Source organism: Dyadobacter endophyticus (genome assembly GCF_014641595.1).
GTDB lineage: Bacteria > Bacteroidota > Bacteroidia > Cytophagales > Spirosomataceae > Dyadobacter > Dyadobacter endophyticus.
The window spans coordinates 403700-461370 of the sequence record NZ_BMIA01000005.1 but is presented as its reverse complement, the minus strand read 5'-3'; the positions used below and the strand labels follow the sequence as shown (position 1 = coordinate 461370).

Annotated in this window: 47 protein-coding genes (2 of these 47 running past the window's edge); 30 read left to right on the top strand and 17 right to left on the bottom strand. The window is 49.8% G+C overall.

What is annotated here, in order from left to right:
* On the top strand, positions 1–108 hold the 3' end of the coding sequence (locus IEY24_RS28900) for a BamA/TamA family outer membrane protein (RefSeq protein WP_229223319.1). The gene continues 1140 nt to the left of window position 1, outside the view; 108 of the gene's 1248 nt are visible here — the last part of the coding sequence; the start codon falls outside the window, past its left edge; its stop codon occupies positions 106–108.
* Here IEY24_RS28900 and IEY24_RS33250 read toward each other — a convergent pair.
* Both IEY24_RS33250 and IEY24_RS28895 read right to left on the bottom strand, forming a co-directional pair.
* Entirely contained in the window at positions 105–479 is a 375-nt protein-coding gene (locus IEY24_RS33250; protein WP_438821080.1) for an RtcB family protein, read from the bottom strand. The two genes, IEY24_RS28900 and IEY24_RS33250, sit on opposite strands and share 4 nt — an antisense overlap.
* Positions 373–1245 carry an RtcB family protein gene (locus IEY24_RS28895; RefSeq protein ID WP_438821079.1) on the bottom strand — a complete coding sequence of 291 codons (873 nt, stop codon included), beginning with the start codon at positions 1243–1245 and terminating at the stop codon, positions 373–375. Before IEY24_RS28895 ends, IEY24_RS33250 begins: the two co-directional genes overlap by 107 nt.
* 182 nt (positions 1246–1427) lie before the next feature.
* Here IEY24_RS28895 and IEY24_RS28890 point away from each other — a divergent pair, with 182 nt between their 5' ends.
* Together IEY24_RS28890 and IEY24_RS28885 are read left to right on the top strand one after the other, a co-directional pair.
* Positions 1428–2645 carry a pyridoxal phosphate-dependent aminotransferase gene (locus tag IEY24_RS28890; RefSeq protein ID WP_188938753.1) on the top strand — a complete coding sequence of 406 codons (1218 nt, stop codon included), beginning with the start codon at positions 1428–1430 and terminating at the stop codon, positions 2643–2645.
* Between the two features lie 131 nt (positions 2646–2776).
* The gene (locus IEY24_RS28885) at positions 2777–3853 is read left to right on the top strand and encodes a ferredoxin--NADP reductase (protein WP_188938752.1); all 1077 of its coding nucleotides are present in this window, start codon (positions 2777–2779) and stop codon (positions 3851–3853) included.
* Between the two features lie 54 nt (positions 3854–3907).
* On the opposite strand, the gene IEY24_RS28880 is transcribed toward IEY24_RS28885, so the two are convergent.
* The 5 genes from IEY24_RS28880 to IEY24_RS28860 all read right to left on the bottom strand — a co-directional run bounded on the left by IEY24_RS28880 (position 3908) and on the right by IEY24_RS28860 (position 10278).
* Entirely contained in the window at positions 3908–5815 is a 1908-nt protein-coding gene (locus IEY24_RS28880) for a M56 family metallopeptidase (protein WP_188938751.1), read from the bottom strand.
* 2 nt (positions 5816–5817) lie between these two features.
* Complete coding sequence (locus IEY24_RS28875) at positions 5818–6192, bottom strand: BlaI/MecI/CopY family transcriptional regulator (RefSeq protein ID WP_188938750.1); 375 nt, start codon at positions 6190–6192, stop codon at positions 5818–5820.
* Between the two features lie 186 nt (positions 6193–6378).
* Positions 6379–7503, bottom strand: coding sequence for a DNA polymerase III subunit beta (dnaN, locus tag IEY24_RS28870; protein WP_188938749.1), 1125 nt, complete (start codon positions 7501–7503; stop codon positions 6379–6381).
* Positions 7504–7612: 109 nt separating this feature from the next.
* On the bottom strand, positions 7613–9265 hold the full coding sequence (gene gldG, locus IEY24_RS28865; RefSeq protein ID WP_188938748.1) for a gliding motility-associated ABC transporter substrate-binding protein GldG: 1653 nt from the start codon (positions 9263–9265) through the stop codon (positions 7613–7615).
* A 113-nt stretch (positions 9266–9378) separates the two neighbouring features.
* Positions 9379–10278, bottom strand: a complete 900-nt coding sequence (locus tag IEY24_RS28860) for a 3-keto-disaccharide hydrolase (RefSeq protein ID WP_229223318.1) — start codon at positions 10276–10278, stop codon at positions 9379–9381.
* A 265-nt stretch (positions 10279–10543) separates the two neighbouring features.
* Here IEY24_RS28860 and IEY24_RS28855 point away from each other — a divergent pair, with 265 nt between their 5' ends.
* Positions 10544–10792 (top strand): hypothetical protein, encoded by a 249-nt coding sequence (locus IEY24_RS28855; protein ID WP_188938746.1) that lies wholly within the window; start codon positions 10544–10546, stop codon positions 10790–10792.
* Here IEY24_RS28855 and rnr read toward each other — a convergent pair whose 3' ends face one another.
* The 4 genes from rnr to lipB all read right to left on the bottom strand — a co-directional run bounded on the left by rnr (position 10793) and on the right by lipB (position 15150).
* Positions 10793–13180 carry a ribonuclease R gene (rnr, locus tag IEY24_RS28850; RefSeq protein WP_188938745.1) on the bottom strand — a complete coding sequence of 796 codons (2388 nt, stop codon included), beginning with the start codon at positions 13178–13180 and terminating at the stop codon, positions 10793–10795.
* Positions 13181–13190: 10 nt separating this feature from the next.
* Entirely contained in the window at positions 13191–13925 is a 735-nt protein-coding gene (locus IEY24_RS28845) for a 3'-5' exonuclease (protein ID WP_188938744.1), read from the bottom strand.
* Between the two features lie 89 nt (positions 13926–14014).
* Positions 14015–14428 (bottom strand): hypothetical protein, encoded by a 414-nt coding sequence (locus IEY24_RS28840; protein WP_188938743.1) that lies wholly within the window; start codon positions 14426–14428, stop codon positions 14015–14017.
* Positions 14428–15150 (bottom strand): lipoyl(octanoyl) transferase LipB, encoded by a 723-nt coding sequence (gene lipB, locus IEY24_RS28835; RefSeq protein WP_188938742.1) that lies wholly within the window; start codon positions 15148–15150, stop codon positions 14428–14430. The genes IEY24_RS28840 and lipB overlap by 1 nt, the downstream gene beginning before the upstream one ends.
* A 178-nt stretch (positions 15151–15328) precedes the next feature.
* On the opposite strand from lipB, the gene IEY24_RS28830 reads away from it, so the two are divergent.
* The 15 genes from IEY24_RS28830 to IEY24_RS28760 all read left to right on the top strand — a co-directional run bounded on the left by IEY24_RS28830 (position 15329) and on the right by IEY24_RS28760 (position 35252).
* The gene (locus IEY24_RS28830; protein ID WP_188938741.1) at positions 15329–15559 is read left to right on the top strand and encodes a hypothetical protein; all 231 of its coding nucleotides are present in this window, start codon (positions 15329–15331) and stop codon (positions 15557–15559) included.
* Positions 15525–15857 carry a type II toxin-antitoxin system RelE/ParE family toxin gene (locus IEY24_RS28825; RefSeq protein WP_188938740.1) on the top strand — a complete coding sequence of 111 codons (333 nt, stop codon included), beginning with the start codon at positions 15525–15527 and terminating at the stop codon, positions 15855–15857. Before IEY24_RS28830 ends, IEY24_RS28825 begins: the two co-directional genes overlap by 35 nt.
* A gap of 21 nt (positions 15858–15878) precedes the next feature.
* Positions 15879–16238 carry a YraN family protein gene (locus IEY24_RS28820; RefSeq protein ID WP_188938739.1) on the top strand — a complete coding sequence of 120 codons (360 nt, stop codon included), beginning with the start codon at positions 15879–15881 and terminating at the stop codon, positions 16236–16238.
* 79 nt (positions 16239–16317) lie between these two features.
* Entirely contained in the window at positions 16318–17202 is an 885-nt protein-coding gene (locus tag IEY24_RS28815) for a sugar phosphate isomerase/epimerase family protein (protein ID WP_188938738.1), read from the top strand.
* Positions 17203–17316: 114 nt separating this feature from the next.
* Positions 17317–20226, top strand: a complete 2910-nt coding sequence (locus IEY24_RS28810) for a PVC-type heme-binding CxxCH protein (protein ID WP_188938737.1) — start codon at positions 17317–17319, stop codon at positions 20224–20226.
* A 109-nt stretch (positions 20227–20335) separates the two neighbouring features.
* Positions 20336–20911, top strand: coding sequence for an RNA polymerase sigma factor (locus IEY24_RS28805; protein ID WP_188938736.1), 576 nt, complete (start codon positions 20336–20338; stop codon positions 20909–20911).
* Between the two features lie 198 nt (positions 20912–21109).
* Positions 21110–22162, top strand: a complete 1053-nt coding sequence (locus IEY24_RS28800; RefSeq protein ID WP_188938735.1) for a FecR family protein — start codon at positions 21110–21112, stop codon at positions 22160–22162.
* A gap of 222 nt (positions 22163–22384) precedes the next feature.
* Positions 22385–25765: a SusC/RagA family TonB-linked outer membrane protein gene (locus tag IEY24_RS28795; RefSeq protein ID WP_229223317.1), complete on the top strand. Its 3381-nt coding sequence runs from the start codon at positions 22385–22387 to the stop codon at positions 25763–25765.
* Positions 25766–25791: 26 nt separating this feature from the next.
* A complete protein-coding gene (locus IEY24_RS28790; RefSeq protein WP_188938734.1) occupies positions 25792–27360 on the top strand; it encodes a RagB/SusD family nutrient uptake outer membrane protein in 1569 nt (522 codons plus the stop codon).
* A 276-nt stretch (positions 27361–27636) separates the two neighbouring features.
* On the top strand, positions 27637–30384 hold the full coding sequence (locus tag IEY24_RS28785; protein WP_188938733.1) for a DUF1553 domain-containing protein: 2748 nt from the start codon (positions 27637–27639) through the stop codon (positions 30382–30384).
* Positions 30385–30427: 43 nt separating this feature from the next.
* The gene (locus tag IEY24_RS28780; RefSeq protein ID WP_188938732.1) at positions 30428–31903 is read left to right on the top strand and encodes a DUF1501 domain-containing protein; all 1476 of its coding nucleotides are present in this window, start codon (positions 30428–30430) and stop codon (positions 31901–31903) included.
* Between the two features lie 22 nt (positions 31904–31925).
* Positions 31926–32246 (top strand): L-rhamnose mutarotase, encoded by a 321-nt coding sequence (rhaM, locus tag IEY24_RS28775; protein WP_188938731.1) that lies wholly within the window; start codon positions 31926–31928, stop codon positions 32244–32246.
* A gap of 48 nt (positions 32247–32294) precedes the next feature.
* Complete coding sequence (locus tag IEY24_RS28770; protein ID WP_188938730.1) at positions 32295–33803, top strand: c-type cytochrome domain-containing protein; 1509 nt, start codon at positions 32295–32297, stop codon at positions 33801–33803.
* Positions 33804–33811: 8 nt separating this feature from the next.
* Positions 33812–34735 carry a sugar phosphate isomerase/epimerase family protein gene (locus IEY24_RS28765; RefSeq protein ID WP_188938729.1) on the top strand — a complete coding sequence of 308 codons (924 nt, stop codon included), beginning with the start codon at positions 33812–33814 and terminating at the stop codon, positions 34733–34735.
* 70 nt (positions 34736–34805) lie between these two features.
* Positions 34806–35252: a barstar family protein gene (locus tag IEY24_RS28760; RefSeq protein ID WP_188938728.1), complete on the top strand. Its 447-nt coding sequence runs from the start codon at positions 34806–34808 to the stop codon at positions 35250–35252.
* Here the strand turns inward: IEY24_RS28760 and pnuC are convergent.
* Positions 35222–35851: a nicotinamide riboside transporter PnuC gene (gene pnuC / locus IEY24_RS28755; RefSeq protein ID WP_188938727.1), complete on the bottom strand. Its 630-nt coding sequence runs from the start codon at positions 35849–35851 to the stop codon at positions 35222–35224. The two genes, IEY24_RS28760 and pnuC, sit on opposite strands and share 31 nt — an antisense overlap.
* Before the next feature lie 207 nt (positions 35852–36058).
* On the opposite strand from pnuC, the gene mfd reads away from it, so the two are divergent.
* Together mfd and IEY24_RS28745 are read left to right on the top strand one after the other, a co-directional pair.
* A complete protein-coding gene (gene mfd, locus IEY24_RS28750) occupies positions 36059–39406 on the top strand; it encodes a transcription-repair coupling factor (protein WP_188938726.1) in 3348 nt (1115 codons plus the stop codon).
* A gap of 122 nt (positions 39407–39528) precedes the next feature.
* Positions 39529–40791: an SUMF1/EgtB/PvdO family nonheme iron enzyme gene (locus IEY24_RS28745; RefSeq protein ID WP_188938725.1), complete on the top strand. Its 1263-nt coding sequence runs from the start codon at positions 39529–39531 to the stop codon at positions 40789–40791.
* 57 nt (positions 40792–40848) lie between these two features.
* On the opposite strand, the gene IEY24_RS28740 is transcribed toward IEY24_RS28745, so the two are convergent.
* On the bottom strand, positions 40849–41541 hold the full coding sequence (locus tag IEY24_RS28740; protein ID WP_188938724.1) for a ComF family protein: 693 nt from the start codon (positions 41539–41541) through the stop codon (positions 40849–40851).
* Positions 41542–41615: 74 nt separating this feature from the next.
* Between IEY24_RS28740 and IEY24_RS28735 the strand changes: the two genes are divergently transcribed.
* Positions 41616–42977: a dihydroorotase gene (locus IEY24_RS28735; protein WP_188938723.1), complete on the top strand. Its 1362-nt coding sequence runs from the start codon at positions 41616–41618 to the stop codon at positions 42975–42977.
* Here IEY24_RS28735 and IEY24_RS28730 read toward each other — a convergent pair.
* The 3 genes from IEY24_RS28730 to IEY24_RS28720 all read right to left on the bottom strand — a co-directional run bounded on the left by IEY24_RS28730 (position 42960) and on the right by IEY24_RS28720 (position 47420).
* A complete protein-coding gene (locus tag IEY24_RS28730) occupies positions 42960–43385 on the bottom strand; it encodes a (deoxy)nucleoside triphosphate pyrophosphohydrolase (RefSeq protein ID WP_188938722.1) in 426 nt (141 codons plus the stop codon). The two genes, IEY24_RS28735 and IEY24_RS28730, sit on opposite strands and share 18 nt — an antisense overlap.
* 88 nt (positions 43386–43473) lie before the next feature.
* The gene (gene ruvB / locus IEY24_RS28725) at positions 43474–44499 is read right to left on the bottom strand and encodes a Holliday junction branch migration DNA helicase RuvB (RefSeq protein ID WP_188938721.1); all 1026 of its coding nucleotides are present in this window, start codon (positions 44497–44499) and stop codon (positions 43474–43476) included.
* Positions 44500–44600: 101 nt separating this feature from the next.
* On the bottom strand, positions 44601–47420 hold the full coding sequence (locus IEY24_RS28720; RefSeq protein ID WP_188938720.1) for a PKD domain-containing protein: 2820 nt from the start codon (positions 47418–47420) through the stop codon (positions 44601–44603).
* A 278-nt stretch (positions 47421–47698) separates the two neighbouring features.
* Here IEY24_RS28720 and IEY24_RS28715 point away from each other — a divergent pair, with 278 nt between their 5' ends.
* The 3 genes from IEY24_RS28715 (at position 47699) to IEY24_RS28705 (ending at position 50728) form a co-directional block, all read left to right on the top strand.
* Positions 47699–48730: a PorP/SprF family type IX secretion system membrane protein gene (locus tag IEY24_RS28715; protein ID WP_188938719.1), complete on the top strand. Its 1032-nt coding sequence runs from the start codon at positions 47699–47701 to the stop codon at positions 48728–48730.
* Between the two features lie 100 nt (positions 48731–48830).
* Positions 48831–49619 (top strand): NIPSNAP family protein, encoded by a 789-nt coding sequence (locus tag IEY24_RS28710; protein ID WP_188938718.1) that lies wholly within the window; start codon positions 48831–48833, stop codon positions 49617–49619.
* A gap of 98 nt (positions 49620–49717) precedes the next feature.
* Positions 49718–50728 carry a quinone oxidoreductase family protein gene (locus IEY24_RS28705; RefSeq protein ID WP_188938717.1) on the top strand — a complete coding sequence of 337 codons (1011 nt, stop codon included), beginning with the start codon at positions 49718–49720 and terminating at the stop codon, positions 50726–50728.
* 2 nt (positions 50729–50730) lie between these two features.
* Here IEY24_RS28705 and murQ read toward each other — a convergent pair whose 3' ends face one another.
* A complete protein-coding gene (gene murQ, locus IEY24_RS28700; protein WP_188938716.1) occupies positions 50731–51534 on the bottom strand; it encodes an N-acetylmuramic acid 6-phosphate etherase in 804 nt (267 codons plus the stop codon).
* Positions 51535–51858: 324 nt separating this feature from the next.
* Between murQ and ilvD the strand changes: the two genes are divergently transcribed.
* The 5 genes from ilvD to ilvA form a co-directional block, all read left to right on the top strand.
* Positions 51859–53544, top strand: coding sequence for a dihydroxy-acid dehydratase (ilvD, locus tag IEY24_RS28695; protein WP_188938715.1), 1686 nt, complete (start codon positions 51859–51861; stop codon positions 53542–53544).
* A 42-nt stretch (positions 53545–53586) separates the two neighbouring features.
* Positions 53587–55347, top strand: coding sequence for a biosynthetic-type acetolactate synthase large subunit (gene ilvB, locus IEY24_RS28690; RefSeq protein WP_188938714.1), 1761 nt, complete (start codon positions 53587–53589; stop codon positions 55345–55347).
* A 19-nt stretch (positions 55348–55366) separates the two neighbouring features.
* Entirely contained in the window at positions 55367–55900 is a 534-nt protein-coding gene (gene ilvN, locus IEY24_RS28685; protein WP_106595787.1) for an acetolactate synthase small subunit, read from the top strand.
* Between the two features lie 64 nt (positions 55901–55964).
* Positions 55965–57011: a ketol-acid reductoisomerase gene (gene ilvC, locus IEY24_RS28680; protein WP_188938713.1), complete on the top strand. Its 1047-nt coding sequence runs from the start codon at positions 55965–55967 to the stop codon at positions 57009–57011.
* Positions 57012–57104: 93 nt separating this feature from the next.
* Positions 57105–57671, top strand: the beginning of a protein-coding gene (gene ilvA / locus IEY24_RS28675) for a threonine ammonia-lyase IlvA (protein ID WP_188938712.1). 690 nt of this gene lie beyond the right edge of the window; 567 of the gene's 1257 nt are visible here — the first part of the coding sequence; its start codon is at positions 57105–57107; its stop codon lies beyond the right edge, outside the window.

Here is a 57671-nt window from a genome sequence, read left to right as displayed (position 1 = left end):
ATTCGCATTAAGGTGAATAAGACTTCCGGCGCCAATATTGCGATTGATTATGGGTTCGGACTAGATGGGTCGCGGGGGTTGTTTGTGAATTTGGGGGAGGTGTTTTAGTCTTCTCGCCCTTCCTTCCTATTAGCATCCGCCATTCTGACAATCTTCGGAGAAAATTTCGCCAGTACCGTCACAAGCTCGGACTGCGCCGCAATCACATCCTCGATATTCTTGTAAACCATCGGTGATTCGTCGAGGTCTCCGCCAATGAGTTGAATACCATTGTCTTGTAAAATCTTATTCATCTGGCTGCGCGTCGTGGTAGTGAACGCTTTTGTACGCGACATGACGCGGCCGGCGCCGTGGGAGGCCGAGCTCAGCGATTCAGGATTGGCTTTGCCTCGGATGACGTACCCCGGCTGGCTCATCGAGCCGGGGATAATGCCGAGTTCGTCGGAGCCGGCGGGGGTGGCGCCTTTGCGGTGGACGATTACCCGACGTGCCGAGCTGCCGGTATGCCTTGTCTTTCAACGAGCGGGTCACCTTGGTGGCTTCCCATTCGGGCTGGTCCATGACGCTTTCGTCGTATTTTCGCGCTGTTTCGCCGCCCATGCCGAATTTGGTATTTTCGGTCAGTATCTTTTTCAGGAAATGCGGCTCGCGTCTGAGGTAGTCGGTCGGAATGTCGAAGACCGACATGCACATGCGGCAGGCAATGTCGACGCCTACGGCGTAAGGGATCACCTTGTCGGGTTCGGTGGCGAGGACGCCGCCGATGGGTAATCCGTAACCCTGGTGCGCGTCTGGCATTAATGCGCCAGCGACTGAAATGGGTAAACTAACGGCAGTCTCCATTTGCGCCAATGCGCCTTCTTCAATATGCTCTTTCCCGAAAACTGCATAATCCAGCTTGTTTTCCCGAAGACTGAATGCAGCCCTGGCCTGTGCCGTTTTGTCTTCCGGCACGAGTACCGCTTCCTCGCTTTTCAATACTTCTTTCCCGGCTTCCGTCAGCGCAATTTCAGTACCGGCTTTTCGCAGATCATAGACCGTTTTGGCCAGGTTAGTGACCTTATTCTTCGAAAAAGCATACTTTTTAGGGTCGTTCAGCATTTTGACGAGCATCAGAAAAACCTTCTCTTTCGGATATTTCGCCCGCTCGTGCAGGCCGTTCACGACGCGCAGGAAGGCAGTATGCAGGTTGTCCGGCACATTGGCCAGCAAAATGATTTCTTCTATTGTAATGGGTGTGTCCATGAACAAATATCGTTGAATGTGCCGCTATCTCAAGCAGATCGGGTTTACCGCTTGCTCATTGGTATATCTCCATTAAATCTTTCTTGACATAATACAATACAACTTCTAAAAAAGCAGTACCTTTGCGGGCAATTTGTTGATACAGTTCGCAGTACCTTCTTTAACTTAATTAAAACGTTGCAATGTCCGCAGTAGCAGAGCAAACACGGTTGTTGGCCGACCGCATCAACGCCCTCGAAGAGTCTTCGACGCTGGCGATGACCAAAATGGCCCGTGAACTGGCCGCCCAAGGCCATAAAGTGATCAGTCTGAGCGTTGGTGAGCCAGACTTCAAGACGCCCGCACACATTTGCGAGGCCGCTAAAAAAGCCATCGACGATGGTTTTCACGGTTACTCACCCGTAGCAGGTTACCCTGATCTGCGAAAGGCCATTGCTGACAAGTTAAAGCGCGACAATAATATAGATTGGAAACCGGAAAATATCGTGGTTTCAACCGGTGCGAAACATTCACTGGCGAACGTGATTCAGGTTTTGGTGAACCCGGGTGATGAGGTGGTAATTTTTGCGCCTTATTGGGTGAGCTATTCCGAAATGGTGAAACTCGCGGAAGGCAAGTCGGTGATTGTCGACGGTGCTTTTGAGAACGATTTCAAAGTAACTGCCGCACAATTGGAGGCAGCCATCACGCCACGCACGAAAGTGGTGATGTACGCTTCGCCGAACAACCCGACAGGCGCTGTTTATTCAGAAAAAGAATTGAGAGAAATCGCAGCGGTGCTCGAAAAACACGAAGGTGTGTACGTGCTGGCCGACGAGATCTACGAATACATCAACTTTACCGAGGAAGGCCATTTCAGCATCGGTTCTATCCCTGCACTGAAAGACCGTGTGATCACTGTGAATGGTGTGGCGAAAGGCTATGCTATGACAGGCTGGCGGATCGGTTTCATCGCGGCGGCGAAATGGATCGCCGACGGTGTTGAAAAACTGCAAGGTCAGGTTACATCAGGGACCAACTCTATTGCACAGAAAGCGGCTACGGCTGCATTCAATGGCCCGAAAGAGCCTTCTATCGAAATGGCGAAGGCATACCACCGTCGCCGCGACTTGGTGGTAGGTTTGCTGAAAGACATTCCTGGCTTCAAGGTGAACGTACCGCAAGGAGCGTTCTACGCATTCCCGGATGTGAGCTATTATTTCGGAAAATCGGATGGCGAGACGCTCATCAAAGATTCGGATGATTTCGCGAACTGGATTTTGAACAAATCTTTTGTTTCGACCGTAGCTGGTTCAGGTTTTGGGGCTCCTAATTGCATCCGCATCTCGACAGCAGCTGCCGACGAGGCGCTGGAAGAAGCAGTAAAACGTATCAAGGACGCCGTAGCAACTTTGAAATAGTATTAAAATGAAATCTTAAAAGCCTCATGGGTGTTACCTATGAGGCTTTTGTGTTGTTTTATTTCGCATTAGCACACCTTTTTTTGAACAAATAAGCATAGAGCCCACGGCTTAAAGCTTACAGCCAAACAATGAGCAAATATTATTTTCTGAAAGTTAAAGAAGTAGAAAAGGAAACGGACGAAGCTGCTACCATTCATTTCTGGCATCCGATCAGCGAAGTTGTTCAATATCGCCCGGGTCAGTTCCTGACGTTGTTGCTGCCTTTTGAGGATAAAAAAATCAGAAGATCGTACTCTATGTCGAGTTCTCCCTATACGGACGTCTCGCTGGCGATTACGATCAAGCGGGTGCCTGGCGGTTATGCTTCGAACCTGCTGCTCGACACACTGAAGGAAGGCGATGTACTGGAAACATTGGAGCCAATGGGCCATTTCTTTCCTAAACAGGCGGACGATCAGACGCGACAGGTGGTATTTATCGGTGCCGGAAGTGGCATTACCCCACTGTTTTCTATCTTGAAGTCCGTTCTGATGGTGGAGCCGGAAAGCGAAGTTTTTCTGATCTACGGAAGCCGGAAGGAGGAGAGCATTATTTTCAAAGACAAAATCGTGGCTTTGGAGGCTAAATACGGCAAACGCTTGACAGTTGTGCACACATTAAGTCAGCCAAATGAAGGCTGGGAGGGCGAAACCGGGCGATTGAATAAGAGCCACGTGCTGAAAATCATTGAAAAACTCCCTACGCTGAATAAAAAAGAAGCGGAATACTTTCTGTGCGGGCCCGAGGATATGATGGAAGAAGCGCATCGTGCACTTTCGATACTCGCCGTGCCGGAGAACAAAATCCGGAAAGAGAGTTTTATCACAGCGACTTCTGCTAAACCAGGAGACGTAATAGTGGAACCTGAAGCGGAAGATGACGATTCGCCTAAAACGCGCGAAATCACATTGTTTTACGAGGGTACGGAATATAAGCTGCCCGTAAAACCACACGAAACGGTGCTCGAAGCAGCGCTGAATATGGATATCGATCTGCCGTATTCCTGCCAGGCCGGGATGTGTACCGCGTGTATGGGCCGGTGCACGTCCGGAAAAGTGCAAATGGACGAGGAGGATGCGCTTTCTGAGGCCGAGGTTAATGAAGGGTTTATCCTCACCTGCGTAACGCACCCGATGAGCGAGGATGTGGTGATTGAGGTGGAATAACGCTTTGAATAAATAGACAAAAAAGGGCAGCGGATGAATCGTTGCCCTTTTCATTTATTTATCCTTGGGGTCTTTCTTCGGTGGAAGTGGCGGCTTGGGCGCTGGTGCGGGTTTCGCAGGGAGCGCGGGAACCACTTTTGCTGGCGCGGCCACCGGGGCTGGTGGCGGGGGAGGAGGGGTTCCTGCGCGTCGCATGCGTCCCGATCGGGCTACTCGCACCGGACGCGGAGGCTCATCGATACTCCGCATTTTCCGATAGCTCAGCGTTTCTAATCCGATGTCCTTCCCGAGCTCGCTGATCTTGTAATTTATCTCCTCGATTTCCCGCTGTATTTTTCTCTCCGGTTCTTCGGCTTTCATTGCCTCTTTTGTCGTATTGGAAATCTGATTGTTGAGTTCAGAAATAACCTGCTCCTGGGCTTTGATCTGTTGTTCAAAATCGGCCAACTGCTTGTCCAGCTCTGTATCGCTGAGCTTGGATTCCTTGCCATCCTGGTTAAACAGGACAGACCTCTTTTCCATCAAATCGGATCTTAGTTCTTCTGCACGATGTTTTTTCCATTCAATTTTCTCGATTTCGCGTTCAAATCGTTCGGTTTCAAACCGGTATTTCTCGCGTTCTCGGTGCAATTCCTGCAATCGTATATGATATGGTTTTAATTCTTCATGCATCGCCCGGATTTTTTGGTTGATTTCCCACATCTTCCGATCCAGGGTATCATTGCTCGAATGTTCGAAATCCATTTCAGGCGCTTCCATATCGAGCTCTACATGGGCCATTTCAGCTTCGATATTTTCATGAATCTGCTCGTCAATAGCTATTTCGGCCATTTCCTCCATTTCATGTTCCTTGCGGGTTTCTATTTTCACCGGTTTCCGCTTTTTGATGGTCATGTGTTTGGCGGCTTTCTTTTCTTTGTCTTTTTCAACCTTTTGGGCAACGGCATAAGCGGAAATACCAATCACTAGGCCGATCGCGAAAATCATGGCGGGCAGGCTTGACAGTGTGCGGACAGGTTTAGGATTTAATCCCAAAACACGCTGCACACGGTGCATTAACAGCGGTTTTTTGGATGCGAAAGCCATTGCCAATCCGGGTGTAGCCTGCCATTCGGCTACTTTCACAAGCGCATGCGCCAGGGACATTTTATCGCCGCAAACGGCCAGTGCAATATCGTCGCAGCAATGCTCGCGTTCGGCCCGGACTTTTTCCGACAACCACCAGATGGCCGGATGGAAGAAAAAGATCACTTCCACGAACGATTGCAGCATATTGATCAGGTAGTCGTTCCTGCGAATGTGTGCCAGCTCATGCGCGAGAATAGCTTCGACCTGTGCAGTTGAAAATCCTGAAAGCAAGCCAATCGGGATCAATACGACCGGACTCAATGTGCCGATCACCATGGGTGTTAGTACTTTGGCCGTTTCACGGAACTCGACGGCCTTGGAAATATTCATTTTCGCAGTAATCACCCCGAATCTCGCCCGCCATTCTTTGTCCATCACGATTTTGGCATTAATGCGAAGCCTTTCCGTGAAAATCCAGCCCCCGGCGAAGCGAACGAGGAGAATGCCGGAGCCGATGAGCCAGCAGATAACGAGCTCGTGTAAATGCGCGGTAAGCCACATTTGTACTTTAAATGTAATGGGCAGGTCCCGCGAGACTTCCGCCCATGTGCGGGATGTGGACAATGCGGTATAGCGCGCCAAAGTCTTTACATCGGTAACCGCGCTGGTGGTTTTAGGATAATAGTAAATGAATGTTCCGACAGAGGCAATGACCTGTGTGAAAAGAAAGCCAACGCCTGTCAGGTAACGCGTGTTGGCTGATTTTTTTCTCAAATAATAGAATGCGGCAACAGCAATCAGCATCAGCAGCGTTCCCTGCCAGATGGAGTGGATGAGCGTCCAGCCAAATGCGGAAACGGCCGGATTAGGTAACAGATTTGAGAAGAATTCCATGGCTAATGATTGTTTTCCAGGTTATTTAATAACTCACGAATTTCATTCAGTTCTTCCTTGGAGGTGGTGTGATTCCCCAGTGCCTGCATCACCATCTGAGCCGCAGAGCCTTGAAAAAGGGTTTCAACCATTTTACCTACAAAATTTTGTTGCGTTTCTTCCTTGCCGAGAAGCGCTACGTAAATGTGCGATCGTCCTTGCTCGGTGCGGTATAGCAGCCCTTTGTCATGCATGATCTGCATGAGTTTCAAGGTGGTGGTGTAGCCAACGTCCTTGGTTTCGGAAAGGGCATCATGCACGGAACGGACGGTACTGGGACCTGCCTGCCAGAGGTAGTTCAGAATTTCCAGTTCAGAGTCGGTGGGCTTGATATACATGCTGTTATTTAATTACGATGATCTTCGTACCAAATGTCTACGAAAAAAATCGTACATGCAAGCGTTAACTACGATTTTTTTCGTAATTAACGCTTGTGGCTAGGTAACATATTGTATTTGAGTTGATTAAACACAAAAAAAAGTCCGGCGGGTAGCCGGACTTTGCAATATTGGTGTTACTATTTTCTAAACGTAAGTGTTAAGCATTACCGGCATTACCAGCATGAGGATGTCTTCGTTTTCTTCCTGATCCACCGGAATGATGAGTCCGGCGCGGTTGGGAGCGGAAAGCTCGAACGTGATGGTTTTGCTCGAAAGGTTACCGAGCACTTCAATCAGGAATTTTGCATTGAAACCGATCTCCATATCGTCGCCATTATATTCGCACATCAGGCGCTCGTTGGCTTCGTTCGAATAATCGAGGTCTTCCGCAGAGATTACCAAGTCATTCAGCGCCATTTTCATGCGTACCTGGTGGGTGGTCCGGTTGGAGTAGATTGAAATACGTCGCAGCGAGCTGAGGATCTCCAATCTGCTAATGGTAAGTGTATTCGGATTGTTGGTAGGAATTGCGTTTTCGTAATCCGGGAAACGCTCGTCGATCAGCCGGCAGATCATGCGAATGTTACCAAAGCTGAAAAACGCGTTCGAAGAAGTGAACTCCGCTTTTACCGGAACATCGTCAGACGGCAGACAGCTTTTCAGCAGGTTTAGTGCTTTCCGCTGGATGATCATCGACGTATCGACGTCCGATTTGATGTCGGTACGGCGGTAGCGCACGAGGCGATGACCGTCGGTAGCCACGAAAGTTGCGCTTTCGGCACCCATTTGAACGAAAACCCCCGTCATGGCCGGGCGAAGATCGTCGGTGCTCGTAGCGAACAGTGTATTGGCAATGGCCGATCCCAAGGCAGTGGAAGAGAAATCTACGGACTGGCCGCGGTTCACAACCGGAGTTTTTGGGAAATCGATCGGGTTTTCGCCCGATAGCTTGTAGCGACCATTATCGGAAATAATCTCGGTTCCAAATGTTTCACCATTCACCTGCAAGGTGATCGGTTGCTCGGGTAGGCCGCGGAGGGTGTCGAGCAGCAACTTTGCGGGAATGGCAATGGCGCCTTTTTCGGACGACTCTACTTCAATTTCCGTGATCATTACGGTTTGAAGGTCGGATGCCGTCACGGTCAGGGAATTTCCTTCGAGTGTAAGCAGGAAATTTTCAAGGATTGGCACAATTGGGTTCGTTGAAACGACACCGTTTATAGCGGATAGCTGTTTGAGCAGAACTGATGACGAAACGACAAACTTCATAATTCGTGACGTAAGTGTTTAGTTGATAGATTTATATGCGGAAGATTCCGGAAAAACTTTTTTGTAGGGAACAAAAGTATAAAAAATTACGAAAGTGCCAGCCGCGTTGTCACCCAAATTTTCGGATTCTAAGATAATATCTGATTGCCCCGAAAAGACCGATTAGTATCACAGGTAGCAATAAATTCAGCGCCTGCCAGAACTTCCTGTCCTCCTGTATCTGTATTTTGTCCAAAGCGCGGATTGCGATTTGTTTGCCGCGGGCATTGATCAAACCATTCGCGTCGGTCATGTAATCAAGTGCGTGAAGCACGAAATCCTTGTTGCCGAATGTCTGCTTGGTTACGCGGTCATAGCCGAGTGGCAACGGGGCATTCCTTTTATAGTCATAATCGTTGACAATCAGGTCGCCGTCTGAACAGATGATCACCTTCCCGGCACTACCGCTTGCTTTAAACTTTGCGGCTCGCGGATCACCGGACAGAATGCGGTTTTGAAAGAGCGAATTGAATGATCCTTCGAGCAATACGCCGGCTAGTTTGATGCCCGAGCGGTATTCCGATGGCTGCGGGTCCTTGCGAGCCTCGTTGTAGCCCACGAGCGCAGGCGCATTCACGAGCTGCGTGTAAGGCGAGGTCATCAGCAAAGGTGTTTTGGCAATGTCATTCGCGCCGCCGACAGTGTCGATCGAACTGAGAAATCTTGTGTATACGGCGTTCAGGTTGCGGGTAACAGTATGTTTTCCAAAATTATTCAACAGCGGAAAGAAGCGCCAGGGCATTGGGCGGATCTCAGGGTTATCGCCCACATTACCCACATTCAGCAGGATTTGCGCACAGTTCAGGTCTTTGACAAGATTGGTATTCAATCTGACTCCCCATTTAAAAAACAGATCGCCGAGGTTCAAATCCAAGGGCTGGGCATAATTGCCGTCGAGGCTCACACTGTCCACGCGCGCGCCGTCCACGAAAAACAATGCCTTACCACCTCCAACCACATATTGGTCCAGCTTGTATTTTTCGTCGTCCGAGAAAGCGCTATCGGGTTTCATAATGATCAATGCATCGAGGCCTTCGTAGGATTCCGGATTGTTCATGTCCAGAAATACATCGTAGCTCTGCTGGATTGTAGCAATAATATCGCTCAAACGGGCTGGGGAAATTTTCGTGTGGCTCACCACAAACCCAACTTTCTTGCGTTGCGGATTCGCCAGCACGCGTATCGCGGATGCCAATTCAAACTCGACGCCTTCATAGGACTGGTTCAATTGTTCCTCCGGCGTGCTTGCTTTATTCCCTTTTAATAATTGAACCGGCACGGAAAGCGTATCTGCCTGCACGATCACACCCGGGAAAATGATTTTCTCCGTCCGTTTACCGTCCTCGTTCGCGAACACATTGGTAGGGTTCAAGCCACGGTCGATCAGGTTCATGTATTGTTTCTGGCGTTGCTCTTCGCTGGTGGCGTTAGTGGGGTCGGAATAATTGACGATCAAATGGCCGTTGGCGTACGTTTTAAACTCCTCCAAGGTCTCCCGCGTGGCGCTTTCTAGTCGTTCGAAGCCCGCGGGAAAGTCGCCATTAAGATACACATTCACGATTACATCCTTTTCCAGGCTTCCCAAAAGCTGCTTGGTAGCGTCGGAAATGCTGTACCGCTTATCCTCGGTAAGGTCCCACCTGAAAAAAAACGACGACGCCAGCCAGTTGATCCCGGCCAGGACAACCACAAGCAGTACAAACCGGGTAAGAATTTTTTTCATTAGCACAAAGGCTGATTTCTAAACAAAAATGGACGATTCAGACGAACCGTCCATTCCTGCAAAAATATAAAAAACCGAAAATCAATCGGGTTTTATTGCCCGCACGATCCAGGTTATTTCTTTTTATAGGTACAAGTCGAATTCTCGGCCGCGACGTAATACGATTTATAATTCGTCGCCTTAGGGTCCATACAGCCTTTAAGATTGAGTAATTCGATATTACGGAAATCGATCGGATGACTTTCCGCCTGCAATGCAATGTAGCCGCTGCCCAGCTTGGTATTATCTTTTTTGATCCATTCGGCCTCGTTGCCAACTTTTCCATCCTTAAAAGTATGGTTTTTGCCGACATAACCCCCTCCGATACGCGGATTGGTGTAAACGAGCACCGTATCGCCTCCTATCAAGTGGTAAACGATCGAATCGCCGAGTACAATCGCTTCGGCATCTACCCATTGATCTCCATTGTAGGTTTTGGAAGTAGAGTTAATGCAATGTGCTTCGGCAAGCTTTCCGTCGATATCCACGATGGTTCCGGGTGTACAGAGGTTACCCGTATTACGCTCGCCTGCATTGAGGCCGCCAAGGTATTGCATTTCGAGTGAAATCGGGAAATCCTGGTCGAGCCCAAGGCTTGCAGCTGATTGCGAATGCAGCATAATGCCGCTATTCCGTACATTCCAGGACGCCCCGCCCGGAACCTGGTTGCCCGTGAAGCGGTATTGAAGCCTTATTTTATAGTGGGAATAGGGCTTGTTGTAATACATATGGCCATACTCTGTGGTGAACTTGTCATACTCCTTGTAGTTCACGCGGATCATATTGTCTTCGACCAGAAAGGTATTTTTGTAATTGTCATTCACCTTGTGGCCCGCAATTTTCACGTCCCAGCCGGTAAGGTCCTTGCCGTTGAAGAGGGATTGCCATTCTTCTTTGTCTTTATTGCTTTTCTGAGCGAATGAGGTGAGTGGTATCAATGAGACAAGAAGGCACAGTAAAGTTTTCGAGGTCATAGATTTTGCAGATAAAACCATTTAATCAGCCAAATGGGGTGTTTGTACATCAAATGGAAGGTAAGCGGAGCCGTTTTCTACCTTCGCGGCTAAGCTTTAATTGCTTTTTATTGGTTAAATTTATGTCTGATGCTGAGAGAAATGAACTAGAAGAAGAAGATCGACTATTAAAAATTCTAATCGACTTTCACAACACTCGTCAAAGAGAACTCAGCATGAGCGATGAAGAAAGAGAACAACACATTGACGCTATACTTGAACGAATATGGCAAATCAAACAACGTTTGAAAAACTGAACCCGGAATCCTTGGTACATCCGATATTTCTCCCTTATTTCAGAGAATATATGTCCTTGGAATCAGAGGAAGAACGCAAGAATTTCTGGAAGACCAGAAGAATTGACGCAGATTCGGAAACTTTAACAGCCGCTTGGCTTCATGGAGTAAACTTAATCGCCGAACGGGTCAAAAACCTCGAACGGCGAGTAAACGCATTGGTGGCAGAAGAGCAGTAACTACCTTCTCCGCCGCTTCACCTTAGCCGAGCTTCCACCCCCAGTTCCCCCGGCACCCCGCTTCACGCGTCCTGAACCTCTTGCCTCCTTAGGCTTCCGTTCCCGAGGCCCGCGATCACGTTCCCGGTCAAAGCCAGGGCGGCTGAATTCGCTTCTGCGGCCGGGTTTGGTTCCAGCAAGATACAAATCCATACTCCTGCGCGCGAGGTTGGTTTCTTTTACCTTCACCTTCACCGCATCACCAAACGCATATATTTTCTTGGTACGCTGGCCGATAATGCGGTAGTTATCCTTTTCGAGCTCGTAATAATCGTCGCCAAGGTCGGTCATGCGGATGAGGCCTTCGGAAGCAGTCTCCGTGATTTCCACGAAAATACCGAACTCGGTCACGCCGGTGATGATGCCGTCGAATTCCTTCTCGGGATCCATCATGCTCATGTACTCGACTTGCTTGTATTTGATCGATGCGCGCTCCGCCTCGGCAGCAAGCCGCTCGCGTTCGGAGGAATGCTTCGATGCAAGTTCATATTGCTCACTATCCACATTCGCACCGCCGTCGAGGTAATGCTGCAACAACCTGTGAGCCATCACGTCGGGATAGCGGCGAATGGGTGATGTGAAGTGTGAATACCGAGTGAATGCCAGCCCGAAGTGACCAAGGTCCGCGGTGCTGTACCGGGCTTTGGCCATCGTGCGAACGGCCAGCGATTCGATCAGGTTTTGCTCGGGCTTACCTTCCACTTTTGCCAGCATAGCATTCATCGACTTAGCGATTTTGCCTTCCTCTTCGACTTCGAGTTTCAGGCCCAGTTTGGCCACAAAGTTCGCGAACGTCTGCAAACGATCCGGATCGGGCGCTTCGTGGATACGGTACACCATCGTATTCTTGTTTTCGCCTTTCGACAGCGAGTAAACGTATTCCGCCACACGCTTGTTGGCCAGCAGCATGAATTCCTCGATCAGCTTGTTCGAATCGTGGCGTTCTTTGGTGTAAATGCCCAATGGACGACCTTCCGGATCGAGTCGAAAGCGTACTTCCGGTGTTTCGAAATTGATAGCGCCTTTTTTGAAGCGTTCTTTCCGGAAAAGCTTCGCCAATTTGTTCAGCGTATCCAGCTCTTTTGGGAAATCGCCTTCGCCCGAATCGAGCACAGCTTGTGCCTCTTCGTAGCTGAAACGCCGGTCGGAATGGATTATCGTTCTTCCAAACCACTCTTTCAGCAACTTGCCTTTGGAGGTAATCTCAAAAATTGCCGAAAATGCCAGCCTGTCTTCATTTGGCCGGAGGGAGCAGAGGTTATTCGAAAGCTTTTCCGGAAGCATAGGCACCGTTCTGTCAACCAGGTAAACGGACGTTGCACGGCGAAATGCCTCTTTTTCAAGCTCGGTTCCGGGCAGCACGTAATGCGAAACGTCGGCAATATGCACGCCCACTTCTACGACATCCTCATCAAGATACCTTACCGACAATGCGTCGTCAAAGTCTTTGGCGTCGACAGGGTCGATGGTGAAAGTCAGCACGTCGCGAATATCACGACGTTTGGCAATATCCTTTTTGGCAATTTTATCCGGAATTTTCTGTGCCTCCGCTTCCACGATTTCCGGGAAATGGTAGGGTAAGCCAAACTCAGCGAGGATCGCGTGCATTTCCACATCGTTATTACCCGCCTTTCCGAGCACGGAAACAATTTCTCCCTCTGCCTGGCTTCGGCGTGTAGGCCATTCTTTGACCTTCACGATTACTTTATCGCCATGGCGCGCCTCTCCAACCTCGTCGGGTTCGAGGAAAATCGGGTCGTAAAGTTTTTTGCTATCGGGCTGTACGACTGCAAAACGTGGATTAATTTCAATAACACCGACAATTTCCGCATTGGACCGCTCTACAATTTCTGTAACGCGGCCTTCTGTACGGTTACGGCCGGAATCGCCACGCGACCTCAAATTGCGCGTATTCTTCGAAAGTGGTTGAATCCGCACAATATCGCCGTCCCAGGCGCCATTCAGCAATTCCAGGTCTACATAAATATCGTCTTCGCGGCCTTCGATGATTACAAAAGCAAACCCTTTGTTGACGCGATCTACGCGGCCGGTCAGCCCGTGCGGCTTCGCTTTCTCAGGCACAGAGGCATAAGTGCCGTTTTTGTTATAAATCAGCCTGCCATCCTGTTCCAGTTCATGCAGGATTTCGTTGAAAAGCACCCGCACTTTTTTGTCGTGCACCCCGAAATGGTCGTGCACGTCGAAAGGCCTGAAAGCATGCTCGGCGTTCAGATCAAAGAACGCGGCAATGTCCGCCTTTAAATTATCTATGTAAGAAACAATGTGATGAGGGGCCGAAGCCTCTCTTTTCTCCGGTTGGAGGTTCTTTACAATCTTTTTTTCTCTCATGTATTCAATATTATTCAACCCTCAGGATATTTCCTTCGGGGATTTGGTCAAAGCAATGTAGCCGAAGATACAATTGTGCCAGCACTACCACGTCCTCTCTGCAATATCGGGAAATTTTAGCCAGATCATTTTCCTCGTAGTAAACCTTTGTCACCTGGTCGCCGCTCATTTCGTTTTTGCTTCCGGGGATATCAAAAACAGCAGCCAGCAAATCGAGTGAGGTGTAGTTTTTGTAATCACCGAATTTCCACAGATCCATCGTATCCTGGTGGAGAAGCTCCCAGGGTTTTTTACCCGTGATATGCAATGCTTTTGGGATTTCGATGCGGTGGATCAGCATCCGTCGGCAAATGAACGGGAAGTCGAATTCTTTGCCGTTGTGGGCGCAGAGGATAAGCTGTTCGGCGGGGTATTTTTCAATCAGCGCCTTGAATTGCAGCAGCAACTGAACTTCGTCGTTTCCGGCGAAGCTACTCACCTTAAACGCAATCTCATCTTTTTCGTTCCAATAGTAAGCGCCGAACGCAATGCAAATGATTTTTCCAAACTCCGCATAAATGGCGCCGCGGTCGTAAAAGCAATCGGCATTGGAGATCGAATCGTCACCTTTTTTGAGCGTCAGGGCCTTTTTGTCCCAAAGCTTCTGCATCCGTTCGGGGAGTTCATCGTAGCTCGCGTGGGAACAGACTGTTTCAATGTCGAGGAGCAGGAAATTTTTGGCGCGGCGTTTGAAATCTTCTGTCATAGTGTGTAGGGTTTTAATGATGATTTTCAATATTATGCAAAATATCGAAATGATAATACATCCTGTTTAAAACCCTGCACGAAAGAACACTACTCGTGCAAAACACCTTCCAGCCCCAGCGGATCGATCGTCATCATGTTTTCCTCCACGATGCTATCCGGGACGAAAATGAATTTTTTGTCAAAAATCTGGCTCCCAATGAAATAGCTCACCCAAAACTCATTATTCAAATGAAAGACGTCCGGCATAATAGGTTCCACCACCACGTGTTCGCCAGAGGGTATTTCGGGGAAAAAATGCCTTAATGTCGATGTCCGCTGATCGGTATTCACCCCTGATTCGCTGTTGCTATACCCTTTCGAGGTCACAAAGACGCTGGTAACCGGCTCGTCGTTGCGGTTGATCACGATCACGTTCCATTCTTCCGCATTCAAGTCGTTGGTCCTCCGCACAATGGCGACTTGTATTCCCTTCACAGGGTGAAAAATAATATCCTTCTTCATTACGCTACTAGCAATTCCATGCTGAACAACTGTGCCAGATGGGTTTTTAATTTAACTGAAACTTCTTCCAAATCCACTTCCCTGCCCAGCTCCGCCGCCAGCGACGTAACGGCCTTGTCATCAATCCCACAGGGTACAATATTCCCGAAATAGGACAGATCGGTATTCACATTCAATGCAAAGCCGTGCATGGTCACCCAGCGGCTCGCCTTCACACCCAATGCGCAGATCTTCCTGGGATTTTTTTGCTCCTGAAAATCAATCCAGACGCCAGTTAGTCCGGCAATGCGGCCCGCTTGCACACCGTATTCGGCTAATGTAAGAATAATAGACTCTTCGAGCGTACGCATGTACACATGTATGTCCGTGAAGAAATTATCGAGGTCCAGGATTGGATAGCCCACAATTTGTCCCGGCCCATGGTAGGTAATATCCCCGCCGCGGTTGATCCGATAATACTTGGCCTGTTTAGCCGCTAAATCCTCCTCCGCCAGCAGCAAATGGTCGGGCTTTCCACTCTTACCAAGCGTATATACATGTGGGTGCTGGCAGAAAAGCACGAAATTTGGTGTCAGTTGCTGATTTTCTGCATCCAGACCCCGATTTTGCGTCTTAATTGCCAACGTCTCCGCAAAAATTTTCTCCTGGTAATCCCACGCCTCCTGGTAGTCGATCAGACCAAGGTTCTGGAACTGTACTTTTTTATTGATTATGGTATTCATTTCAATGTAAAAAAAATTTTGGGCCAGGGCGTTACCAATTTGTAGAAGTGACGTCTAAATGTCAGAGCCGGATGCTTCCGGTTATGAAACAGATTGTACACACATGTCCCGGTTTCACAACGCTAATTTATTAGCTAAATGTTCGTTAAATTTGTTAGTGCAACTAAAATCTGTGACTATGAAGGTTTTACTCGATATCAAAGACGAAAAGGCCCAGTTCGTTTTAGGCTTACTGAGACGGCTTCCGTATGTCAAAGTAAAGCCTTTTACGCCCTTTCAGTTTGAGGTGATTGATAGCACGAGAACTGCATTGGAAGAATTGCAACTGATCAAAGAAGGCAAACTCGAAGCCCGGGACGCAGAAGAGTTGCTAAATGAGATACTTTGTAAAGACGACGCCGGAGTTTGATTCCAGACTTAAAAGACTTTTAAAGAAATATCCTTCATTATCTGGCGAATTCAGGGAACTGGTATTACTGCTTGCCGGGGATCCGGGAAATGGAATTTCATTAGGGCAAGGTTGTTACAAGAGAAGGCTTTCCATTGCCTCCAAAGGTAGGGGGAAGTCTGGCGGCGCCCGTGTGATCTATTATGTCCACGTTTCAGAGATCACCATTTATTTGCTTACAATCTTTGATAAAAGCGAGCGGAAATCTTTGTCGCCGATAGAGTTGAAGGAATTGTTATCTTCTCTTGGTCGTAGTTAGAATCTTTTAACCACACACATTATGGCACAACACAATGACCTCGGCCGCTGGGGCGAAACTACCGCGGCATCCTTCCTGCTCGAAAAGGGCTTCAAAATAATCGCTAAAAACTACCGCCACTGGCAGTCGGAAATCGATCTGATCGTCACGAAAGATGAAATGCTCGTCTTCGTGGAAGTAAAAACGCGCACCGGTACAGCATTTGGCATGCCGGAAGAATTCGTGAATGCAACCAAGGCGAAGCTCATCATGCGTGCTGCGGAACAATACATTTTCGACGCCGATTGGGATCAGGACGTCCGTTTCGACATTGTTTCGATCGTCATATTACCCGACGGAACCACCGATGTCCGGCATATTGAGGACGCATTCAGCCGGTAACGTTACCCATAGGCATAAGTAGAAACCAAATCACAGCATATTTTGAAGATATTCTTTAAGTATTCAAAATCTGACTGTAATGAAAGATGGTTTGGTACTGAACCGGCGGGGAATGCTCAAAAGCAGCGCAATGCTGCTGGCCTCGACGGTATTTGACAGGGACGACGCATTAAATGCAGACCGTTTAGCTGCTCCCAAATACCAGATCGGCGCTTGTGACTGGTCGGTAGGACGGCAGCTGAACCCGGAGGCATTTGAACGGGCGAAACAGATCGGATTGCACGGCATTCAGGTGAGCTATAACACCGGAAAGGACGAAAAAGGCCTTTCGGCGCCCGAAACCTTACAGGTTATCCGCGACGCGTCCGCCCGCACGGGAGTGAAGGTATCAAGCCTGGCAATCGGCGAGCTGAACCGCGTGCCGTATAAATCTCAGCCGAAAACGGAAGAATGGGTCTGGAACAGCGTGGATGCGGCCAAAGCGTTGGGAGTGAAGGTGATTTTGCTTGCATTCTTTTCGGAGGGCGATTTGCGTAATGACGACGCGGGTAAAAAAGCGGTCATAGAACGTTTGAAAAAAGTAGCCCCGCACGCCGAGAAGCAGGGCATTACTTTGGGTATCGAATCATGGCTGAGTGGGCAGGAGCATTTGGACATTATCCATGCGGTTGCTTCGAAGGCGGTGAAGGTTTATTACGATTTCCGGAATTCAACTGATGCCGGCCATGATATTTTCAGGGAAATACCGATGCTCGGCAAAGACCTGATTTGCGAAATACATATGAAAGAAAACGGCCAACGCCTCGGCGAAGGCCCCCTGGACTGGCCGCGGGTGGCGAAAGCCGTGAAAGACATCGGTTACGAAGGCTGGATGCAGATCGAAGGCGCCACGCCGCAGGGTGCGGAGATTATCCCGTGCTATCAACATAACCTCCAATATCTCAAAGGATTATTTGCAACGTGAGTGATTGGGAAGAGAGGAGGAAAGGGAGGAAGGGGAGAAGAAAAAATCCATCCTCCTTCCTCCTTTTCCTCCCTTTCCTCCATCCTCCCTTTTCTCCCTTTTTAACAACCCGCGATGAACATTACCAGCGCATTACCGCTCCGTAAAACCGGTATTTTAGCAGGAAGTATTTTACTGGCTTCCGCTTTCGGTATTATTTCAATTCAAAATCATCAGGAGCCACCAAAACAATCGTCCGCACCGGTCTCTGCCGCCGGCGACTCCTCACGCTTGTACGTGCCCGACGATCTCGAAGCCACATTATGGGCCGAAGCGCCCATGTTTTATAACCCGACCAACATGGATATCGATGCCGAAGGCCGGGTGTGGATCACAGAAGCGGTCAATTACCGCGATTTCAATACGAAACCTGCCGAGCGCCTCAGTCACAAGCAGAAGGGTGATCGGGTGATGATCCTGGAAGACAAAGATGGCGATGGCAGGGCCGAATCTTCGAAGGTATATGTGGAGGATTCGCTGCTGACAGCCCCGCTCGGCATTGCGGTAATCGGGAATAAAACGATCGTTTCCTGCGCACCTAACCTGCTTGTGTACACGGACACGAATGGCGACGATAAACCCGATCGACGTGAAGTTTTTCTGACCGGCTTCGGCGGTTTCGACCACGACCATTCGTTGCATTCGTTGATCGTCGGGCCGGATGGGAAATATTATTTCAATACCGGCAACGCAGGTCCGCATAACGTCACCGACAAAAGCGGCTGGACATTGCGGAGCGGCAGCCTTTACACCGGCGGCACGCCTTATAACAAGAAAAACGAAGGGAACCAGAAGTCCGACGACGGCCGGATTTGGGTCGGCGGGCTTGCATTGCGTATTAACCCCGACGGTACCGGGCTGAAAGTGCTTGGCCATAACTTTCGCAACAGCTACGAGGTTTGCCTCGACAGCTACGGCAATATGTGGCAGAACGATAACGACGATCAGGTAATCACCTGCCGCGTTTCGTTCTTGCAGGAAAATGGGAATGCAGGCTACTTCTCGGCCGACGGGACCCGCTACTGGCAAGCGGATCGCCGCCCTGGGCAGGACATTTTCACCACCCACTGGCATCAGGAAGACCCGGGCGTAATGCCGGCTGGCGACAATTCCGGCGCGGGGTCGCCGACGGGAATTGTGTTTTATGAAGGAGATGAATTAGGTAAAAGCTACCGCGGTACATTGCTAAGCTGCGAAGCGGGCCGGAATGTGGTCTTCGGCTACCAGCCCCAGCCGCAGGGAGCCGGTTTTGCATTGAACCGCCGCGATTTGATCAGCTCATTTCCCAAAGTTTCGGAGCGGTATGAATGGTACGAAACCGACCAGGATTACCGCAAATGGTTCCGGCCGTCGGACGTGGCCGTGGGGCCCGATGGAGCCATTTACGTGGCCGACTGGTACGATCCGGTCGTCGGCGGGCATGCGATGAAGGACAAAAAGGGCTACGGCCGCATTTACCGCATAACACCCAAAAATAGGAAACTAACGACGCCAAAGCTGGATTTCACGACCACTGCGGGACTTATCGATGCATTGAAAAACCCGGCTATTAATGTCCGTGCTTTGGCTTTTGAAGGGTTAAGGGCGAAAGGAGCGAGCGCGGCAGAAGAAGTAAAACAATTACTTACAGCTGAAAATCCCTATCATCAGGCACGTGCTATCTGGCTTTTGGCACAATTGGGTGACAAGGGCAATGCGGAAGTGGTGAAATTACTGTCGTCGCCGAATGCAAAACACAGGCTCACGGCTTTTCGAGCTCTCAAATCTACGGGTAAGGCTAATGCTTATTTCGAACAAATGTCCAAAGACGCCGAACCGTCTGTAAGGCGGGAAGTGGGCATTGCATTGCGGGATGTTCCTTACGATCAGGCATCTAGTAGCATTTCAAATCTTATTAAAAACTACGACGGCAAAGACCCATGGATGCTGGAAGCGATCGGGACGGCGGCTGACGGAAAGGAGGCCCAGGTGTACGCATTCGTACGCGAGGCATTCAAGGCTGATCCGCCTAACTGGAAACCCCAGCGTGCGGGTCTGGCATGGCGATTGCACCCGGTGATGGCGGTAGAGGAGTTGAAAGTGAGAGCCGGATCGGCCAAAGTTTCGGAGCCCGAGCGCCGTAAGGCATTGACAGCCATTGGTTTTATCAAAGATAAAAAAGCGGCCGAAGCGATGATCGTTTTGTCGAAATCCTCCTTGCTGGATGTGGCTTCGCAGGCTTCCTACTGGATCAACTTCCGCAAAAGTAACGATTGGGCCGACTTAATGAACTGGGAAGAAGCCACCGCCCAGGTAATGACGCCCGCCTTCAAACGCATGCTTGACCTTAAAAAGACCGTCGCCGACAAAGCGCAGCCGATGCCGCAGCGCATTGAAACCGCGCGGCGAATGGCGTCGGACATGAATGGCGGCAATATCCTCGTGGACATGCGCGTGCAAGGCCAGCTGCCGGACACGATTGCCAGAGCCGTCAGTGAAATCATTTTCAAAAATCCGGATCAGAATGTACGTGTGGTCGCGAGTCAGTTTTTTCCAAGAAACGGCAAAGTTTTGAAAACCGATTTTATCTCAAGAATGACTGCGGACCCGGCACACGGGAAGACAATCTTCTCGACAACCTGCGCCGCCTGCCATAAGCATGGCAAAACCGGTGCCGAAATCGGGCCGGATCTGACTACGATCCATAAGAAATTCGATAAAGCAGGGCTGCTCGACGCCATCGTGAACCCGTCGGCCAGCATGGTTTTCGGCTACGAAAGCTACACGATCGTGACCAAAAAGGGCGATACCTATTTCGGCTTCCTGATGAGCGACGGCGCGAATGTGGTCCTGAAAGATGCCGCCGGCCAGCAGCATACAATCAAAGCCGATCAGATCAAAACCCGCGAGAAAATGCCCTCGTCATTAATGCCTGAGCCGACGGCATTGGGCCTTAATGAGCAGGATCTGGCCGATTTGACGGGATATTTGTTGAATTTCAAGTGAAAGTGCAATACAGGATTAATAAAGTGAAAACGCATTTACTGGATAATAGAAACAAATAATTATAACTTTGCCAGAATCCTGTTTCCCATACGAAATATAACCAGCCAAAATGGTGGATAACGACAAAGCCGGCCACCTGCTCCTCGCATTGCAAAATGGGGATGCGGAAGCATTTACGACGGTTTACAAGGCCTATTGGTACGATATGTTCCTGGTTGCATATCGCAAGTTGCGTAACAAGGAGGCGGCCGAGGAGATCGTGCAGGATATTTTTCTGCGTCTTTGGCGGGAACGGGATACCCTGCGTGTCGAAAATTTGAACTACTACCTTTTTTCCGCTGTCCGTTACGAGGTCATCGACTATATCCGCATCAAGGGCCGCACTTTCGAGTACGTTGATTACTACGGGTCATTCCACGATATTCAGGACTTAAATACTGAAAATCAGCTTGCACTGGACGATTTGCTGCGCGTGATCGACGAATGCCTGCACATCCTCCCCGAGAAAACGCGCGAAATTTTTCGCTTGCACAAGCTGGAATACTGGCCCATTTCCCGCATTGCTACCCGCTTCGGGCTGTCGGAGAAGGCGGTTGAATACCATCTTACCAAATCCGTGCGCCTGGTACGGACGCATTTGAAAGAGGTGATGGTCCTCCTCATGACTGCTGCCGGGTTGTTCTAGCCTGTTCCTCTCACCCTCCCCTTCCTCCATCCTCCCTTTCCTCCTTCCTCCCTTCTACCTGATTATCTTTTTCAAGGAACTTTCACCCCAAAAGGGTAGTTTAATTGCACTATTCAAATATTTTCTAAATCTATTTAGGGAATAGCGCTGTTTCTTCGGCTTATCATTCAAAGGCCTGATTTTATCCGATACACATCAATGAACAATAAGGAATGGCAGGCCCTGCTCCTGAAATACCGGGAAGGGCAATGTACCAAAGAGGAAATGCTGAAAATCCATTTGTGGTATGAAAGCCTCAATGCTGATGGGCTGGAAGTGCTCAACGACCAGGAAAAGCGCGAGATGGAGGAAAGAATGTTAGGCAGACTGGCCAATGAAACCCCCGTTGCAGAATTCGCTGAGCCGGTTATTGTCCGGACCTGGTGGAGCAGGGCGGCGGTGTACCTTTCAGCTGCCGCGGCCGTGCTGATCGTGGTTAGTTTCTGGGTATTCTTTGGAAATCGGGGAGCCAAGCAGGGAGTGATGCGGGAAAAAATGTTCGTACAGGCGCCGGACGGCCGGCTGATTACCGAAGAGAACAACACGAATGTGCCGAAGCGGCTAACGCTCAGCGATCGAAGCACGGTTATCCTCGAACCGGGCGCCAGCATTGTTTTTCCGGCCACATTCTCGGGCGATAAGCGAACGGTACAGCTGTCGGGCAATGCATTCTTCGAAATAACCCGCAATCCCGACCAGCCTTTCCTCGTGTACAGCGGTAAAATTATTACCCGCGTACTCGGGACTAGTTTCAGAATTAAAACAAATACAAAGGATAAGGCGCTGGAAGTGGAAGTTGTGACCGGAAAAGTTTCCGTTTTTGAAAACCGGGAAGCATTCAGTGAAAGTGATTCGATCGATAATCAGGATAACGGCGTAGTGCTCACACCCAACCAGCGGGTCACCTATTTCTCCGAAAGCCGCCACCTCATGACCGGCCTGGTGCCGGAGCCGGTGAAAACATCGCAGGCCGCACAGGAAACGAAAATGATTTTTAATGATGAAAAGCTGGAAAAAATAGCGCAGGCGTTGCAGGAAGCCTATGGGATCGAGATCGTTTTTGAGAACGACCGCATCGCGCATTGCAGCTTCACCGGCGACCTTAGCGACATGCAGCTTTACGACAAGCTGGCGCTCGTTTGCAAATCCAACGGCGCTGATTACGAAGTGAAAGGTACACGCATTCTGATCAACGGCCGCGGCTGCGACTGAGTTTTATCGAAACCTAAACCCTTAACTATGGCACTATAACTACCGTGTTACCCAAAAACAAAGAAACCGATAGTGTACCACCACTACCGGCTTCGAAAAATGCCCGCTTACAAGTCCTGGAAAGATGATAAGCCGGCGGATGTCCTGTTTTTCACAAATAGAACCTTCAAAAATATGCAAAAAACCCAACAGTTAAAATGGTGTGCATCACTATGCATGGTCATGAAAATAACATTTGCCCAAATCCTTTTTGCAGTGGTTTTCACGACGCTTACCCACGCAGCGAGCGAGGGGCGCGCGCAGGAAATCATGGAGAGAATGGTGACGATCCATGCACAGAATGCGGAACTGAGAAATGTCCTGCGTGACATCGAAGGGCAGGCCGACGTGAAGTTTGCGTACAGCCAGAAGAATATCCGCGCCGAGCGGACGATCGATGTTCATATCAACCGGCAGAAGCTGTCGACGGCGTTGAGCTCCCTGCTTGATCCGCTCCACATTGCCTATGAACTAACGGCAGGCCGTATTTTGCTGACGGCAGAAACGGGTGCTGTTACCGAGCCGCAACAGCCCGAAGCGACGGAAACTATTGTTAATCCAGCCGTCGCGCAAATCAAAGGGAAGGTGGTGGATGAAAACAATTCGGGCCTGCCCGGTGTGAGTGTGATCATCAAAGGGACTCAAAAAGGTACTACTACCGACCAGGAAGGTGCATTTGGCCTCGACGTGGCCGAACAGAATGCAGTGCTGGTTTTCAGTTTTGTAGGCTATAAACCCCAGGAGGTAACCGTCGGCGGGCAGACGAATTTGTCGGTCGTAATGCAGCCGGATAACCAGGCGCTTGAAGAAGTGGTGGTGGTGGGTTACGGTTCGGTACGGAAGAGTGATCTGACGGGATCGGTGGCGAGTATTAAAGGCGACGCGATCCGCGAAATGCCGGTGACTTCGGTAGACCAGGCGATACAGTCGCGGGCGCCGGGCGTTCAGGTGACACAAACCTCGGGCGCGCCGGGTGGAGGGATTTCGATTCGTGTGCGTGGCGCCAACTCCATTAATAGCGGCAGCGAGCCGCTGTACGTGATCGACGGCTTTCCTATTTACCCCGACAATGGCGCATTGGGTACCAGCGGCAACCGCCAGCCTACCAATGCAATGGCGACCATTAATCCCAACGAAATCGAATCCATTGAAATACTGAAAGATGCTTCGGCGACCTCCATTTACGGTTCCCGCGGTGCAAATGGCGTGATCCTGATCACCACCAAACGCGGAAAAGAAGGCCAGAGCCGCGTGGACTACGACGGTTCGTACTCGTTCCAAACCATCGCACGCGAGGTGAAGGTCCTTAACGGCTCCGATTATGCCCGTTACATTAATATGCTGGAACGCAGCCAGGGAGGAAACCCGCGCTATACCGACGCGCAAATCTCGCAGATTGGAGCGGGTACCGACTGGTGGGACGTGATTTCACGCACTGGCGGGCTTTCCAATCACCAGCTATCGTTTACAGGCGGGAACAAGGGAATGCGCTATGCATTTGTAGGTAATTATCTGAATAACAAGGGTATTATCAAAAATACGGATTTCAACCGTTACGGTTTCCGGATGAACCTGGACAACGATTTCCTCAAAGGTAAGGCTACGCTCACAAATAGCTGGTCGTTCAACCGCTCGGGGAGCAGCAATGTGCCTACCGACCGCGGCGGACCGGGTGGCATTGTAATCTCCGCATTGGGCCTTGACCCGACCGGCCCGGTTTATGATCAGAACGGCGCGTACCAATATGCAAGTTACGATCAGCGCTTTCTCACCAACCCACTGGCAGAGGCCACCGAGGGCTATGACAAGGATTATACCAACCGCCTTTTCGGTACTTCGGCGCTGAGTGTGAACATCCTGGAAGGCCTGAAATTCCGCACCAGTCTAGGTCTCGACATTGTGAATGCACGCCGGACTACATTCTACAACAACTTCACTTACATCGGCCGCCAGAATGGCCGTGAGTTACAGAAAGCGAACCGTAATTCGAATAATATCCTGAATGAGAACATTTTAACCTACAACAAAGAGGTTGCCAAAGGGCATTACCTCGACGTTACACTCGGCTATACCTATCAAAAGGAGATCAATTATTTCGAATCCAATGCTACCCGCGGACTTCCATCCGACGATATCGACGCGGTGAATATGCAAAATGGCAGCCGACCGTTGGTACCTAATTCCGGACGCATTGAATGGGAGCTGATGTCGATGCTGGGGCGGGTCAATTACAACTTCAAAGATCGCTACCTGCTTACTGTGACGCTTCGCCGCGACGGTTCTTCGAAATTCGGGCCGAATAACAAATGGGCGACTTTCCCTTCGGCCGCAATCGGCTGGCGCGTTGTGAATGAGGATTTTTTCAAAAATGCTGGTCTTGGCAAGGTGTTCGACGATTTCAAGATCCGTGCAAGCTATGGGCTTACCGGTAATTCGCAAATTCCGGTGTACCGCTCGGTTGCTGGCCTGGTACCTTATAATTATGTTTTCGGGGGAGTGCCGTCACTGGTTTCAGGCTATGCGCCTAACCGCATCCCGAACTCGGATTTGAAATGGGAAAGTACTTCGATGCTGAATGTCGGTCTCGATTTCGCATTGCTGAACAATCGTTTGAGCTTGACAATCGACGCATTTAAAAACAAAACCACGGACCTGCTGCTAGATGTTTCCATCCCGCAAAGCACCGGTTTCAGCACTATTATGCTTAACTCCGGCTCGCTGAGTAACAAGGGTCTCGAATTCTCGGCTAGCTATAAGTTGATCAGTACCAGTGCATTGACCTGGGATGTGAGTGGCAACGTGTCCGTTTTGCGTAATAAAATCCTCGACCTCGGTATGAGCACGCCATTCTTTTCCAACAGTACCAGCGGTCACCTCGGTGTGCTGGGCAGCTGGGTACAGGGCGGCAATCCGATCGGCGTCTGGAGCGGGTATAACTACGTCGGTTTGTTTCAGTCGGATGAGGAAGGCAAGAGCTACTCAGCAAGAGCAGGTTACCCCAAATATGAGGACGTGAACGGCGACGGCAAGTATACGACGGACGATTTCAAGATCATCGGCGACCCGAACCCGAAACTGACCTGGGGCTTCAACACCAGTTTGAAATACAAAGGCTTCGACCTTTCGGTGTTTTTCCGGGGCGTGCATGGCAACAAGATTCGCAACCTGCAACAATCCGAAATGGGTGACGGCGTGCAAAAGATCAATCAAATCGCCAATATCCTGACAGACTCGTGGACGCCGGAAAATCCGAATGCTCCCCGTCCGGTAATTGATGGCCGCCGCGATTTCATTTCTTTCCGCCGGTCGTCATTTTTCATCCAGGACGGCTCGTTCGTACGCCTTCAGAACCTCTCACTCGGGTACACACTCCCGATCAAGAGCGCCTACATCCGCAACGCGCGCGTGTATGTGAGCGGGCAGAACCTCTTTCTGATCACCAAATACAAAGGTTTCGACCCCGAAGTGAACAACCAGGGCCAGAACAACCTCAACCGCGGCGACGATTACGACGCTTACCCGCGGTCGCGCATGTTCACAGTGGGCGTTAATCTTGGTATTTAATATTTCAAATTGAAAATCAGTTTTTTATGAAAAAGTCATTTTTATATAAAATCAGATTGACGGGCCTTTCGGCATTGCTGTTTGCTGTTGCAGGCTGCTCGGATTTGAAGGAGAAACCCGATTTTATCAACCCTGACACCTTTTACAAAACGGCGACGGAACTCGCGCTGGGTGTGAATGCGGTTTACGACGATCTCAATTCGCAATACTCGGGCTACTTCTATGATCGTTATGTATTTGAATGTCTGATAGGTTACCAGGTAGGATGGGAGAAAGGGCCGCTGCAATACAACCTGGGCAATGTGAACCCGGCCGATGAATACATCGAGGCTTACTGGGGAATTTGCTACCGATCGATCAACCGGGCGAATGCGATCATCGAAACTGCCGAAGCTATGAAAGATCCTGCGAACGACGCTTTGATCAAACGGGTAAAAGGGGAAGCGCTGTTTTTGCGAGCGTTCTATTATTACAGCCTGATAAGCTATTTCGATAATGTGCCGCTGACGACCAAATCGACGCAGAATATTTCTGAGCTTCCGTCCAACAGCGGTGGAAAAGCGGCGGTGATCGGGCAAATTTATGCCGATACCAAAGCGGCGGCGGAATTGCTGCCGGCCAGCTATACCGGTGCGGATATTGGCCGTGCGACGAAATGGGCAGCGAAATCTATTTTGATGAAAACCCAGCTCTGGGATGAAAAATGGGCAGAAGCGAAGGCCACTGGAGAGGATATTATCAACAATAGTGGTATTACGCTGTTCGCCGATTTTTCCCACAATTTTGACCTTGCCCATGAAAACCAGGGCGAAAGGATCTTTGAAGCACAGGTTTCGGCCACGGCCAACCCGAATGAGTTCAATGTGCATTCGATGCACTTCAATCCCGAGGATTTCCCAAGCGAACTGGGTGGATCGGGATGGAGCTGGCTGAGCGCCACCCAGGAATTCCGCGCGAGTTATGATCCCAAAGACAAGCGTATTGAGGGAACATTCATCGAGAGCTATCCAACGGGCCGTTTTGGGAAGATCAACGGCACTTACCCGATCGTGCATTGGAGCGAAAAGGCGGATTATAACCTCTCGCGTTTTGGTGGCGTCGTGAAATCGGATGCGAACCCGAAGGACCCGGCGCAGATGATTTTCGGAAAAGCATGGGCGGCTAAGATCGTCGAGCTCGATAAAAGCAATGCGGCTACGGAGAAAAACACGATTTACATCCGCCTCGCCGACATTCTGCTGAGCCATTCCGAGGCCTGTAACGAAAGCGGGCAGGGCGATGCATTCGCGTCGATCAATAAGGTCCGCGCCCGCGCCGGTCTGGCGGCTTTAAAAGGCCTCGGTCAAGCGGCATTGCGTGATGCGATCATCCACGAGCGCATGCAGGAGTTTGTTTTTGAACAGGTAATGTACCCTGAGCTGCGCCGGAAAAGCAAGCTGGGCGGGCCGCAGGATTACCTCGGAAAGGAGATCAAACACTTTGCCGAAAAGTACAAGCTCGACCGCGCACCCAAGGAGCGTGATTATGTGCTGCCGCTGCCGCAAAAGGAGCTGCTGGGCAATCCGAATGTAAAGCAGAACGCCATTTGGCAGTAACGAAATGCCCCGTCGCTGACCGGATTTAGTGGGTAATTTTGTTTAAATTCAGTCTTTTAGTAATGAAAACAGCAGGATAAGCCAAGTGTGCTGCTTGTTCATTGGGTCGCGTCGCGACGGGGCGTTACGATTACATTTAGAGTTTTTCGCAGGATATTAATAGTTTTCGGAGTTTGTATAAACATTTTACGAGTTTGTATAAACAATTGTTTCGTATTGATAGACCTCTTGGTATTTTTGTAATTCTTAAAGAAATAATTATTTAAAATTAAATCAATGCAGACCAGATTTTTGATCGGTTTAGTGGTGGTGGCAGTACCGGTAATGTACTTTTCATGGGCTGGGTGGCAGAAGAAGGTGGATTACAATGCCGACGTCAAACCGATCCTCAACAAGCATTGCATGGGCTGCCATGGCGGCGTGAAAAAGGCCGGTGACGTGAGCTTCCTGTTCGAGCACGAAATGCTGGAACCAGGTAAATCGGGCAAAATACCCGTTGTGCGCGGCGATGCCCACGCCAGCGAGATGATCCGGCGTATTCTTTCTGATGATCCCGACGAGAAGATGCCCAAAAACGGCACGCCGCTCAACGATAAGGAAATCGGTATCCTGAAAGACTGGATCAACGAGGGTGCCGAATGGGAAACGCATTGGTCCTACAAAAAAATAGAAAGGCCGGATGTGCCCTCGCTGAACAGTTTCAGTAATCTGTTCGGCCTTCTCAATACCGGCGACAAAGCCTGGGCGAAAAATGAAATCGACCATTTCGTAGTAGCAAAGCTGAAAGAAAAGGGGCTGTCAACTTCCCCGGAGGCTGATCGCGCCACTTTGCTAAGGCGGGTGAGCCTGGATATTACCGGTTTGCCGCCAACCGAAAAGGAAGTGCTGGATTTCGAAAATGACAAATCGGCCGATGCTTACGAAAAAGTGGTCGACAGACTGCTCAAATCTCCGGCCTACGGGGAAAGATGGACCTCGATGTGGATGGACCTGGCGCGCTATGCCGATACCAAAGGTTATGAAAGCGATGGCGGCCGCACGATGTGGCGTTACCGCGATTATGTCGTAAAATCTTTCAATGAGGATAAGCCGTTCGATCGTTTTACGATCGAACAGCTGGCCGGTGATCTGCTGCCTGAAAAGAGAGACGGTTTTCCGCAGGAAGAAAACATGATAGCTACTGGTTTTCACCGGAATACGATGACTAACAATGAAGGTGGAACCGACGACGAAGAGTTTCGTAATGCCGCATTGATCGACCGTGTGAATACAACCTGGGAAGTTTGGCAGGGTACTACATTTGGTTGCATTCAATGTCACAGCCACCCGTACGATCCGATTCCGCATGAAGATTATTACAAATATGCCGCGTTTTTCAACAACTCCCGTGACGAAGATGTGTGGGATGAATGGCCAAAATTAAGGCTGTACAAGGGCGAAGACTCGGCCCGGGTGGAGCGTGTCAAAGGCTGGATTAATAAATACAAACCGGAGGAACTCGAAGCCAAAGTGAAGTTCATGAAGGTCATGGAGCCGAAGATCAATGCACATAACTTTGTGAAGGGCGACCAGTCTACCGTTCTGCAGATCTCCTACTATGGTGTAAAAGACAAAGGCAATGCACGAATTCCGCAGGTTAACCTAACCGGTGTGGATAATGTGTTGATGAATGTTTCGACCAAAGCTGAAAACGCGGTATTGACATTACATCTGGATAAACTCGATGGGCCCGTACTGTCGACGATCAAGGTCCCGACCCGCGATACTGTCATCATTGCTCCGGTAAATCAGGCAACCGGGAAACATGACATTTACTTATCATTAAATAGTCCGAAAGCTCCCACCGAATGGCTTCGTATTACGTGGGTATCTTTTCAAAAAGGAATACCAGGTGCAGGTCAGCCTGGTTATGAGCAAATTGTCTCTGATTATGCCACAGTACTGACCCGGCCAGTAGAAGGGATGCCTGTAATCTGGGAGGGAAAAGATGATTTTGCGAGAAAAACCAATGTTTTCGTGCGCGGCAACTGGATGGTCAAAGGAGCGGAAGTAAAGCCGGATGTCCCCAAGCTGCTGGCTCCGATGCCGAAAGAATATTCCCGCGACCGTCTCGGCCTGGCCAAATGGATTGTGAGCCGTGACAATGCGCTGACCGGAAGAGTGATTGTAAACCGTTTCTGGGAGCAGCTTTTTGGTAAGGGGATCGTGGAAACGGTGGAAGATTTCGGATCGCAGGGCGCGGAGCCGAGCCATCCGGAACTATTGGACTGGCTGGCAGCGGATTTTATCGAAACCGATCACTGGAGTGTCAAAAAACTACTGAAAACCATTGTAATGTCGGCTACCTACCGGCAGAGTTCGAAAACGGATCATGATAAACTCGAAAAAGATCCTTACAATGTCTATATCTCACGTGGCCCGCGGGTAAGGCTGAGCGCAGAGCAGGTGCGCGATCAGGCACTTGCATGCAGCGGATTGATTTCAAACAAAATGTACGGCCCGGGCGTAATGCCACCTCAGCCCGACAAGATTTGGCAATCGCCGTATAGCGGTGAGAAATGGGTATTGAGCGAAGGTGAAGACCGGTACAGAAGAGGTGTTTACACGTATTGGAAACGCACCGCACCGTATCCGTCGATGGTCACATTTGACGCGCCCAGCCGTGAATTTTGTCAATCCAGAAGGATATTGACTAATACACCTTTGCAGGCGCTGGTGACTTTAAATGATCCGGTGTACCTGGAAGCGGCCGAAAAACTGGCTACTAAAATGCAGAAAAGAGGGAAAACGCCGGAGCAGCAATTGGCCGAGGGATACCGAATGCTGACATTTCAGACCATTGAAAAAAAGAACCTGAATGTACTGGTGAAGGTATACAAGGATGCGCTGGACGTTTATCGGAAAAAACCGGTCGACGCGGACAGCATTCTGGCATACGGCAAGGAAAGATCGCCCGAACTGGCCGCCCTCACCGTATCAGCCAACGTAATGCTAAACCTGGACAACGTAGTAACAAAAGAATAACCCCCAACCCCAGGCTTCAGCCTGGGGCTAGAGAGCAAAACAAATGGAAAAGCTACTGAAAGAACTTCAATATGCAGACCTGCACCGGCAAACCCGCAGGCACTTTCTGCAGTCGGCAGGATTTGGGTTGGGCGCGTTGGGGCTGGGTTCTTTGCTGGGTTCTTGCGGCGCTTCCAATGCCGGAACGAATGTGTCCGGAAATGCAGCCGCAGCCAAAATCCCGCAGTTTGCCCCGAAGGCCAAACGCGTAATTTACATTCATATGGCCGGTGCGCCTTCGCAACTGGAATTGTTCGACTATAAACCAGAACTGGTGAAATACCACGGTCAGGATTGTCCGGCCGAGTTTCTGGAAGGGAAAAAATTCGCATTCATCCAGGGAGTGCCCAAAATGTTGGGCCCGCAGGGAAAATTTGCGCAGTATGGCCAGTCGGGCGCGTGGATGTCTGACTATGTTCCTTATTTGCAGACAGTTGCCGATGAGATCACATTTCTGAAAGCAATGCATACGGACCAGTTTAATCACGCACCTGCGCAGCTGCTGATGCATACGGGAAGCGCGCGGCTGGGGCGGCCGAGTCTGGGAGCCTGGTCGGTATATGGGCTGGGATCTGAAAATCAGAATTTGCCGGGTTTCATTGTATTGGCGTCGGGAGGGCAACAGCCTGATGCCGGAAAGAGCGTCTACGGAAGCGGCTTTCTGCCTTCGGTGTACCAGGGTGTGCAGTGCCGTACAGGCGGCGATCCCGTTTTGTATGTGAGCGATCCAAGCGGCATGAACCGCGATATGCGCAAGCAGACCATTGAGGCGATCAATGAAATAAACCGCCAGACTTACGAAGATGTAAAAGACCCGGAGATATTGACCCGCATCAGCCAGTACGAAATGGCTTTCCGGATGCAAATGTCGGTTCCTGAGGTAATGGATGTTTCGAAAGAACCTCAGTTTATATTGGATATGTATGGTGTGAAACCAGGAGAGGGCACTTTTGCAATGAACTGTCTTCTGGCACGAAAACTAGTCGAGAATGATGTGCGTTTTGTGCAGTTATTCGACTGGGGCTGGGATGGGCATGGGACATCGAAAGACCATAATGTGGAAGGTGGTTTGCGCCAGAAATGCCGGGAATCGGATCAGCCGATTGCCGCATTGATCAAAGATTTGAAAATGCGCGGGCTTTTAGAAGAAACGCTCATCATTTGGGGAGCGGAATTCGGAAGGACTCCCATGCAGGAAAACAGGAATGGATTGGTTATGCCATTCATGGGCCGCGATCATCATTTGGACGCATTCACGATGTGGATGGCCGGTGGCGGTGTGAAACAAGGTTACAGCCATGGCGAAACCGACGAACTGGGCTATTACGGCGCGAAAGACCGGGTACACGTTCATGATTTGCAGGCCACGATCCTGCATTTAATGGGTTTTGACCATGAGAAATTCACCTATCCTTTCCAGGGCAGGAATTTCAGGCTGACGGACACCGAAGGCAAAGTAGTAAAACAGGTGATCGCATAAATAGCAGCATTTAATCCAAATTATGGCGCAGGAAACAGTTAAGGCATTCCGGATGCAGCTCAAACCCGGATTTGAAGCGGAATACAAAAAGAGGCACGACGAAATATGGCCGGAACTGAGCCAGCTTTTAAAGGAAGCCGGAGTTACCGAGTACTATATTTTTCTCGATGAGGCAACGCTCGCGCTTTTCGCATTTCAAAAATTTGGCGAGAACGATACTACCGCCAGCCTTCCTGCTCTTCCCATTATGAAAAGATGGTGGGACTATATGGCCGACATTATGGACGTGAACTCTGACAATTCCCCGGTGGCCATTCCGTGCCCGGAGGTTTTCAGATTGTAACGCATTGAAATTTAAATACATCCTAATCCCTAAATATTGATTTCCGGTATGCTCATTCCTCTTCTTCAGGCATCACCCTGGGCGCTTTTTATCGGGCGTTTCCACCCGGTACTGGTGCATTTACCTATTGGTTTTCTGTTGATTGCAGCCCTTATTGAGATTGGTCGTAGAACCGGCAAGATTTCGGTGAGTGAATCAACTGTGGTTTTTGTGCTGTTTTGGTCTGCCGTGAGCGCCACTTTTGCCTGCATTGCGGGGTACCTGCTGTCGTTAGGAGGCGGTTATGACGAAGATTTGCTGGGCGCGCATATGTTGAAAGGCATCGGCGTGGCCGTATTTGCCTGGGTTGCGTGGATTGTAAAATCGGACTGGCTTGCCGGGAAAATCTCTTTTGGAAAAGCTGTTTATCTACCCGCATTCGCTGTGGCCGTCGTATTGACCATGACAGCAGGCCACGACGGGGGCTCGCTCACGCATGGCGACGGCTACCTCACCCAATACACGCCCGAGCCCTTCCGTAGCCTTGCCGGGATGGATCCTATTCAGGAAAAAGCCAAGGAAATCAAGCCTATTACCGATGTGCAGCAGGCTGTTGTTTATAAGGATATTGTACAGCCGATCCTCGAAGCGCGCTGTACGCAATGCCATAACGCAAGCAAGAAAAAAGGTGATTTGCGTATGGACGAGCTCGCATTGCTCATGAAAGGAGGAGAAAACGGCCCGGTCCTGGTACCTGGGAAAGGTGCCGAAAGTGATATGATTAAACGCTGCCTGCTAGACGAGAGCGACGATAACCATATGCCTCCCAAAGGCAAACCGCAGCTAAGTACCGAGCAAATCGCGTTGCTCTCCTGGTGGATCGACCAGGGTGCTCCTGTTGATAAAAAGGTAGCAGAACTGACCGTGTCCGATCAGGTAAAACCGGCTCTGGCATCCTTGGGCGGCGGTTCGGCAACTGGCGGCGCGGGTGGTGCAAAGCAAAAAGAATCTGCGATAGCCACGTTGAAAGTTTCACCGGCGAAAGAAGCCGATATCCAGGCAATGCGCAAGGCGGGACTGATCGTCAATACATTATCGCAAGACCAGAACCTGATAGAAGTAAGTGCTGTAAATGCGCCGAAATTCAGCGACAAGGACATCGCGTTGCTTTTGCCCGTCGCTGAACAGATAACCTGGCTGAAACTGGGCGGTACCCAAATCACCGACAGCGGATTGAAAGAAATTGCTAAACTGAAAAACCTTACGAAACTTCACCTGGAACACACTGGTGTAACCGACCAGGGCATTGCGCAGATCAAAAGTTTGCCGCATCTGGAGTACCTGAATGTGATCGACACCAAAATTGGCGACGCAGGATTGAAAAATATCGCGACGATAAAAGGCTTGCGTTCGATTTACGTGTGGCAATCGGCTGTAACGGATAGCGCCGTGGCCCAAACCGCCCGCCAAAACAAAGGCTTGCAGATCGTGAACGGTTTTAGCGCGGCCGAAGTTGCGCAATTCCTGAAAGCGGGGGACAGTACGGTAACCAAGCCGGTAGCGACGACGAAAAAATAGCATAGGAAATGAACCGTAGAAATTTTATTGGCTCCGCTGCGGCTGCCGCGGGCGCTCTAACCACGTTCGAAACCATCGCGGATGCGAACAAAGCTGCTGTGCAGTTTGAAAATAAATTATCATTGAAGGTCCTCGGTACCAACTGGGGCTATCAAGGTACTACCGACCAATTTTGTGCGGCCGTCAAAAAAGAAGGTTACGACGGGATTGAAATGTGGTGGCAGGGCTCGAAAGACAAGCAGAAGGAGCTGTTTGACGCATTGACAAAGCACAACCTCGAAGTAGGCTTTCTCTGCGGATCGGGTGAGCGGGATTACAAAACGCATTTGAATGCATTCAAATCGCAGATCGATGCGGCTACGACACAATGGCCCGTGAAACCGCTTTATATCAATTGTCATAGCGGCCGCGACCATTTTACTTACGAGCAAAACAAGGCATTTATAGACCATACCACCGAGGCTTCGACCAAAAGCGGCATCCCTATTTACCATGAAACCCACCGCGGACGGATGCTCTTTGCGGCGCACATAGCCCGTAATTTCATAGAGAAAAATCCCGCTTTGCGGCTAACGCTCGATATTTCGCACTGGTGCAATGTGCATGAAAGCCTTTTGCAGGACCAGGAGGAAACCATTCAGCTGGCGCTCGCACGTGTGGGTCACATACACTCGCGCGTAGGCCATGAGGAGGGCCCGCAGGTGAACGACCCCCGTGCGCCGGAATGGGAGGCGGCTGTGAAAGCCCATTTAGCGTGGTGGGACAAAGTGGTGGAATACAAGGTTAAAAGCGGAGAAACACTGACCGTGCTGACCGAATTCGGACCGCCGAATTACCAGCCGACGGTGCCTTTTACGCACCAGCCACTCTCGGATCAGTGGGGTATTAATGTGCATATGATGCATTTGTTAAGAAAGCGTTATTTGAAATAAAACACTACTGAAAGGCTGGACTTGCACGTCCATTTTTCTCTAACTTGCAGTGTTTTAAATCAACGACTCTATGAAAAACACACACTTCCTGCTGGCCCGGGAAGAATCCGATGTCCGTAAAACGTTTCTGGGCGCATTTGTAGCCCATATTGATGGAGGCACAGCGACTTCCGTCAAAGATTTCCACGAGGCGATTTCTACCGCCATGCATTTCCCCGATTATTCAGGCAAAAACCTGGACGCGCTCGACGAAATGCTCAACGACCTCGAATGGATCGATGAAAAGAAGGTAATCATTTACATCGACCGTTCCGCGGAATGGCTGTCGAAGGAAAAATCGGAAGATAAACTCCTGACGATCATCGATATTTTCGACGCTACCGCCGAAGATTGGAAATGGCTCGACGAGGAAGAGGAAGGCGTTGCCAAGAAAGAATTGCAGATCGTTTTCCAGGATTCGCCACGCATCCGCACATTGCTCGAAGATCAGGAAATTCCGTTCGATACGCTCGACTGACGAACAACGTCTTTCCGCCACTGCACATACCCGATCACAGCGAGCACGAGAAACACTGCGTACAAAATCGCAGTCAGATGCAGGTCTTTGTAGAAATACACAACTACATATGCCGCATCGGCGACGATCCAGATAATCCAGTTTTCGAGGTATTTACGGGCCATCATCCATTGGCCGATCAGGCTGGCGATCGTGAGAGCGGAATCGGCGTAAGTCAGGCTGGCGTTGGTGAACCGGCCTAGCAGAAAGCCCCAGGAGAGAGTTACCGCGATAAAAATGAATCCGAAAACCGGGTAGAGCTTCGCGGGCGTATGGGTAACGCGCACGCCGTCGTGGTTTTGTCCGCCGAATTTCCACATCCACCAGCCGTAGATGCTCGTCAGGAAGTAATAGCCCTGCAAACCCATATCGGCGTATAACCTTACCTGCCAGAAAACCACTCCGTAAAGTACCGCATTGATAATTCCGAAAAACCAGCCGAGCACATTCTGGCGAGTGTTGAGATAAACGCAGATAGCTCCGGTGATGAAGCCCAGGATTTCCAGCACTGTCGTGGGTAGGCCTGCCAGAGAAACGGGTTGATTGAGCCAGTCGATCATGAGGGAGTAATGGTGTGAAAGGTAAAAATAAAATGATATTCCGGATTTTCGAGCTGGGGCATTTCGGACTATTTTTGCAATTCGAACAGCGTAGCAACAAAACTGGTACGACTGTTGTTATAAATGCTGGCCGGTCGGGAAATTCCCCGAAACGGCTTTTTGCGTTTACATTTCACTGCGGCGAAGGCTGCTAAGCATTTGATATAATTGGAAGTTAAAGACTTATTAACACTATACGGAGGCGATAGCTACCTGGATGTGCTGAGCACGCAGATCACCTCCAAAGACGCTGAGGCGGCGCACGTGCAGATCAAGGGATTGGTAGGAAGCCTCGATGCAGTAGTTGCGGCGTCTTTGCAGCATAAAAAGAAATCGCCGGCAGTATACATCCTCAGTGACCGTGAGGAAGCAGCCTATTTTCAGAACGACCTGCAAAACCTGCTGGGCTCTACCGAGGTGCTTTTTTATCCTACGTCCTATAAGAGGCCTTACCACTACGAAGAAGTAGATAATGCCAACGTGCTTATGCGCGGCGAGATCCTGAACAAGCTCAGCGCGGGGCGCAGCACTCCGGTACAGATCGTCACCTATCCCGAGGCATTGTTCGAGAAAGTGATCAACAAACGTTCGCTAAAGGCAAATACCTTTTCAGTTAAAGTAGGAGAAAAACTCGATCCTGCATTTCTGACTGAGTTTCTGAACAGCTATGGCTTCGAGATCACCGATTTTGTGTTTGAAGCTGGTCAGTTTTCGGTGCGCGGAGGTATTCTCGATGTATTTTCCTTCGCTAACGAGCACCCGTTCCGGATCGAGCTTTTCGGGGATGAAGTGGAGAGCATCCGCTCCTTCGACCCGGATACGCAGCTTTCGCTCGAAAGTGCGAAGCAGATCAATATCGTGCCGGACATCCAACAGAAGCTCTCGCACGAAACGCGTGAATCCTTCCTGAGTTTCTTCGCCGATGAAACCGCTATTTGGTTTAAAGATGCGGAACTGACATTGGAAATGATTGAAAAGTGCTTTGAAAAGGCTGAAAAGGCACTGGAAGAAGTAACCGGCGGCGGTGTGCAGATCGTTTCGAACCCCCAGGAGCTTTTCGAAACACGGCGGGGCTTCCTGAATCAGGTCAAAAAATTTAAAACGGTCGAGTTTGGGAAGAAATCCTATTTCAAAACTGAATTGAAGCTGCCTTATTCTTCGAAACCGCAGCCTTCATTTAATAAGGATTTCAAAAGGCTTTTGGATGATTTGTCTGACAATCAGAACAAAGGTTACGTCAATATCATCGTCGCCGAGCAGCCCAAGCAGCTCGACAGGTTGGAAAGAATCTTCGAAGACCTCGATCCGTTCGTGAAGTTCAGGCCGATGCATATTTCACTTCGGGAAGGTTTTGTGGACGATAACCTGAAAGTGGCTTGCTATACCGATCACCAGATTTTCGCCCGTTTTCATAAATACCGGTTAAAGGAGAAGTTCAGCAAATCCAAGGCTATGACCTTGAAAGAGCTGAAATCATTACAGGTAGGCGATTTTGTGACGCACGTCGATTATGGCATTGGTCGTTTTGCCGGAATGGAGCGCAAAGATGTGAATGGCAAGGAGCAGGAAGCGGTGCGGCTGATTTACCGAGACAATGATTTGCTGTATGTCAGCGTGCATAACCTGCACAAAATCGCCAAATATACCGGTAAGGAAGGAACTCCACCGGCTATGAGTAAGCTGGGTTCGGGTGAATGGGAGGCTAAAAAGTCGAAAGTTAAAAAGCAGCTGAAAGACATTGCGCACGAGTTGATCGCACTATATGCCAAACGCCGTCAGGCACCCGGATTTCCATTCTCAAAAGACAATTACCTGCAAGTGGAGCTGGAATCGTCCTTTCTATATGAAGATACGCCCGACCAGGCTACGGCTACGGCCAATGTGAAGGATGATATGGAGAAAGGCCACCCAATGGATAGGCTGGTGTGTGGTGATGTGGGTTTTGGTAAAACCGAAATCGCGATTCGTGCTGCGTTCAAGGCGGTTTGTGATAGCAAGCAAGTGGCGGTACTTGTGCCTACGACCATCCTGGCTATGCAGCACTTCAAGACATTCAGCGACCGCCTTGCCGATTTTCCTGCAAAAGTGGGTTATATCAACCGTTTCAAATCCGCGAAAGAGATCAAGGATACATTGAAGCAGGCCGAGGAGGGTAAGATCGATATTCTGATCGGTACGCACCGGATTTTGAATAAAGATGTGAAATTCAAGGACCTGGGCCTGCTGGTTGTCGATGAGGAGCAGAAGTTCGGGGTAAAAGCGAAAGACCGCTTGAAAGAAATGCGCGTGAATGTGGACGTGCTTACACTTACCGCAACGCCTATCCCGCGTACATTGCATTTCTCGCTGATGGGCGCCCGTGATCTTTCGGTGATCGCGACCCCGCCGCCGAACCGCCAGCCGGTTACGACGGAAGTGCATACATTCAGTGAGGAGTTTATTCGTGATGCGATCAGCTTCGAAGTGCAGCGGGGCGGTCAGGTTTTCTTTGTCCACAACCGCGTGAATGACATTGAATCGATCGCAAATATCATCCTGCGCCTCGTGCCCGACGTGCGCATAGGCGTCGCGCATGGGCAAATGGAAGGCGACAAGCTGGAAAAGGTGATGTTGAACTTCATCGACGGCGAGTACGACGTCCTTGTTTCGACCAATATCATCGAATCGGGGATCGATATTGCCAATGCAAACACCATTATTATCAACTCCGCCCATATGTTCGGGCTCTCGGACCTGCACCAGATGCGTGGCCGCGTAGGGCGTTCGAACAGAAAGGCATTCTGCTACCTGCTCACGCCCTCGGTATCGACGCTGGCCAGCGATTCGCGCAAACGTTTACAGACCCTGGAAGAGTTTTCCGACCTTGGCGACGGGTTCAAGGTAGCCATGCGTGACCTCGACATCCGTGGCGCGGGTAATCTGCTGGGTGCCGAGCAAAGCGGTTTTGTGAATGACCTGGGATATGAATTGTACCATAAAATGCTCGATGAGGCTGTTCAGGAGCTGAAAAGCAACGAGTTTAAGGACCTGTTCGACGGGGTATTCAGCCTGCCGAAAAAACTGGTGCCGGACACGCAAATTGAAACCGATTTTGCGACTTTGATACCGGATGATTACGTAAAGAATATTTCTGAGAGACTATCGTTATATACCCGCCTCGATAATATTGAAACTGAGGAAGAATTAGGAAAATTTGAAAAGGAAATTCTCGACCGCTTCGGGCCGGTGCCGCATGAAGTGCAGGATTTATTAAAAACGGTCCGTTTGCGCTGGGAAGCAGAGGCCTTGCAGTTGGAAAAACTGACCTTGAAAAGCAATACGATGAAAGGCTACTTCGTTACTTCGCAGAATGACGAATTCTTTCAGTCGGCGAAGTTCGGACAGGTGATCGATTACATTAAGAAACACCCCAAACAAATTTCGCTTAAAGATCAGAAAGGCAAGCTGATACTGATTTGCGACGACGTCAAAAGCATCGATCAGGCACGGCAGGTGCTCATGGAAATGACGCAATAGCAAACAGGCCTCCGTTACCTGATAATTGATTTTTAAAAATAATATCGATTGATTTCATACATTTGCGGTTTCGCATACTATAAAATACCAAACACTTAAGTCACTTTAAAGCAATGATTTGCATGCAAAAGATGGGTACCCGGTCGATCGCGCTGATTCTGATTGTGTTATTAGCGGCAACTGCGTGTAGTAAAAAGAAGCCAACCAGCTTGAAGCCTGGCAAGACCAGCTCCAAAACAGGCTTGGCTTACAACGGAAAAGACGGGTTTGAAGTAAAGCAATACAAAGCTTTGCCAGCCGGTCCCGACCTTGTGTACATTGAAGGTGGCCGTTTTACGATGGGTTCGCTGGAAGAGGATGTGATGGCGCGGCGGGACAACCCGAAAAGAACCGTTAGTATCCAGTCCTTCTACATGGACCAGACGGAAGTGGCGAACGTCCACTACCTCGAATACTTGAATGCGATTCAGAGAGATTCTTCGGAAGAGTTTTACGCAAAAGCGCTTCCCGATACAAACGTTTGGTATAACGAACTGTCATTCAACGACTCTTACGTAACCATGTACCTGCGTCACCCAGGCTTCCGCTTATACCCTGTGGTAGGCGTTTCATGGGTTCAGGCTAACGACTACTGCGCATGGCGTACCGCTGCTGTAAGCCAGGCCAACAATCAGAAAGGCGCCGCCGCCGCAAGTGGTGGTAAGAAGAAAAGAGGATTCTCTTTCGGCAAGAAGAAAAAAGCAGAAGGCGAAGCTGTTGCAGCTGCTGACGCTCCCGCGCCACAACTACGCATCGAAAGCGGTTACGTAATGCCTCCATACCGCCTTCCGACAGAAGCCGAGTTCGAATATGCGGCCATGGCAATGATCGGAACGCAATATTCGGACGAAAATCAGGCCAACTCGAGAATTTATCCATGGGATGGTTCTACTATGCGCCAGCCACGGGGTCGTAAGCAGGGAACAATGCTTGCGAACTTCAAACGCGGTCCTGGTGACTATGCGGGTATTGCAGGTAAATCTAATGACGGTGCGATCATCACACAAGAAATTCGTTCGTATCCGGCAAACGACAACGGTCTTTATGACATGGCAGGTAACGTGAGCGAATGGGTTTATGACGTGTACCGTCCGCTTTCCAATTCTGATGTAAACGACTTGAACTCGTTCCGTCGCGACGGTTATCAGGATGAAGCCAAAAACTACGATACCAAGAACAGCAACTCGATGGTTGACGATAAGCTGAGAGTTTATAAAGGTGGTTCATGGTCTGACGTTGCTTACTGGTTGTCGCCAGGAACACGCCGCTACATGGATCAGGACTCTGCTACTGCAATGGTAGGTTTCCGCTGCGCGATGATCGCAACCGGAACTCACAAAGAGTAATGCATTGAATAATATCAATCAAAAAGCCGCTGTTCTCCGAATGGCGGCTTTTTGATGTTAATGCTGTGCCAATGCGATGGTCAGAATGTAAAAGCGCTTGCACCCGGTAGTAAGGAGTGTTCTGGCACATTCTTCGAGTGTAGCGCCGGTGGTAAGAACATCATCGATCAGGATTGCGCTTTGCGGGCAAAAACCTTGTTTGACGGCAAATACCCCTTGCACATTCTCCCGTCTTTCCAGTTTGCTTTTGCCGGTCTGCGTTGCCGTGTATTTAACCCGTTCCAGCATTGCCCCGGACCATGGGATATTTGTAGCGCTGGAAAAGCCTTCGGCGAGCAGATCGCTTTGATTATAGCCTCGTTGCTTCCGCTTTTTAGGATGAAGCGGAATGCTCAAGATGATTTCGGCTTCCGGTAAATGTCCTGATGCCTTCAATTCCTGACCAAACATCTGCCCTAGCAATATCCCTACGTCCTTATTGCCTTTGTATTTCAATGCATGCAAGAGCTTTTGCACTTTACTTCTTTTTGTGAATAATAGAAATGAATGCGTAGCGTGCACTTCCGTAAGGTTCACAAACTTGAATTGGAGCGACTCGCTATTCAGACCGGCGGAACCGATGCGCGGCAGCGTAATGCGGCAAAGCGTACAAATAGTGGCTTCATTGCCTTGCAGTATCTGGTCGCAGCTCTCGCAGCAGCGCGGAAAAAGCAGATCGGCGAAATCTCGGAGAAGTTGTTTCAGGTTCATTTTTGTGTGATTCAATGAGTGAATTTCAACCTGTCTGAATACCTTTGCACGACATCAATCAATCGCCGCCGCCCATGACAACGCTGATCTTAAATGCCCAGGTAGTAAATGAAAACCAGGTTCAGTATTTAGACGTAATAATTGAAAATGGTCACATTAAAAAAATCGAACGGGACTTACAGCATGTGCAAGCGGACAGGATAATTGATGCAAAAGGGCTTTTTCTAATGCCGGGTGTGATCGACGACCAGGTACACTTCCGCGAGCCGGGACTTACGCATAAGGCGAATATTCATACAGAATCGAAAGCGGCTGTTGCCGGCGGGGTTACTTCATTCATGGAAATGCCTAACACCGTCCCCAATACACTGACTCAGCAGTTGCTGGAAGACAAATACCAGATCGGCGCCAACACGTCCCTTGCCAATTACTCTTTCTTCATGGGTGCGTCGAACGACAACTATGATGAAGTGATGCGTACCGACCCTACCCAAGTGTGCGGTATCAAGATATTTATGGGCTCCTCAACGGGAAATATGCTGGTAGATGCGCCCGAAGTGCTCGAAAGACTCTTTGCGAATGCACCTTGCATAATCGCGACGCATTGCGAAGACGAGCCGACCGTGAAGGCCAGAATGGCATTCTTCAAAGAGAAGTATGGCGATAATGTGCCTTACGATATTCATGCATTGATCCGGAACGAAGAGGCTTGCCTGAAATCTTCCACTTTTGCGAGCTCGCTTGCCCATAAGCATGGTACGCGCCTGCATATCCTGCATATTTCTACCGGCGACGAGGTGCATTTATTCGAACCAGGAACCCGCAAAAATGGCAAAATACTACTTGCGAACGGCCAACCGAAGCTCGTGACTGCCGAGGCCTGCGTTCACCATCTGTGGTTCGATGCGGAAGACTACCGGACATTAGGCAACGAAATCAAGTGTAATCCGGCCATTAAGGCGCCGCATCATAAAGAAGCGATCCTGCAAGCGGTGCTGGATAACCGTATTGATGTGATCGCAACGGACCATGCGCCGCACACGATCGAAGAAAAGGCGCAGCATTACTGGCAAGCGCCGTCAGGCTTGCCGCTGGTACAGCATACTTTGAACGTAATGCTCGAACTAAGCAGGGCAGGAAAAATTTCTATCGATCGTGTTGCCGAGAAAATGAGTCACGCCGTGGCCGATCTTTTCAATATCAAAGACCGCGGCTACATTCGCGAAGGATATTGGGCAGATCTGATCCTCGTCGATCCAAATGCGACGACACAGGTCGATCCTTCGACCATTTACGCTAAATGCGGCTGGTCGCCGTTTAACGGCACGGAGTTTCATTCACGCATTACCCATACATTCGTGTCGGGGCACCTGGCTTATGAGAACGGGAAGTTTGATGAAACGGTGAGAGGAAAGCGGTTAGCTTTTAGCCGTTAGGTAATCGTAATAATTCTGGATCACGTTCAGATCGGCCTCCGTCCAGTCGAGGCTGGGCAGGTCCTCAGGGTCGAGCCAGAGGATTTGCTCATGCTCCGTGAGGATAAAATCCGTTGTATTCACCTTGCAGATGAAGGGTACCAGCACGATTTCGCGCCAACCCTGGTCTTTGGAGGTTTCGGGAAGTTTATCGATAATCTGAACGGCCACATTGAGTTCTTCCATGATCTCACGGAAGAGAGCCTGCTCGTCTGTTTCGCCTTTTTCGAGTTTTCCGCCGGGAAATTCCCATTGAAGGGGGAAGGACAATGCCGCGCTACGCTGCCCGGCGAGTACTTTTCCATTATGTTCAATCACCGCACAAGGCACTCTCACCACTAACTTTTCGGAAACCAGTACTTCGATCATAGGAGGCGGTTACGCTAATTCACCGCAAAATTACTATTTCTAAACTTAACTTGTATGTGATTGTTAGAACTTCTTAAAAAGTTAACGCTCAGAACAATTCGCCGGAACGATGCCGTGGCAATATGCCAAGGTGCTTGAATGCTTTTTCAGTCACTTCCCGTCCGCGGGAAGTCCGCTTCATATAACCCTCCTGGATCAGGAATGGTTCGTAAACTTCCTCGATCGTTTCGGCCTCTTCCCCACAGGCAGTAGCAATGGTCGACAACCCTACCGGCCCGCCTTTGAATTTTTGAATAATCGTGCTAAGAATGCGGTTATCCATCTCATCGAGGCCGTTCTGATCTACATCCAATGCCTGCAAAGCCATTTCGGCAATGGCCACGGTAATGCGGCCATTGCCTTTCACCTGCGCAAAATCGCGTGTTCTGCGCAATAAATTGTTGGCAATACGGGGCGTACCGCGGCTGCGCCGCGCGATTTCATAGGCTGCATCATCTTCCAGCGGCGTTCCCAAAATGGCAGCCGAACGTTTGAGAATGGACGTCAGCAGCTGTGCATCGTAATATTCCAGCCGTGCATTGATCCCAAACCGCGCACGCAGGGGCGATGTAAGCATGCCGGCGCGCGTGGTGGCGCCTATGAGCGTGAAAGGGTTGAGGCCGATCTGGATGCTGCGGGCATTGGGGCCGCTGTCGAGCATGATGTCGATCTTGTAGTCCTCCATGGCGGAATAGAGATATTCTTCCACAACAGGATTCAAACGATGGATTTCGTCGATAAAAAGGACGTCGTGCTCCTGTAAGTTGGTAAGCAGGCCGGCAAGATCACTAGGCTTGTCAAGTACGGGACCCGAAGTTATTTTGATCCCCGAACCGAGCTCATTGGCAATGATATTCGATAAGGTGGTTTTACCCAAACCCGGAGGGCCGTGTAATAAGACGTGATCGAGGGCATCACCACGCTGGCGGGCCGCCTGCACGAATATTTTCAGGTTTTCAAGAATCTTGTCCTGCCCTGTAAAATCCTCAAAAGACAGCGGCCGCAATGCGCGTTCGATGTCTTTATCGGTATTTGAAAGGTTTTCTTTATCTCCGGACAGATAATCCTGGCGCATAGTCGGTTGAATAGGCAGTGAAAACCAGCCGTCCGGTTCAGCGGCGGCTGGTTTGTTATTGGTTAACCAAAAATAACTGTTTTAATCTGCAAAAGGAAAGCCTAGCGGATCACCATCACCGAACCGCGCTTGACGATCGGGTTGCGTTCGGGATAATAGAGGGCTTCATAGGAAAGCACATAAGGATAGCTTCCCGGTTGGACTTTCAGGCCTTTATAAGTTCCATCCCAGCGCGCTTCGATATCCGTGGTGGCATAAATAACCTCACCCCAGCGGTTGTAGATGCGTATGGAGAAATTGGTGTAATAGGCCCCGAATATTTCAAGGATCTCGTTATGTCCTTCCCCATCGGGCGTGAATGCGTCGGGAATAAAAAATCGCGGCTCGCATTTATCGATCACTTCGGCGGTTTGCTCGGTTACGCAGCCTTCCTTGTTGGTGGCGCGTACAATGTATTTGCCTTCCTGATTCACCGTAATGGTTTGCGTTGTCGCGCCCGAATGCGGCCAGAGATATTCATATGGCTCTCGTCCGTTGGCGTCGAGTGTTACGGATTGGCCGTCGGGGATACAAATGTAGTTTTCAGGCGCCAGGCCGAGGATTGGGGAAGGCAGCTCGCCTACCTTGATCGTGTCGGAATTGTAGCAGTCGTTTCTGTCTTTAACCACCACGATATATTGTCCTGGCTGACCGATCGTCACCTCCCGGGTACCTTCACCGGTACTCCATTTGTATTCGATCCAGCGGTCGCTTTGTACCCGGAGCACAATGGAACTGTCGCGGCATAATGTAGTGTCGGGGCCGATGGAGAACGCCGGTGGCTTGCGTAACGTAATCTCGATCGTATCGGCAGCGTAGCAATCGCCCTGCGGCCCGTTGAACGCGATAGCGATATAACGGCCGGTAGAAGTGGCATTATAAGTACGGCCACGGCCAACAACACGTCCGCGGTTGATCCATGCATAAACTTCCGCATTAACCTTCATATCCAGCGGAACGTAGGCGCCGCAGGTATCTTTGTCGGGCCCCAAATTGATGTTCGAAGGTGTTTCATAAATGGTAACCTCCTGGACGATCGTGGTGTCGGTACATTTGTTGGTGGCGCGCATGGCTACCATGTAGGTGCCTGGCTTTGTGTAAGTGTAAGTCGCTTGCTGCTGCTTGGAAGGTGTTGTGAACGAGCCGTCTCCAAGGAAGTCCCACGAATACGTGTCCTCGATCGGGTCGCACATCGGGCTGGCTTGGAAAGTCGTAGGCTCGTTCGTACAGAATCCGTCCGCCTCAAATCCAGGCCCCTGCGATTCCTGCGTGAAATCCTGGACCATATTCGGCAGCCCCAGCTGGCTTTTTTTACCGCCGAGGTTCGCGCCATCACGTTCGTAGTCGACGCCCGTTAATGAATTTCCTTCCGGCTCACCGATCACCGCGAGATACTCGCTCCCCTGAATAGCCATGTAAATCCGCCCATCCGGGCCGAACTGCAGTGCGCCGTATTTCTGGGTAGCAGAACTGTCGATCGTGATAGCCGTCTCAATAACGAGGCTGTCGGGCAGCGAGAGGTCATATTGTTTCAACAGGGATTTCGTGCCGTTTTCGCCCTGGAACGAGACATACATTTTTTCACCGCTCGGCGAGAATTCGATACCATAGGCAATAGGCGGCGCGGGGCCGAGGTCCATGGTTTTTTTGTAGGTTAATGTCCCCGTTGAATCATTGAAACTATACAACTCGACATAGTTTCGCGCAGGTCCCGGGATTACCACTGCCAGCTGGCGTTCGCCGGTGGTACTGTCGGGCGATGAAAATTTCATATAACCTTCGGCCTTGTTGAGGCTGTCGTGCGCCATACCGAGCTCGGGGGCGCTTACTTCTACGAGGCCGCCGGTCGTCGCGTGGAAAATGCGGAATTTGTTGGTGCCGTAATCGTGCGAAACGACCCAATAAGTGCTGTCCCGGTCGTTGCGGACGGAGGCAATGCGCTCGGTGGTGGGAGTTTGGAGTGTTGTATTTTGTTCAATAATCTGACCAAGACCATGGTTGCGGCGCATATCTACGACACTCACTGTCAGTAGCTTTTCACCATTGATATCCGATGTCGTGAATACATTATACAGGTACTCGCAGCCTCTGCAAGTTGGCTGGGGCACAATGAGGACCGATTGTGTGGAATTCGGGCTACCCTTCATCGGCGCGCATGCCCCGAACGTACAGGTCATTTCATCCCCGTTCTTATTCCATACCTTGATACCATCGGAGTAAAAGAGCAGCTGTCCTTTCGAGTTGGCGATCGAAGAGGTCCCTTCGGGCGTATTCAGCTTGCCGTCGGTTAATGGGGAAGGAGGGGTATTGGAAAAATCGAGACCTGCATTACCGCCGAAGTACCATTTGGAGCCTTCCTGCGCCTGCGGTTCCATACATATCTTTACATTGATACGGTTCTGAATTTTACAACCGTTGGGCATGATCACCTCTACCGAGTAACAGCCTGAACTATCGACTTTCAAGGTCTGCGTCGTATCGCCTTTGGGATACCATATATATTTGGCGCCAGCCGGTGCCCCGTTGGGATAAGGATCGAGGATCAGCGTATCGCCTTTACAGATGGTGGTATCGATTTTCCATTCCTGGAATTCGGGGGGCAACTCGCCGATTTGTACGACCTTGGAAACCGTTTCGGAAGCTCCGCTTTTCAATGTACGGACAAGAGTAACCGTATAAGAACCCGGTGCCATGTAGGAATGCTGCGGGTTGCGTCTGGTATCGGTTGCACCGCCTTCGCCGAAGCTCCATTGCCACTTTGTGGCCACGCTGACGGTGTCCCGGAATGAAGTCGAATCGGCTTCACAATCAGGATTTTGCATGCATTGTCCTTGTGCCAGAAAGGGCGTCTGCGCCATGGCATTTGCGCCGACGAGGAGCATAAGCAGGCAGAAGACATAAAAAAATCGGTGATATCTATTATAAAATCGCCCCATGTTTCGTTACTTGTTCAAACACCCCTAGCCGCCTCATAGAATATTCAGGTTACCCGACATTACTAACGAAAATAAAATGTTAAAATTTTGTGCGGTAATGTCGTAAAAACCACTCTATTTTGAATATTAATACGCAATTTGAGGATAATTTGTGAATTTAATCAGGTAATTTTTTTGAGCCCGGAATGGGGCCGTTTTTAGGTAAGCGGCAAGCCAACACATCTATGACCAAGCGTTTACTTCCTCTCTTTCTACTGACACTGCTTTGCCTGAAAGGTTGGAGCCAGGATCCGCAATTCTCGCAGTTCTATGCGAACCCGTTATACCTTAACCCCGCATTGGCCGGAGGGGCGCTGGCACCGCGCGCGACCATTAATTATCGTAACCAGTGGCCTTCATTGTCGGCCAACTTTGTGACGACGTCCATCGGTGCAGATATGTTCCTACCCAACCTTAACAGTGGCGTCGGCGTGCTTGTAACAATGGACAGCCAGGGGTTGGGGAATTTAAAATCGACCGAGGCGGCACTACAATATTCGTATCAGATCCAGTTCAATGAGCTTACTTCACTACGCCTGGGAATCCAGGGCGGTGTAGCTTCCCGTACCCTCGATTATTTCGGGCTGACGTTCGGCGATCAATATAACAATGGCGGATTAACGGGACAGCCTTCGGAGGATCCATTTGCGAAGGGCGGGCCCAATGTGTTCTACGCTGATTTTGGTGCCGGTGCGATGCTCTATTCCGACTGGTACTGGGCCGGTGTTTCGGCACATCACCTCAACCGTCCCGATCAGGCATTTTCCAGCCTGACCCAGGCGCGGCTGCCGGTAAAAGCCAGTTTGCAGGCCGGGTTGCGCATTCCGTTTGCAGGATATACATTTCTGGGAGATGAAATCGACAAAGAAAAAACGATTTCACCGGCGATCATGTACAAAAAACAGGGCAAGTACGACCAGTTTGATGCAGGGATGTACGTAACCATCGAGCCTCTGGTGATCGGGGCCTGGTATCGTGGCATTCCCTTCAAAAAATACGAGCAAAATATCAACAACCACGAGTCGCTGATATTCCTCGCCGGGTTCCGTCAGGATAAATTTTCTATCGGTTACAGCTACGATTTGACGATTTCGACATTGGGTGCGGGCAGCGGCGGTGCACATGAGATCTCGCTTTCTTATGTTTTTGCTCCGCTTGAATCAAAACCGAAGCGTCCCAAAGCCCGCAAGCGTCAGCTTTCTTGTCCAAAGTTCTGATTTGCTTCGAAAATAATTAGTGGTAAAGTAAATAGGGTAAACTCGGTTTGGCAAGGTCTTTTCAGGTGGTTATCCACTAACAAAAAGATGCTTAAATACCATGCATAACTACCGAAACTTCAATTTCCTTTTCACTCTTTTGCTGCTTGCCGTTACATTAAGCACCGTGGCGGCGCCTCCCAAGCGGGAATTTTACGAAATCAAAATCTACCATCTTAAAAATGCAGACCAGGAAGCGCGCGTTGAAGCATTCCTGAAAGACGCATATGTTCCTGCTGCGCACCGTGCCGGGATTAAGAATGTGGGCGTGTTCAAACCGGTGGCTACCGATACCATGGCGGGAAAGTTGATTTACGTGCTCACGCCGTTAAAATCCCTCGACCAGCTCTTGGCATTGCCTAAAACTTTGGATAAGGACGCGGCCTATGTCTCATCGGGTAAAGATTACATCGACGCGAATTACAAAACGCCGCCTTACGCACGGTTTGAGTCGATTGTCTTGCAAGCCTTCACCAGCGCGCCGGTACTTACAAAACCGGACCTTACGGGGCCTAAAAGCGAGCGTGTCTATGAACTGCGCAGCTACGAAGGACATACCGAGAAGATTTACCAGAATAAGGTGAAGATGTTCAATGATGGAGGTGAAGTGCCATTATTCAAACGCCTCGGTTTTAATGGAGTATTCTATGGCGAGGTTATCGTTGGGAGCCACATGCCGAACCTGATGTACATGACTACCTTTGAGAACAAGGCTTCCCGCGACGCACACTGGAAATCGTTCAGTGAAGATGCAGAGTGGAACAAGCTCAAAGTAAACCCCGAGTATCAGAACAACGTCTCAAAAAACACCAGCTTCTTCTTGTATCCCACCGAATATTCGGATATCTAGCATCTGAAAACGGTTCAAGTCATTTTGAAATGATGAACCAGGGCCGTTCCGTTTTCGGGAAGGCCGGTTCATCATTTTTTGTTTTAAAACCCAACAGTATGAAAGCCGCTATTTTAAAGAACCTTCACGAGCCGCTGGTTATTGAAACAACTCAAAAACCTAACCCGGGGCCGGGAGAAGTGCTCGTCGAAGTGAAAGCCGCATCGATCAACCACCGCGATGTATGGATACAAAAAGGCCTTTATCCACGGATCACAACCCCTATAATTCCAGGCTCCGACGGTGCGGGCATCGTAACTGAGGTGGGCGATGGCGTGGCCAAAAGCTGGATTGGAAAAGAAGTGATCATCAATCCATCTCAAAACTGGGGCGATAATCCTGATTTTTACGGCGAAGATCATAAAATCCTCGGCCTTCCGGATAATGGCACGCTTGCGGGATATGTGAAGACCGACGTTAAGTATCTGGAAGAAAAACCGGCGCATTTGTCATTTGAAGAAGCAGCCGCATTGCCGATGGGCGGACTCACTGCGTGGCGTTCGCTTATGACGCGTTGCCGGTTCAAAGAAGGGGATCGCGTATTGGTGACGGGCGCGGGCGGAGGTGTAGCACTATTTGCAGTTCAGTTTGCCATCGCTGCGGGTGCGGAAGTGTGGGTAACGTCCGGTTCCGACCAGAAAATACAGAGAGCCATCGAGATGGGTGCCAAAGGAGGGATTAACTATAAAAATCCGACCTGGTTCCGCGATCTGCTCGTGAAAGCGCGCGGACCAAAGACGGGGTATTTCGATGTGATCATCGATAGCGCCGGCGGTCCCGGTTTTGCAAAACTGATCGATATCGCCGCGCCCGGCGCCCGCATTTGCTTCTATGGAGGCGGAACAGGCAACATTACCGATATTGTCCCTGCGAAAGTGTTCTTTAAGCAGCTCAATATCTATGGCAGCACCATGGGTACGGAGCAGGAGTTTGCCGATATGGTACAGTTCGTAAACGAAAAGCAGATTGTGCCGGTTATCGACAAGATATTTTCGCTGGATGAGGCCGAACAGGCGCTCCGTTACATGGATTCCGGCCAGCAGTTCGGTAAGATCGTCCTTTCAATATAGGATCATTTTCTAACGGCGTCAATCGCCGCGCGGACGCTACCGTGCTCGTCGAGCAGCGATTGCGCCTCGTCGGGGGAGATATTCAGCTCGTCAATGATCATGTACAACGCCCTGTTGACCAGTTTTTCGTTGGTGAGCTGCATATCGACCATTTTATTGCCTTTCACTTTGCCTAGGCGTATCATTACCGACGTTGAAATCATATTCAGCGCCAGTTTTTGGGCTGTACCGGATTTCATTCTCGTGCTTCCCGTCAAAAATTCGGGCCCAACCACTATTTCCACCGGGTATTCGCAGGCTTTGGCTACCGCGGAACCGTCATTACACACCACGCAGCCCGTCAGCAAACCTGCATTGCGGGCTTCATTTAAACCACCGATTACATAAGGTGTGCGGCCCGAAGCGGCTATTCCTATTAATGTATCATTTGCATTCGGCTCGTAAATCGCCATGTCTTTCCACGCCTGATTCCAGTCGTCTTCCGCATTTTCGACTGCTTTGCGAATCGCAGTGTCACCACCGGCGATGATTCCTACTACCAAATCGAAAGGCACACCGAATGTCGGCGGGCATTCCGACGCATCCACAACGCCCAATCGTCCGCTGGTTCCGGCGCCAATATAGAACAGCCGCCCCCCCTTTTGCATTCTCGGAACGATCTGTTCTACCAGGGCTTCGATCTGCGGGAGCGATTTCTGAACGGCATGCGGTACGGTCTGATCCTCGCGGTTGATGGAGGTGAGTATCTCGCGTACACTCATTTTTTCGAGATCATTATAGTTCGAAGACGATTCGGTAGTCATCATAGCGTTCGTGTTTTTTGAAATCCAAAATTAAATGTTTTCCGATAACGATGTTGCACCGGGAGGAAATTTGGTATTTATCATAGATTAATAACAAAAAAAGCTTTGAATGTTTGGAAAATAAAAAGATTGGCTCCTAATTTGTAACACCAAGTTAAAAACAGCGAAATTTCGCTAGACTTAAATGTTACGCTAATGAAATCAACAATTATCGTCCCGGTCCTACTTATTGTCACGCGTTAAGCGTGAGTGGGATGATAGCACATATCTGGCACCTCACTCACCCAATGAGTGAGGTGTTTTTATTTTAAATACAATCATTCACCAATGGCGACAGAATTAAACAGATTTTCGAAGACCCTAACCCAGGAAGTAACCAATCCGGCCGCACAGGCAATGCTTTATGGAATTGGTTTGAAAGAAGAAGACTTTGTTAAACCGCAGATCGGGATTGCCAGCACAGGTTATGAAGGTAACCCATGCAACATGCACCTCAACGGCTTGTCGGTGTATGTGAAGCAAGGCGTGACGGCCAATGATATGGTCGGCCTGATCTTCAATACCATTGGTGTTTCTGATGGTATGACCAACGGAAACGACGGTATGCGCTACTCGCTGCCTAGCCGTGACATTATCGCGGATTCGATCGAAACCGTGGTGGCTGCGCAATGGTACGATGGTGTGATCGCGGTGGTGGGTTGTGATAAAAACATGCCCGGCGCCATTATGGCGATGGCGCGCCTCGACCGCCCTGCTATTATGGTGTACGGCGGAACGATCCGTTCGGGACACTATAAAGGACAGAAACTGGACATCGTTTCGGCATTCGAAGCATTGGGCAAGAAGTTCGCCAACAATATTTCTGACGAAGATTATAAAGGAGTAATCCAGAATTCGATCCCTGGCCAGGGTGCTTGCGGCGGTATGTATACTGCGAATACGATGGCATCTTCGATCGAAGCAATGGGATTGAGCTTGCCGTTCAGCAGCTCGTATCCGGCTACGCACGAAGGCAAGCAGGAAGAATGCAAGAAGATCGGTGCGGCGATGAAGAAGCTGCTCGAGCTGAACATTACCCCGAAGGATATTATTACCAAAAAGTCACTTGAAAACGCATTGACAGTGGTAATGGCGCTGGGTGGTTCTACCAACGCGGCATTGCATTACCTGGCAATCGCTCGCGCTGCCGACATTCCTTTGACTTTGGATGACATTCAGGTGATTTCTGACCGCACGCCATTTATCGCTGATTTGAAACCGAGTGGTAAATACTTCATGGAAGATATCCTGGCAATCGGTGGTGTTCCTGCGGTGACCAAGTATTTGTATTCCAAAGGCCTGATCCACGGAGATTGCATTACTGTAACTGGTAAAACAGTTGCTGAAAACCTTGCAGAAGCGCCTGACTTGAATTTTGAAACACAAAAAATGGTGTTCCCGATCGAAACACCGATCAAGCAGACAGGCCACATTCAGGTGCTTTACGGTAACCTTGCTCCCGAAGGTTCGGTTGCGAAGATTACAGGTAAGGAGGGTCTTACATTCGATGGCGAAGCGAAAGTCTGCGAGCACGAATCGGAGATTATTGAAATGCTTGCCAAAGGTGAAATTAAGGCCGGCCACGTGGTGGTGATCCGTAATGCAGGTCCGAAAGGTGGGCCGGGCATGTCGGAAATGCTGAAACCTACTTCTGCGGTAATGGGAGCAGGCCTTGGCGACAAGATCGCATTGATCACCGACGGTCGTTTCTCAGGCGGTACGCACGGTTTCGTAGTAGGCCACATTACACCGGAAGCATTCGACGGCGGCCCGATCGCATTGGTTAAAGATGGCGACCGCATTAGCATCGATGCCAACACCCGCGTACTGACTTTGCACATTTCCGATGAAGAAATGGCAGCCCGCAAAGCAGCCTGGGTACAACCAGCGCCACGCTTTACAAAAGGTATGCTGGGAAGATATATCAGAACCGTGAAATCAGCCAGCGAAGGTTGCGTGACTGACGAAGCGTAAAATTCACGACAGAAATTCATCCGACTAAACAATACAGAGGTCATGGGATTTAATGAAAATCAAACTGCAACAATTCAGGGCTCGGAACCGGTGGTTTCGGTGGCCAAGCCGGAGCTGATCAATGGCTCGCATGCGGTCATCCAGTCGCTGATCGCCGAAGGTGTTACAACCATTTTCGGGTATCCGGGCGGGGCGATTATGCCGGTGTATGATGCGATTTATGACTATCAGGATCAGATCCACCATATTCTCGTGCGCCACGAGCAGGGCGCTGCACACGCAGCTGAGGGCTATGCGCGTATTACGGGTGAAGTGGGGGTTTGTCTGGTAACTTCGGGACCAGGCGCTACCAACCTGGTAACGGGTATTGCCGACGCGATCATCGATTCAACACCCATGGTCTGCATTATCGGCCAGGTTGCATCGCATTTGCTCGGTACCGACGCATTCCAGGAAACGGACGTAATGGGAATCACCATTCCGATCACGAAATGGAACTACCAGGTCACCAATGCGGATGAAATCCCTGAAATTATCGCCAAAGCATTTTATATAGCTAAATCAGGCCGTCCCGGACCGGTTTTGATCGATATTACCAAAGATGCGCAGCAAAAGTTGATGACGAAGCCTTTTGTTCACAAAAAGACGGAGGCTTTGCTAAGCTATCACCCGCGTATCGCTCCGAAAGACGAGCAATTGGCTGCGGCTGCAAAGCTGATCAATCAGGCAAAACGTCCGTTCCTTTTCGTAGGTCATGGCGTACGGATTGCCGGTGCGGAACAGGAATTGATCCAATTCATTGAAAAAACAGATATTCCCGCTGCTTCGACGCTCCTTGGGCTTTCGTCTATGTCGGTTGACCACCCCAATTACATGGGCTGGCTCGGAATGCACGGAAATTACGGTACCAACGTCCTGACCAATCAATGCGACCTCATTATCGCTGTCGGAATGCGTTTCGACGACCGCGTAACCGGTGATTTGAGCCGCTATGCGAAACAGGCGAAAGTAGTTCATATTGAAATCGACCCGGCGGAGATCGACAAGATTGTGAAGGCAGATGCTCCGGTAGTAGGTGATGCTAAAGTCGCGCTGGAATTGCTGCTTCCTCTGGTAAATGAGAACAATCACGAAGCCTGGAAAGCGGAATTCAAAAAGTACGATGCGATTGAAGATCAGAAAATTACGCAGCCGGAACTAGCACCGACTACAGAGAAGATCAAAATGGCGGAAGTGATCCGCACGCTTTCTGATAAAACCAAAGGCGAAGCGGTGATTGTGGCGGACGTGGGTCAGCACCAAATGATGACTGCGCGTTACTACCAGTTCAAAAAACCTAGCTCTTTCATCACATCGGGCGGTTTGGGAACGATGGGCTACGCATTACCGGCCTCATTCGGAGCGAAAGTAGGCGCCCCCGATCGCGAAGTAGTGGCGATCATCGGTGATGGTTGTTTCCAGATGACCATCCAGGAGCTGGGTACCATCGCACAAAGCGGCCTGCCCGTGAAGATTATCATTCTGAACAACAATTTCCTCGGAATGGTACGCCAGTGGCAGCAGCTTTTCCACCAGAAACGCTATTCGTTCGTGGAGCTGCAAAACCCTGATTTTATTACCATTGCAAGAGGTTTTGGCATCGATGGTCATACCTGCGGCGCACGGGAGGATTTGAATGCTTCTCTTGATAAGATGCTGGCATCCGACAAGCCTTACCTGCTGGAAGTTTTGGTGGAGAAAGAAGAGAACGTATTCCCGATGGTACCAACCGGAGCTTGCGTAGCGGATATTCGTTTGGAGTAATATAAAAGCCGAAGAAATTATGACATCATACACCATTTGTGTTTTCACTGAAAACACGATAGGCATCCTTAACAAGATCACGACGATTTTTACCCGGAGACGCATCAATATCGATAGCCTGACCGTTTCTGAAACCGAACGTAAGGGTATTTCCCGCTTTACGATCGTCATCCGTCATGAGTCGCGTGACGCGGTGGAGAAACTCGTCCGCCAGATTCGCAAGATTATCGAGGTGCTGGCTGTTTTCGGATATCTCAATGAGGACATCGCTTATAACGAGATCGCATTGTTCAAGGTTTCGACGCCAATTGGTGCCAAACCGCTCGATATCGAGACGATCAACAAGACCTACAAAGCCTGGGTCGTGTATTGGCACCTCACCTATGTGATCATCCAGAAGACCGGTACGGAAGAAGAGATCTTTGAATTTTTCGACTATATCAAACCCCACGAGATCCTCGAATTCGTTCGTTCGGGCCGTGTGGCGGTGAGCAAATCGCCTCAGACACTGGTAGATTATCTGCCGGAAGCTGAGTGGGAATATTACCAATAGTCGGTCAACTTTTAGTAGTATTGCTTTTTAATTCGTAGTAAATCAATAATCCAATCAATAATCAATGGCAAAATTAAATTTCGGCGGGGTCGAAGAAGAAGTAGTAACCCGTGAAGAATTTCCACTCGAAAAAGCACGTGAAGTACTTTCTACTGAAACTATCGCTGTAATTGGTTACGGCGTACAAGGCCCAGGCCAAAGCTTGAACATGCGTGACAACGGATTCAATGTAATCGTTGGTCAGCGTAAAGGTGGTAAGTCTTGGGACAAAGCCGTTGCTGACGGATGGGTACCGGGCGAAACGCTTTTCGAATTGGAAGAAGCATTGGCAAAAGGAACCATCATTTGCTATTTGCTTTCAGATGCTGCTCAGATCGAGCTATGGCCAACTGTTAAGGCAAACCTTACTGCTGGAAAATCACTGTATTTCTCACACGGTTTCGGTGTAACTTATAAAGATCAGACTGGCATCGTTCCTCCTGCTGACGTGGATGTTTACCTGGTTGCTCCAAAAGGATCCGGAACATCGCTTCGCCGCTTGTTCGTAGAAGGAAAAGGCTTGAACTCTTCTTTCGCGGTATTCCAGGATGCTACCGGCAAAGCACGTGAAAAATGTATTGCAATGGGTATCGGAGTAGGTTCAGGTTACCTGTTCGAAACTGATTTTTACCGTGAAGTAACTTCCGACCTAACCGGCGAGCGTGGTACTTTGATGGGTGCTATCCAGGGTATTTTCGCTGCACAATATGAAGTGTTGCGTTCAAATGGCCACACGCCGTCAGAAGCATTCAACGAAACTGTTGAAGAATTGACTCAGTCGTTGATGCCATTGGTTGCTGAAAACGGTATGGACTGGATGTACGCTAACTGCTCTACAACTGCACAGCGTGGTGCTTTGGACTGGTGGAAACCTTTCCGTGACGCTACCAAGCCTGTTTTTGAGCAACTTTACAACTCTGTAAAAAGCGGCGAACAAGCTACGATCTCGATCACCCGCAACTCACAGCCTGACTACCGTGTGAAACTGGAAGCTGAGCTTGCAGAATTGCGCGAATCAGAAATGTGGCAAGCAGGTACGACTGTACGCGGATTGCGTCCAGAGCGCAACTAATCTCGGACTTAAGTCCGGGGTTAGCCCGGGCTATCGGTCCACATAGACATAGACAGAGCTTTGCAAACTGCAAAGCTCTTTTCATTGATGATCATGAGCACTTCACATTCCGTTCCGACTCTCGATAACATATTCCTCGCTGCCGAACGCCTGCGCGGGGTTATTAACCACACACCGATATTCTATAATGCGCATCTTTCGGAGCAGTACGGGGCTAATATCTACCTCAAAAGGGAAGACCTTCAAACTGTCCGCTCCTACAAAATCCGCGGCGCATATAATAAAATGGCGAGCCTCACACCCGAAGCCCTCGCAGGCGGGGTAGTGTGCGCGAGCGCGGGCAACCACGCGCAAGGCGTAGCGTACGCGTGCCGGAAAATGGAGGTAAAAGGCGCCATTTTCATGCCTACTACCACACCGGCGCAGAAAGTGAAGCAAGTGCGGCTGTTTGGCCAGGAATGGATTGAAATACATTTGGTAGGCGACACTTACGACGATGCTTATCATGCCTCAATGGCCTACCGCGACAGTACCAATGCCGTTTTTGTGCATCCATTCGATGATTTGCAGGTAATTGAAGGCCAGGGAACGGTGGGCCTTGAAATTTTCAAAGATGCGGATTTCAAAATCGATTACCTGCTGATGGCGATCGGTGGTGGT

Bases quoted from the DNA above. Each gene is read 5' to 3' on its own strand.
- IEY24_RS28895 (WP_438821079.1), bottom strand. From the start codon at position 1,245: ATGGACACACCCATTACAATAGAAGAAATCATTTTGCTGGCCAATGTG.
- IEY24_RS28890 (WP_188938753.1), top strand. From the start codon at position 1,428: ATGTCCGCAGTAGCAGAGCAAACACGGTTGTTGGCCGACCGCATCAAC.
- IEY24_RS28885 (WP_188938752.1), top strand. From the start codon at position 2,777: ATGAGCAAATATTATTTTCTGAAAGTTAAAGAAGTAGAAAAGGAAACG.
- IEY24_RS28880 (WP_188938751.1), bottom strand. From the start codon at position 5,815: ATGGAATTCTTCTCAAATCTGTTACCTAATCCGGCCGTTTCCGCATTT.
- IEY24_RS28875 (WP_188938750.1), bottom strand. From the start codon at position 6,192: ATGTATATCAAGCCCACCGACTCTGAACTGGAAATTCTGAACTACCTC.
- dnaN (WP_188938749.1), bottom strand. From the start codon at position 7,503: ATGAAGTTTGTCGTTTCGTCATCAGTTCTGCTCAAACAGCTATCCGCT.
- gldG (WP_188938748.1), bottom strand. From the start codon at position 9,265: ATGAAAAAAATTCTTACCCGGTTTGTACTGCTTGTGGTTGTCCTGGCC.
- IEY24_RS28860 (WP_229223318.1), bottom strand. From the start codon at position 10,278: ATGACCTCGAAAACTTTACTGTGCCTTCTTGTCTCATTGATACCACTC.
- IEY24_RS28855 (WP_188938746.1), top strand. From the start codon at position 10,544: ATGGCAAATCAAACAACGTTTGAAAAACTGAACCCGGAATCCTTGGTA.
- rnr (WP_188938745.1), bottom strand. From the start codon at position 13,180: ATGAGAGAAAAAAAGATTGTAAAGAACCTCCAACCGGAGAAAAGAGAG.
- IEY24_RS28845 (WP_188938744.1), bottom strand. From the start codon at position 13,925: ATGACAGAAGATTTCAAACGCCGCGCCAAAAATTTCCTGCTCCTCGAC.
- IEY24_RS28840 (WP_188938743.1), bottom strand. From the start codon at position 14,428: ATGAAGAAGGATATTATTTTTCACCCTGTGAAGGGAATACAAGTCGCC.
- lipB (WP_188938742.1), bottom strand. From the start codon at position 15,150: ATGAATACCATAATCAATAAAAAAGTACAGTTCCAGAACCTTGGTCTG.
- IEY24_RS28830 (WP_188938741.1), top strand. From the start codon at position 15,329: ATGAAGGTTTTACTCGATATCAAAGACGAAAAGGCCCAGTTCGTTTTA.
- IEY24_RS28825 (WP_188938740.1), top strand. From the start codon at position 15,525: ATGAGATACTTTGTAAAGACGACGCCGGAGTTTGATTCCAGACTTAAA.
- IEY24_RS28820 (WP_188938739.1), top strand. From the start codon at position 15,879: ATGGCACAACACAATGACCTCGGCCGCTGGGGCGAAACTACCGCGGCA.
- IEY24_RS28815 (WP_188938738.1), top strand. From the start codon at position 16,318: ATGAAAGATGGTTTGGTACTGAACCGGCGGGGAATGCTCAAAAGCAGC.
- IEY24_RS28810 (WP_188938737.1), top strand. From the start codon at position 17,317: ATGAACATTACCAGCGCATTACCGCTCCGTAAAACCGGTATTTTAGCA.
- IEY24_RS28805 (WP_188938736.1), top strand. From the start codon at position 20,336: ATGGTGGATAACGACAAAGCCGGCCACCTGCTCCTCGCATTGCAAAAT.
- IEY24_RS28800 (WP_188938735.1), top strand. From the start codon at position 21,110: ATGAACAATAAGGAATGGCAGGCCCTGCTCCTGAAATACCGGGAAGGG.
- IEY24_RS28795 (WP_229223317.1), top strand. From the start codon at position 22,385: ATGAAAATAACATTTGCCCAAATCCTTTTTGCAGTGGTTTTCACGACG.
- IEY24_RS28790 (WP_188938734.1), top strand. From the start codon at position 25,792: ATGAAAAAGTCATTTTTATATAAAATCAGATTGACGGGCCTTTCGGCA.
- IEY24_RS28785 (WP_188938733.1), top strand. From the start codon at position 27,637: ATGCAGACCAGATTTTTGATCGGTTTAGTGGTGGTGGCAGTACCGGTA.
- IEY24_RS28780 (WP_188938732.1), top strand. From the start codon at position 30,428: ATGGAAAAGCTACTGAAAGAACTTCAATATGCAGACCTGCACCGGCAA.
- rhaM (WP_188938731.1), top strand. From the start codon at position 31,926: ATGGCGCAGGAAACAGTTAAGGCATTCCGGATGCAGCTCAAACCCGGA.
- IEY24_RS28770 (WP_188938730.1), top strand. From the start codon at position 32,295: ATGCTCATTCCTCTTCTTCAGGCATCACCCTGGGCGCTTTTTATCGGG.
- IEY24_RS28765 (WP_188938729.1), top strand. From the start codon at position 33,812: ATGAACCGTAGAAATTTTATTGGCTCCGCTGCGGCTGCCGCGGGCGCT.
- IEY24_RS28760 (WP_188938728.1), top strand. From the start codon at position 34,806: ATGAAAAACACACACTTCCTGCTGGCCCGGGAAGAATCCGATGTCCGT.
- pnuC (WP_188938727.1), bottom strand. From the start codon at position 35,851: ATGATCGACTGGCTCAATCAACCCGTTTCTCTGGCAGGCCTACCCACG.
- IEY24_RS28745 (WP_188938725.1), top strand. From the start codon at position 39,529: ATGCAAAAGATGGGTACCCGGTCGATCGCGCTGATTCTGATTGTGTTA.
- IEY24_RS28740 (WP_188938724.1), bottom strand. From the start codon at position 41,541: ATGAACCTGAAACAACTTCTCCGAGATTTCGCCGATCTGCTTTTTCCG.
- IEY24_RS28735 (WP_188938723.1), top strand. From the start codon at position 41,616: ATGACAACGCTGATCTTAAATGCCCAGGTAGTAAATGAAAACCAGGTT.
- IEY24_RS28730 (WP_188938722.1), bottom strand. From the start codon at position 43,385: ATGATCGAAGTACTGGTTTCCGAAAAGTTAGTGGTGAGAGTGCCTTGT.
- ruvB (WP_188938721.1), bottom strand. From the start codon at position 44,499: ATGCGCCAGGATTATCTGTCCGGAGATAAAGAAAACCTTTCAAATACC.
- IEY24_RS28720 (WP_188938720.1), bottom strand. From the start codon at position 47,420: ATGCTCCTCGTCGGCGCAAATGCCATGGCGCAGACGCCCTTTCTGGCA.
- IEY24_RS28715 (WP_188938719.1), top strand. From the start codon at position 47,699: ATGACCAAGCGTTTACTTCCTCTCTTTCTACTGACACTGCTTTGCCTG.
- IEY24_RS28710 (WP_188938718.1), top strand. From the start codon at position 48,831: ATGCATAACTACCGAAACTTCAATTTCCTTTTCACTCTTTTGCTGCTT.
- IEY24_RS28705 (WP_188938717.1), top strand. From the start codon at position 49,718: ATGAAAGCCGCTATTTTAAAGAACCTTCACGAGCCGCTGGTTATTGAA.
- murQ (WP_188938716.1), bottom strand. From the start codon at position 51,534: ATGATGACTACCGAATCGTCTTCGAACTATAATGATCTCGAAAAAATG.
- ilvD (WP_188938715.1), top strand. From the start codon at position 51,859: ATGGCGACAGAATTAAACAGATTTTCGAAGACCCTAACCCAGGAAGTA.
- ilvB (WP_188938714.1), top strand. From the start codon at position 53,587: ATGGGATTTAATGAAAATCAAACTGCAACAATTCAGGGCTCGGAACCG.
- ilvN (WP_106595787.1), top strand. From the start codon at position 55,367: ATGACATCATACACCATTTGTGTTTTCACTGAAAACACGATAGGCATC.
- ilvC (WP_188938713.1), top strand. From the start codon at position 55,965: ATGGCAAAATTAAATTTCGGCGGGGTCGAAGAAGAAGTAGTAACCCGT.